This window comes from Paeniglutamicibacter sp. GQ140, from assembly GCF_059759235.1.
In genome coordinates this window covers 225855-283094 of sequence record NZ_JCAXDW010000005.1, presented here as the reverse complement: position 1 = coordinate 283094, position 57240 = coordinate 225855, and the positions used below count along the sequence as shown (strand labels likewise).

The 57240-nt window shown below is 67.1% G+C and carries 49 protein-coding genes and 1 riboswitch (1 of these 50 cut by a window edge); of the genes, 29 read left to right on the top strand and 20 right to left on the bottom strand.

What is annotated here, in order from left to right; genetic code table 11:
• Positions 1-85: 85 nt before the first annotated feature.
• From AC6CHY_RS09700 to AC6CHY_RS09680, 5 genes are all read left to right on the top strand, one after another.
• Positions 86-1141: a zinc-dependent alcohol dehydrogenase family protein gene (locus AC6CHY_RS09700; RefSeq protein WP_217388378.1), complete on the top strand. Its 1056-nt coding sequence runs from the start codon at positions 86-88 to the stop codon at positions 1139-1141.
• 310 nt (positions 1142-1451) lie between these two features.
• Positions 1452-2042, top strand: coding sequence for a hypothetical protein (locus tag AC6CHY_RS09695; RefSeq protein ID WP_217388379.1), 591 nt, complete (start codon positions 1452-1454; stop codon positions 2040-2042).
• 53 nt (positions 2043-2095) lie between these two features.
• Positions 2096-4201, top strand: a complete 2106-nt coding sequence (locus tag AC6CHY_RS09690) for a bifunctional polysaccharide deacetylase/glycosyltransferase family 2 protein (protein WP_498226622.1) — start codon at positions 2096-2098, stop codon at positions 4199-4201.
• A gap of 194 nt (positions 4202-4395) precedes the next feature.
• Entirely contained in the window at positions 4396-5802 is a 1407-nt protein-coding gene (locus tag AC6CHY_RS09685; protein ID WP_217388380.1) for an Nramp family divalent metal transporter, read from the top strand.
• 34 nt (positions 5803-5836) lie between these two features.
• Positions 5837-6880, top strand: coding sequence for a zinc-binding dehydrogenase (locus AC6CHY_RS09680; RefSeq protein WP_498226589.1), 1044 nt, complete (start codon positions 5837-5839; stop codon positions 6878-6880).
• A gap of 78 nt (positions 6881-6958) precedes the next feature.
• On the opposite strand, the gene AC6CHY_RS09675 is transcribed toward AC6CHY_RS09680, so the two are convergent.
• On the bottom strand, positions 6959-10291 hold the full coding sequence (locus tag AC6CHY_RS09675) for an SNF2-related protein (RefSeq protein ID WP_498226588.1): 3333 nt from the start codon (positions 10289-10291) through the stop codon (positions 6959-6961).
• A 104-nt stretch (positions 10292-10395) separates the two neighbouring features.
• Between AC6CHY_RS09675 and AC6CHY_RS09670 the strand changes: the two genes are divergently transcribed.
• Entirely contained in the window at positions 10396-11601 is a 1206-nt protein-coding gene (locus tag AC6CHY_RS09670; RefSeq protein ID WP_217388383.1) for an LOG family protein, read from the top strand.
• Positions 11598-12560 carry an ROK family protein gene (locus AC6CHY_RS09665; protein WP_217388384.1) on the top strand — a complete coding sequence of 321 codons (963 nt, stop codon included), beginning with the start codon at positions 11598-11600 and terminating at the stop codon, positions 12558-12560. The genes AC6CHY_RS09670 and AC6CHY_RS09665 overlap by 4 nt, the downstream gene beginning before the upstream one ends.
• A gap of 102 nt (positions 12561-12662) precedes the next feature.
• Here AC6CHY_RS09665 and AC6CHY_RS09660 read toward each other — a convergent pair whose 3' ends face one another.
• The 5 genes from AC6CHY_RS09660 to AC6CHY_RS09640 form a co-directional block, all read right to left on the bottom strand.
• The gene (locus AC6CHY_RS09660; protein ID WP_498226587.1) at positions 12663-14066 is read right to left on the bottom strand and encodes an HNH endonuclease; all 1404 of its coding nucleotides are present in this window, start codon (positions 14064-14066) and stop codon (positions 12663-12665) included.
• A 198-nt stretch (positions 14067-14264) separates the two neighbouring features.
• On the bottom strand, positions 14265-15368 hold the full coding sequence (locus AC6CHY_RS09655) for a VIT1/CCC1 transporter family protein (RefSeq protein WP_217388386.1): 1104 nt from the start codon (positions 15366-15368) through the stop codon (positions 14265-14267).
• A gap of 241 nt (positions 15369-15609) precedes the next feature.
• The gene (locus AC6CHY_RS09650; protein WP_498226586.1) at positions 15610-15882 is read right to left on the bottom strand and encodes a hypothetical protein; all 273 of its coding nucleotides are present in this window, start codon (positions 15880-15882) and stop codon (positions 15610-15612) included.
• Positions 15883-15901: 19 nt separating this feature from the next.
• A riboswitch (SAM riboswitch) is annotated at positions 15902-16011 on the bottom strand.
• A gap of 12 nt (positions 16012-16023) precedes the next feature.
• The gene (locus AC6CHY_RS09645; RefSeq protein ID WP_217388388.1) at positions 16024-16602 is read right to left on the bottom strand and encodes a DinB family protein; all 579 of its coding nucleotides are present in this window, start codon (positions 16600-16602) and stop codon (positions 16024-16026) included.
• Between the two features lie 130 nt (positions 16603-16732).
• Positions 16733-18259, bottom strand: a complete 1527-nt coding sequence (locus tag AC6CHY_RS09640) for a sodium:solute symporter family protein (RefSeq protein WP_217388389.1) — start codon at positions 18257-18259, stop codon at positions 16733-16735.
• A gap of 163 nt (positions 18260-18422) precedes the next feature.
• Between AC6CHY_RS09640 and AC6CHY_RS09635 the strand changes: the two genes are divergently transcribed.
• Positions 18423-18998, top strand: coding sequence for a cupin domain-containing protein (locus AC6CHY_RS09635; protein WP_217388390.1), 576 nt, complete (start codon positions 18423-18425; stop codon positions 18996-18998).
• Here AC6CHY_RS09635 and AC6CHY_RS09630 read toward each other — a convergent pair.
• Complete coding sequence (locus tag AC6CHY_RS09630) at positions 18995-20806, bottom strand: amino acid permease (protein WP_498226621.1); 1812 nt, start codon at positions 20804-20806, stop codon at positions 18995-18997. The genes AC6CHY_RS09635 and AC6CHY_RS09630 overlap by 4 nt on opposite strands.
• A 334-nt stretch (positions 20807-21140) precedes the next feature.
• Between AC6CHY_RS09630 and AC6CHY_RS09625 the strand changes: the two genes are divergently transcribed.
• The 5 genes from AC6CHY_RS09625 (at position 21141) to AC6CHY_RS09605 (ending at position 25189) form a co-directional block, all read left to right on the top strand.
• Positions 21141-21584 (top strand): hypothetical protein, encoded by a 444-nt coding sequence (locus AC6CHY_RS09625; RefSeq protein WP_217388391.1) that lies wholly within the window; start codon positions 21141-21143, stop codon positions 21582-21584.
• Between the two features lie 51 nt (positions 21585-21635).
• Positions 21636-22100, top strand: coding sequence for a hypothetical protein (locus AC6CHY_RS09620; RefSeq protein WP_217388392.1), 465 nt, complete (start codon positions 21636-21638; stop codon positions 22098-22100).
• Complete coding sequence (locus tag AC6CHY_RS09615) at positions 22084-22389, top strand: transcriptional regulator (protein ID WP_498226585.1); 306 nt, start codon at positions 22084-22086, stop codon at positions 22387-22389. Before AC6CHY_RS09620 ends, AC6CHY_RS09615 begins: the two co-directional genes overlap by 17 nt.
• Before the next feature lie 131 nt (positions 22390-22520).
• On the top strand, positions 22521-23510 hold the full coding sequence (gene speB, locus AC6CHY_RS09610) for an agmatinase (RefSeq protein ID WP_498226584.1): 990 nt from the start codon (positions 22521-22523) through the stop codon (positions 23508-23510).
• A complete protein-coding gene (locus AC6CHY_RS09605; RefSeq protein ID WP_217388395.1) occupies positions 23507-25189 on the top strand; it encodes a thiamine pyrophosphate-binding protein in 1683 nt (560 codons plus the stop codon). Before speB ends, AC6CHY_RS09605 begins: the two co-directional genes overlap by 4 nt.
• 75 nt (positions 25190-25264) lie before the next feature.
• On the opposite strand, the gene AC6CHY_RS09600 is transcribed toward AC6CHY_RS09605, so the two are convergent.
• From AC6CHY_RS09600 to glyA, 8 genes are all read right to left on the bottom strand, one after another.
• The gene (locus tag AC6CHY_RS09600) at positions 25265-26026 is read right to left on the bottom strand and encodes a MerR family transcriptional regulator (RefSeq protein WP_498226583.1); all 762 of its coding nucleotides are present in this window, start codon (positions 26024-26026) and stop codon (positions 25265-25267) included.
• 116 nt (positions 26027-26142) lie between these two features.
• Positions 26143-28284, bottom strand: a complete 2142-nt coding sequence (locus tag AC6CHY_RS09595) for a heavy metal translocating P-type ATPase (protein ID WP_498226582.1) — start codon at positions 28282-28284, stop codon at positions 26143-26145.
• A gap of 146 nt (positions 28285-28430) precedes the next feature.
• Positions 28431-29297, bottom strand: coding sequence for a formyltetrahydrofolate deformylase (gene purU, locus AC6CHY_RS09590; protein WP_217388398.1), 867 nt, complete (start codon positions 29295-29297; stop codon positions 28431-28433).
• Between the two features lie 216 nt (positions 29298-29513).
• On the bottom strand, positions 29514-30131 hold the full coding sequence (locus tag AC6CHY_RS09585; RefSeq protein ID WP_217388399.1) for a sarcosine oxidase subunit gamma: 618 nt from the start codon (positions 30129-30131) through the stop codon (positions 29514-29516).
• Positions 30124-33036 (bottom strand): sarcosine oxidase subunit alpha family protein, encoded by a 2913-nt coding sequence (locus AC6CHY_RS09580; protein ID WP_498226581.1) that lies wholly within the window; start codon positions 33034-33036, stop codon positions 30124-30126. Before AC6CHY_RS09580 ends, AC6CHY_RS09585 begins: the two co-directional genes overlap by 8 nt.
• Positions 33033-33341: a sarcosine oxidase subunit delta gene (locus tag AC6CHY_RS09575; protein WP_217388401.1), complete on the bottom strand. Its 309-nt coding sequence runs from the start codon at positions 33339-33341 to the stop codon at positions 33033-33035. The genes AC6CHY_RS09580 and AC6CHY_RS09575 overlap by 4 nt, the downstream gene beginning before the upstream one ends.
• Before the next feature lie 17 nt (positions 33342-33358).
• The gene (locus tag AC6CHY_RS09570; RefSeq protein ID WP_217388402.1) at positions 33359-34576 is read right to left on the bottom strand and encodes a sarcosine oxidase subunit beta family protein; all 1218 of its coding nucleotides are present in this window, start codon (positions 34574-34576) and stop codon (positions 33359-33361) included.
• Positions 34577-34580: 4 nt separating this feature from the next.
• Positions 34581-35903: a serine hydroxymethyltransferase gene (gene glyA, locus AC6CHY_RS09565; protein WP_217388403.1), complete on the bottom strand. Its 1323-nt coding sequence runs from the start codon at positions 35901-35903 to the stop codon at positions 34581-34583.
• Positions 35904-36068: 165 nt separating this feature from the next.
• On the opposite strand from glyA, the gene AC6CHY_RS09560 reads away from it, so the two are divergent.
• Entirely contained in the window at positions 36069-36740 is a 672-nt protein-coding gene (locus tag AC6CHY_RS09560) for a GntR family transcriptional regulator (protein ID WP_217388404.1), read from the top strand.
• Between the two features lie 52 nt (positions 36741-36792).
• Here the strand turns inward: AC6CHY_RS09560 and AC6CHY_RS09555 are convergent, their stop codons facing one another.
• A complete protein-coding gene (locus AC6CHY_RS09555) occupies positions 36793-38295 on the bottom strand; it encodes a PucR family transcriptional regulator (RefSeq protein WP_217388405.1) in 1503 nt (500 codons plus the stop codon).
• A gap of 175 nt (positions 38296-38470) precedes the next feature.
• Here AC6CHY_RS09555 and AC6CHY_RS09550 point away from each other — a divergent pair, with 175 nt between their 5' ends.
• From AC6CHY_RS09550 to AC6CHY_RS09515, 8 genes are all read left to right on the top strand, one after another.
• A complete protein-coding gene (locus tag AC6CHY_RS09550; RefSeq protein WP_217388406.1) occupies positions 38471-40054 on the top strand; it encodes a purine-cytosine permease family protein in 1584 nt (527 codons plus the stop codon).
• 207 nt (positions 40055-40261) lie between these two features.
• The gene (locus tag AC6CHY_RS09545; RefSeq protein ID WP_217388407.1) at positions 40262-41056 is read left to right on the top strand and encodes a creatininase; all 795 of its coding nucleotides are present in this window, start codon (positions 40262-40264) and stop codon (positions 41054-41056) included.
• Positions 41057-41310: 254 nt separating this feature from the next.
• Complete coding sequence (locus AC6CHY_RS09540) at positions 41311-42711, top strand: MFS transporter (protein ID WP_254455953.1); 1401 nt, start codon at positions 41311-41313, stop codon at positions 42709-42711.
• A 227-nt stretch (positions 42712-42938) separates the two neighbouring features.
• Positions 42939-43187, top strand: a complete 249-nt coding sequence (locus tag AC6CHY_RS09535; protein WP_498226580.1) for a hypothetical protein — start codon at positions 42939-42941, stop codon at positions 43185-43187.
• Positions 43188-43410: 223 nt separating this feature from the next.
• Positions 43411-44667, top strand: coding sequence for an aminopeptidase P family protein (locus AC6CHY_RS09530; RefSeq protein ID WP_217388409.1), 1257 nt, complete (start codon positions 43411-43413; stop codon positions 44665-44667).
• A 111-nt stretch (positions 44668-44778) separates the two neighbouring features.
• Positions 44779-45255: a nucleoside deaminase gene (locus tag AC6CHY_RS09525; protein WP_217388410.1), complete on the top strand. Its 477-nt coding sequence runs from the start codon at positions 44779-44781 to the stop codon at positions 45253-45255.
• Positions 45256-45306: 51 nt separating this feature from the next.
• The gene (locus AC6CHY_RS09520) at positions 45307-46101 is read left to right on the top strand and encodes an IclR family transcriptional regulator (protein ID WP_217388411.1); all 795 of its coding nucleotides are present in this window, start codon (positions 45307-45309) and stop codon (positions 46099-46101) included.
• 34 nt (positions 46102-46135) lie between these two features.
• Positions 46136-46546, top strand: a complete 411-nt coding sequence (locus tag AC6CHY_RS09515; RefSeq protein ID WP_217388412.1) for a cupin domain-containing protein — start codon at positions 46136-46138, stop codon at positions 46544-46546.
• Between the two features lie 19 nt (positions 46547-46565).
• Here the strand turns inward: AC6CHY_RS09515 and AC6CHY_RS09510 are convergent, their stop codons facing one another.
• Complete coding sequence (locus tag AC6CHY_RS09510; protein WP_498226579.1) at positions 46566-47360, bottom strand: alpha/beta fold hydrolase; 795 nt, start codon at positions 47358-47360, stop codon at positions 46566-46568.
• A gap of 198 nt (positions 47361-47558) precedes the next feature.
• Here AC6CHY_RS09510 and AC6CHY_RS09505 point away from each other — a divergent pair, with 198 nt between their 5' ends.
• A complete protein-coding gene (locus tag AC6CHY_RS09505) occupies positions 47559-49235 on the top strand; it encodes an FAD-binding dehydrogenase (RefSeq protein WP_498226578.1) in 1677 nt (558 codons plus the stop codon).
• A 71-nt stretch (positions 49236-49306) separates the two neighbouring features.
• Here AC6CHY_RS09505 and AC6CHY_RS09500 read toward each other — a convergent pair whose 3' ends face one another.
• Positions 49307-49519, bottom strand: coding sequence for a hypothetical protein (locus AC6CHY_RS09500; protein WP_217388415.1), 213 nt, complete (start codon positions 49517-49519; stop codon positions 49307-49309).
• A 45-nt stretch (positions 49520-49564) separates the two neighbouring features.
• Between AC6CHY_RS09500 and AC6CHY_RS09495 the strand changes: the two genes are divergently transcribed.
• Positions 49565-50068, top strand: a complete 504-nt coding sequence (locus tag AC6CHY_RS09495; protein WP_217388416.1) for a DUF2087 domain-containing protein — start codon at positions 49565-49567, stop codon at positions 50066-50068.
• Between the two features lie 97 nt (positions 50069-50165).
• Positions 50166-50942 carry a hypothetical protein gene (locus AC6CHY_RS09490; protein ID WP_217388417.1) on the top strand — a complete coding sequence of 259 codons (777 nt, stop codon included), beginning with the start codon at positions 50166-50168 and terminating at the stop codon, positions 50940-50942.
• Here AC6CHY_RS09490 and AC6CHY_RS09485 read toward each other — a convergent pair.
• Positions 50934-51800 (bottom strand): inositol monophosphatase family protein, encoded by an 867-nt coding sequence (locus AC6CHY_RS09485; protein ID WP_498226577.1) that lies wholly within the window; start codon positions 51798-51800, stop codon positions 50934-50936. The genes AC6CHY_RS09490 and AC6CHY_RS09485 overlap by 9 nt on opposite strands.
• A gap of 126 nt (positions 51801-51926) precedes the next feature.
• Between AC6CHY_RS09485 and AC6CHY_RS09480 the strand changes: the two genes are divergently transcribed.
• The 4 genes from AC6CHY_RS09480 (at position 51927) to AC6CHY_RS09465 (ending at position 56913) form a co-directional block, all read left to right on the top strand.
• Positions 51927-52427 (top strand): MarR family winged helix-turn-helix transcriptional regulator, encoded by a 501-nt coding sequence (locus AC6CHY_RS09480; protein ID WP_217388419.1) that lies wholly within the window; start codon positions 51927-51929, stop codon positions 52425-52427.
• Positions 52420-53982 (top strand): MFS transporter, encoded by a 1563-nt coding sequence (locus tag AC6CHY_RS09475; protein WP_217388420.1) that lies wholly within the window; start codon positions 52420-52422, stop codon positions 53980-53982. Before AC6CHY_RS09480 ends, AC6CHY_RS09475 begins: the two co-directional genes overlap by 8 nt.
• Positions 53983-54193: 211 nt before the next feature.
• Positions 54194-55717 (top strand): APC family permease, encoded by a 1524-nt coding sequence (locus AC6CHY_RS09470; protein WP_254455954.1) that lies wholly within the window; start codon positions 54194-54196, stop codon positions 55715-55717.
• Entirely contained in the window at positions 55714-56913 is a 1200-nt protein-coding gene (locus AC6CHY_RS09465) for a CaiB/BaiF CoA transferase family protein (protein ID WP_498226576.1), read from the top strand. Before AC6CHY_RS09470 ends, AC6CHY_RS09465 begins: the two co-directional genes overlap by 4 nt.
• On the opposite strand, the gene AC6CHY_RS09460 is transcribed toward AC6CHY_RS09465, so the two are convergent.
• A protein-coding gene (locus AC6CHY_RS09460; protein WP_217388422.1) for a PucR family transcriptional regulator crosses the window boundary here: on the bottom strand, positions 56893-57240 show its 3' portion. It continues 1206 nt past the right edge of the window; only the last 348 of its 1554 coding nucleotides appear in the window; its start codon lies off the right edge, out of view; its stop codon occupies positions 56893-56895. The two genes, AC6CHY_RS09465 and AC6CHY_RS09460, sit on opposite strands and share 21 nt — an antisense overlap.

The window sequence follows — 57240 nt, the reverse complement described above, 5'->3', positions numbered from 1 at the left end:
GTGGATGCCGCCGCCGCGGGCCAAGAGCCCGCTGGCATAGGCTGGAAGCGACACCCGCCAGCCCCCACACCCTGCGGAGGAACACATGCGCGCCACCCTGATCCACGGACCGCGGGACATCCGCGTCGAGGACTGCCCCGAGCCGACCTTGCGTGCCGACACCGACGCCATCGTGCGCGTCAGCGCCGCCTGCGTCTGCGGCTCCGACCTCTGGCCGTACCGCGGCGTCAGCCCCACGCCCAGGCCCCGGCGCATCGGGCACGAATTCATCGGCCGCATCGAGGCGGTTGGCCCGAGGGTCTCGACCCTGGCTGTGGGCGACTTCGTGGTGGCCCCGTGGGCCAACAGCTGCGGCACCTGCCCGCCGTGCCGCGACGGCGTGCAGGTCGCCTGCGAACACCGGGCGCACTGGGGCGGGGCCGACGAGAACGGCCTGCCCGTCGACGGCGGGCAGGGCGAGGCGGTGCGGGTCCCCAACGCCGACGGCACGCTCGTCGCTGTCCCCGGGGTGGCCGAGCCCGACGAAGCCCTGTCCAAGTCGCTGCTGGCACTCTCGGACGTCATGGGCACCGGGCACCACGCCGCGCTGGGTGCGCGGGTTGCGCCCGGCCGGAGTGTGGTCGTGGTCGGCGACGGGGCAGTGGGATTGTGCGGGGTGCTCGCCGCCAAGCGGCTGGGCGCCACGCGCATCATCGCCATGTCCCGGCACGCCGACCGTGCGGCCCTGGCCCGGGACTTCGGGGCCACCGATGTGGTCGCCGAGCGCGGGGCCGATGCCGCAGCCAAGGTGCGCGAACTGCTCGGGGGAGTGCTGGCGGACTCGGTGCTCGAATGCGTGGGCACCGCCGAGTCCATGGACCAGGCATTGCGCTGCACCCGACCCGGCGGGTCGCTGGGCTTTGTGGGCGTCCCGCACGGCGATGACCCGCTGCCGATCTCCGTGCTCTTCGCGAAGAACATCTCGGTGGCCGGAGGCGCGGCCAGCACCCGGGCGTACCTGCCCGAACTGCTTGCCGACGTGTTGGCCGGCAGCATCAACCCGGGACTGGTCTTCGATGCCGTCATGGGGCTGGAGCAGGCGCCGGAGGCCTATGCGGCGATGGACGAGCGGCGCGCGATCAAGGTCATGCTCGTGCCCTAGCGGCGTTCTTGCCGGCGGTGGCGCGACGCCCCGGGGGCTGAACTGCAGCCGGGCATTCCGGCGTCGTAGGTGCCCCTGCGCCGGGTCCGGCCCTTGCGCTATGCTCGTTGTGAAGCGGCGCGGCCGATCCGTTGACATTTTCTCCTGGGGCGACGTCGAGACGAAGGCAACTGGCGGGCAGTCGTCGAACGGCTTCGCAGCGACTTCCGGGCTATGGCTGCAACGCCGTTGTTGCAAGTCTCACGAATGCGAGTCTTGTCATCGTGATCATTTTGTGACATTTGCGGCGATGTACTAGCGTTGGGCATCGATGCCAGCTTTTACTGAAAATCATGTCCTAGGATCGTCCAGCGCCACCAATGAACCCGTATTCGTCGACCCGTCGGGTAGGCGCCTGCAGCGGGCCAAAAAGGTCGGCGTCGTGGTCATCGGGCTGATGTTCCTGTATGTGCTGTTGCTCTTGTTCTCGTTCCTTGGCGGTTCCACGAACGCGGCACCGCACCTGCCCAAGTCGGCCAAGTCCGGGGCGGATTCGACGGTTTCGGAGCCAACGACAAGTCCGCGCCCGACCCCGTCGCCGACACCGACGCGTCAAGAGGCGGCAGCGGCGATGGCGACAGGCAGTGCCGAGACCACTACCGCAGCCGAGGCCACGACTGCGTCCGGGAGCACCGCCGCGACCAAGGGCACCGCGGCGGCCGAGACCACGGCAAGCACCGCGGATCCCAGCCCCACTGCCGCCACGCAGGCCGCGCCGAGCACCGATTCCGCGAACGCCACCCCGAGCCCCAGCGAATCGGCGGCCCCCGCCACCGGCGAAACGGCCCCGGGCAAAAGTGCAACCGCTCCGGGCCGTGGCGAGACCGGACCGGGCAAGCCGACCCGGCCGTCCCGCCCGTGAGCCCTGGACGCAGGTCCGCCCGCACCGGTGGCATCGGGGCGCACTGGATTCTGATGGTGACCGTCGTGCTGACGCTGGGACTGTCAATGGCGGTCCAGGGGTACATGAACCACCTCTCCGGCATCGACGAGCCCCGGGGGCAAGTGAGTCGTGCCACCGGAGGCGTCCCCGGGGCCGTTGCCGAGGGTGGCCCGGTTGTGGACCCCCGTGGCGACGGCGTCCGCACGGCGACCCCGTCCGACCACACCGTGGCCTTGACGTTCGACGATGGGCCGGACCCGGTATGGACGCCACGGATCCTGGATGTCCTGCGTGAACACGGGGTCCACGCCACCTTCTTCGTTACCGGATCCTCGGCGATCAAGCACCCCGAGATTGTCCGGCGCATGGCCGCCGAGGGCCATGAGATCGGCATCCAGACACTCACGCACACCGACCTGTCCGCTGCGCCCTCGTGGCGGCTCCAGCTCGAGACCAGGGGTGCCCAAAAGGTCGTGGCGGGGATCACGGGGAACTCGCCGTCCTTGCTGCGACCGCCGCACACGTCCACCAACGCAACCACCACCGACGGCCAGTGGTCGGCCATGGACGCCGCCGCGGACCAGGGATTCCTCACGGTCCTGAATACCGTCAACAGCGGCGACTGGCGTCGCCCTGGCGCGGAGGTGATCACTGGCCTCTTGCTGCAGCCTGGGGTGCAGGGGCAGGTGGTCCTGATGCACGACGGTGGCGGAAACCGGTCCCAAACCGTCGACGCCCTGTCCGCCGCACTGGAGCGCCAGGAAAAATCCGGCATCAGCTTCACCTCGGTCGGTGACTCCATCGGCATTGACAGCACGCGGAAAGCGTCGGTCGGCGATGCGATCCTGGGCAAGGCCTTCGTCTGGGGGATTCGGCTCACCGACGCCGTGGTCGCTGCAATCTCGTGGGGTCTCGTGGCCGCCGGGATCGTGACGCTCCTGCGGGCCGTGCTGGTGATGGTCGTCGCCGCAAGGCACAGCCGCGCCGTGCGCAAAAGCCGCGAGGCCGAGCGCAATCGCGGCTGGTTCGAACCGCCGCTTCGCGTCGAGGTGACCGAACCGGTCAGCGTGATCGTCCCCGCATACAACGAATCGGCCGGGATCGAGGCGGCCGTGAGGTCGATCGCCGCGTCGACCCATCCGGTCCAGGTCATCGTGGTCGATGACGGATCCACGGACGGCACCGCCGACATCGTCGAGGCGCTGGAATTGCCGAACGTCCAGGTCATCCGCAAGGAGAACGGCGGGAAGCCCTCGGCACTGAACGCCGGCATCGCCGCGGCCCACCACGAACTGGTGGTGATGGTCGACGGCGACACCGTCTTCGAGCTCGACACCGTCCACGTCCTTATCCAGCGCTTCGCCGATCCGCGGGTTGGCGCGATCTCGGGCAACACCAAGATCGCCAACCGCGGAGGCATCCTCGGCGCCTGGCAGCACATCGAATATGTCGTCGGGTTCAACCTTGACCGCCGCCTGTTCGACGTCGCCGAATGCATGCCCACGGTTCCCGGCGCGATCGGCGCTTTCCGCCGCGAGGCCCTGGCCCGGGTGGGCGGGGTCAGCCACGACACCCTGGCCGAGGACACCGACCTGACCATGGCCCTGTGCCGCGACGGCTGGCGGGTTGTGTACGAGGACGACGCCCTGGCCTGGACCGAGGCCCCGGCCACCCTCGGTGCCCTGTGGAAGCAGCGCTACCGCTGGTGCTACGGAACGCTGCAGGCCATGTGGAAGCACCGCGGCGCCATTGCCCAGTCGGGGCCGGCGGGCAAGCTCGGGCGCAGGGGGATCGGCTATCTCTTTGTCTTCCAGGTGCTGCTGCCCCTGTTCGCGCCCATCGTCGACGTCTTCGCGATCTACGGACTGGTCTTCCTGGATCCCGTCCGTATCGCCGTGGTCTGGGGGATCTTCCTGCTGATCCAATTCATCATGGCTGCCTACGCGTTCAGGCTCGACCGCGAGCCGATGCGCGCCCTGTGGACGCTCCCGCTCCAGCAGTTCGTCTACCGGCAGCTCATGTACCTGGTGGTGATCCAGTCGGTGGTCACCGCGCTGGCGGGCGTTCGCCTGCGCTGGCACCGGATGGAACGGTACGGCAGCCTGCGCGTCCCGGCGGCGACCCAGGAACGGTCCTAGGGCAACGCTCTACCCCGCCCGTAACCTAACGGCGGGCAGTGGCCGTATATTTGTTTACGAGGCGCGTGGCAAATATCATACTTATTGGTTCTTTTGGCGATCGTTACACGAGGTCAATGACCTTCCGGGGCAAGACTCGGCGGGGAGCCAAGGATTTCGGCCGTTGGGCCGGTTGCACACCTCAAAGGAGCGGTATGTCTGTCAGCACCCCCGCGTCGCACCATCTGGGCGACGAGACCAAGGATCCGTACGCGCTGGATCCCTCCTCGATCCAGGATCCGCCCACCCGTTGGCGGGACAGGTTCAAGTTCCTGGGCCCGGGCATGATCACCTCTGCCGCCGTCGTCGGATCCGGCGAGCTGCTCACGGCCACGACCCTCGGCGCCAAGGCCGGCTTCATGCTGCTGTGGCTGGTGCTGGCCTCCACCTTCATCAAGGTGTGGGTGCAGGTCGAACTGGGCCGCTGGTCCATCTCCACCGGCAAGGTCGCGGTGACCGGCTACGACGAGGTCCCGCCGCGGATCGGCAAGCGCGGCTGGATGGCCTGGCTCATCCTGCTGATGTTCGTGCAGTTCCTGACCAGCCAGGCCGGCGTCATCACCGCCTCGGCCTTCGCCTTCTCCTCGCTGATGCCCTTCGGGCCCGACCCGTACTCGTTCATGTCGATCGGGATCTGGGTGGCCATCCTGGTGGTCATCGCCATCGCGATCCACCTGGGCAACAAGTACGTCGTGGTCGAGGGCATCTCCACGGTGTTGGTCTTCCTGGTGACGATCTTCGCCGTGGTGATGGTCTTCGCCATCCAGGGCACCGAATTCAGCTGGAACGCCGGGGACCTGGCCGACGGCATGCGCTTCCAGATCGCCCTGGGCTCCATGGGTGTGGCCCTGTCCATGTTCGGCCTCACCGGCGTGGGCGCCGGGGAAATCACCGCGTACACCTACTGGTGCGTGGAAAAGGGCTACGCGTCCTGGACCGGCCCGAACGACGGCTCCGAGGCCTGGGTCAAGCGCGCCCGCGGCTGGATCTCCGTGATGAAGCTCGACGCCTGGGTCTCCTGGGTCGTCTACACCGTGTCCACCGCCGCCCTGTACATGCTCGGCGCCGCGGTGCTGCACCCGCAGGGCCTGGAGCCCAAGGGGGACGAGGTCATGACCACGATCTCCTCCATCTTCTCCACGAACGTGGGCCAATGGGGAGCCGTGGTGTTCCTCGTCGGCGCCGGCATCGCGCTGTTCAAGACCATCATCGCCAACGTCCCCTCGCTGGGCCGCCAGGTCGGCAACACCCTCGCGGTCTTCGGCGCCTTCGACTGGAACAACCGCAAGCAGCGCGACCGCTGGATGCGCGTGATCATGATCGTGCTGCCCATCGTCTGGGGCCTGTTCGGCACCGTCGTCTCCTCGCCGCTGGCGCTGGTGATCTTCGCCGGAATCCTCAACGCCATCTTCCTGATGGGCGTCGCCGCGGCAACCATCTACCTCTCGCACAAGCAGACCGACCCGCGGGTCAAGGACGGCAAGGCCTTCACGGCAATGCTGATCCTCTCGGCCGCGGCCGTCTTCTTCGTCGGCGTCATGGGTCTGGTCAACACGTTCTAGGGCGCCACCCGGCGCAGTAAAGGAGTACCCTCGCATGCAGGCAGTTGTGGTGCACGGCAAGGACGACCTGAGGGTCGAGGAGATCGCGGACCCCGTCTGCGGCGACAGCGCGGTCCTGGTGGCCATGGAGTGGGGCGGGATCTGCGGTTCGGACATCGCCTACTGGAAGACGGGGGCCTCGGGCACCGCGGTGCTCTCCGCGCCCCTGGTGCTGGGCCACGAGGTCTCCGGCACCGTGGCGCAGATCGGCGCCGGGGCCGCCGCGTCGCTGGCGGCACGCGGGATCCGGGTCGGCACCCCGGTGACGATCCACCCCGCGACGCTGGTCGGCGAGCACCAGGTGCCCGCGGAAACCGCGGACCGCACCAACCTGTGGCCCGAGGTCCGCTACTTCGGCTCCGCGGCATTCGAGCCCCACGAGCAGGGCGGCTTCAGCCGCTTCCGCGCGGTGCGCCCGGACCAGTTGCGCGTGGTCCCGGACGGGGTCTCGCTCAAGGCGGCGGCGCTGGCCGAACCCTTCGCCGTGGCGCTGCACGCTGTCTCCCGGGCCGGGGACGTGGCGGGGAAGACCGTGCTGGTCAACGGCGCCGGGCCGATCGGCGCGCTTGCCGTTGCCGCGGCCAAGGCCGCCGGCGCCGCACGCGTCATCGCCGCCGACCTCTCCGCCGCCGCCCTGGACATCGCCGGGCGGATGGGCGCGGATGTGTGCGTGAACCCGGCCGAGGGGGGCGTGCTGCCCACCGACGTCGATGTTGCCATCGAGGCCTCCGGCGCCCCGCGCGCCCTGGGCCCGGTGATCGCCGCGGTGCGCCGCGGCGGGGTCATGGTGCAGGTCGGGAACCTGCCCGCCGGGGAAATGCCCGCGGCCCTGGGCAACATCGTGACCCGCGAGATCGACTACCGCGGCTCCTACCGCTTCGTCGAGGAGATCTCGGCGGCCCTGGATCTCATGGCCGGAGGCATCGACCTGTCGCCGCTGATGACCCACGAGGTGGTACTGGCGCAGGCGGTGGCCGGGTTCGAGCTGGCGGCGGACCGCTCCTCGGGCTCCTCGAAGGTCATGATTTTCCTGGGCTGATCCCTCCGGACCGATGCCCCCAAGGCAGTGGCCGCCCCCTTTTCGAGGGGGCGGCCACTGCTTTCTTCACGCAGGTTCCTAGCGCAGCAGCGCGCGGATGTCGTCCGCGTTGAGCACCTTGCCGAAGCCCGCGCCCTCGTCCATGACCGAGGAGATCAGCTGGCGCTTGGAATCCTGCAGGGCCACCACCTTCTCCTCGATGGTGTTCTTGGCGACCATCCGGTAGACCATCACGTTGCGGGTCTGCCCGATGCGGTGGGCGCGGTCCACCGCCTGGGACTCCGCGGCGGGGTTCCACCACGGGTCCAGCAGGAAGCAGTAGTCGGCCTCGGTGAGGTTCAGCCCGAAGCCGCCGGCCTTCAGCGAGATCAGGAACACCGGCGCCTGGCCCGACTTGAAGGAGTCGATGACCTCGGCGCGCTTGCGCGTGGAGCCGTCCAGGTAGGCGTAGGGCACCCCCGCTGCATCCAGCCGGTCCGCGGCCTTCTTCAGGAAGGAGGTGAACTGGGAGAAGATCAGCGCGCGGTGGCCCTCGGCCAGCACGTCCTCGAGCTGCTCGAAGAGCACATCCAGCTTGGCGCTGGGCACGTGCGCGTACTCAGGGTCCACCAGCGAGGCATCCAGCGAGAGCATGCGCAGCAGGGTCAGCGACTGGAAGATCGTGAACCGGTTCTTGTCCATGTCATCGACCAGGCGCAGCACCTTCTGGCGCTCGCGCTGCAGGTGCGTGTCATAGACCCGGCGGTGCTCCTCGCCCAGCTCCACGTGCAGGACCTGCTCCTGCTTCGGCGGCAGGTCGGTGACCACCGCGTCCTTGGTCCGCCGCAGCATGAACGGGCGGATCCGCCGGCGCAGGCGCACCAGCGGCTCGTCGAGCCCCTGGCGTTCGATGGGCCGCTGGTAGTTCTCCGCGAAGCGCACGGCCGAGGGGAAGAGCCCGGGGGAGACGATGGCGAAGATCGACCAGAGTTCCATGAGGTTGTTTTCCATCGGCGTGCCGGTGATCGCCAGCTTGAAGCGGGCGGGCATGTCCCGGGCCACGTGGTGCGCCTTGGTGGCCTTGTTCTTCACGAACTGGGCCTCGTCCAGGATCAGCCCGGCCCAGGCGATGTCCGCATAGGCGTCGTCGTCAAGGCGCAGCAGCGTGTAGGAGGTGACCACGACGTCGTAGTCCCTGGCCAGCTGCGCCAGCGAGGCAGCGGCGCGCGACTCGGTGTCGGTGACCGCCACGACCCGCAGGGACGGGGCGAAGCGCGCCGCCTCGTCCTTCCAGTTGGAGACCACCGAGGTCGGGGCGACCACCAGGAAGGGTGCCCGCTTGCCGGCCTGGGGGCTGATGCCCTCGAACGCCGCGGGGTTCGCCCACACCTGGTGCGCGTGCAGGATCAGCGCCAGGGTCTGCAGGGTCTTGCCCAGGCCCATGTCATCGGCCAGCACCCCGCCCAGCCCGTTGCGCCAGAGCGTGGCAAGCCAGCCGAAGCCCTCCACCTGGTAGGGGCGCAGGGTCGCATTCAGTGTCGGGGGCAGGTCGGCGACCGCCGTGGTCTTCAGGTTCACCAGCGAGTTCAGGGCGCCCACCCACGCGTCCGGGCCCTCGATGCGGCTGGCCAGGTCCTCGAGTTCCTCCCACATGGAGAACTGGTAGGGGGTCAGCGAGATGTCCGCTTCCTTGTCCTTCATGTCCCGCAGGCCGCCGGCCTCGGAGACCAGGGCGCGCAGCTTGTCAAAGAGCGGGTCGGTGAGGGAGAAGTAGCTGCGGTCCGGCATCAACAGCTTGGTCTGCCCCTGGATCAGGGCGCGCAGGATGTCGGCGAAGGGGATCTGGCGGTCCCCGATGGAAATCAGCAGGCCCAGGTCGAACCAGTCGCGGCGGTCCGATTCCACGGTGGTGATGACCAGCTCGGGCGCCTCGGTGAGCTCGTGGAACTCCGGGCGGATCCCGCTCTCCTGGAGCACCAGGTCCTTGACCGCGGCAAGTTCGGGCAGCACCCGGCGCACGAAGTCGATGACCTCCAGGCCCTGGAAGTGCCGGGGCCCGAGCACCGAGGACTCGAAGGCGGGGTGCCGGTTCAGGATCTGCAGCACCTCCGATTCCAGGGCGGTTTCCACGAGGGTGTCGCGGTCCGCCGCATCGACGACCATGCCGTTGTAGTCGAAGACCCAGTCCACGTCGACGGTTTCCCGCGAGCCGTAGCGGATCTTGGCCACCAGCTTGGGCGGCAGCACCGCGGGCAGCGCAACGGAGGCATCAGGGCTGGTGACCCGCAGCTTGCGGGCCAGGCGCGGGAAGACGCGGGAGAAGAACTCCTCGGTTTCCGCCTCCGGCACGTTCAGGGTCTCGGGATGTTCGAGCATGGCAAGCTCGCTGTGGCCCAGCCCGCCGGGGACCTGGCCCAGGAAGATCTCCGTGTGGTCCTCGTTGGCCACGTAGACGCCGTGGTTGCCGATGGACCCGGCGGCGCTGTGGGCATCGAGGATGAAGCCGTGTCCGCCCAGGGACACCGAGGGCGCCAGGGCCAGGCCGTCCTCGGTGGCCCGCGTGCCCAGGGCCACCTGCGCGGGGGAGGCCAGCAGGATCCTGGTGTAGGTCCGGGTGCCGACCAGCGCCACGCCCAGGGACTTGGCCTCGGCCAGCAGTTCCCAGAGCAGGGCGGAGGAATACTCGTCGAGGTAGAGCCAGTCGTTGTCCTCGCCGAAGTAGAGTTCCCCCTTGGCGCGGTAGAGCGGCACGAACTGGCAGAACCAGCGGTGCTGTTCAACGTCCAGGTTCAACCCGAAGGTCTTGAAGCTGATGGTGTTCCAGCGCAGGTTCGACCGCGCCCAGCGGTCGTCGGCGGAACGCACCACCGGGCGCACGCCCAGGCGCCAGCGCCGGGAGGCGGCCTTGAGCTGCCCCACACCGGAGCCCGGTGCCCACTGCTGGTGGGCCGAAAGCGTGGTGTCCTGCAGCTCGAACTGCAGGCCCATCTGCAGCACCGGGTGCTTGGAGTTGGGTCCGCCCAGGGACTTGGCCGCCGCCGGGGCCGGGGCGAGCAGCTGCTGCAGGGACTGCTGCCAGGCGGGGACCGCGACGGCGGTGTTGCGGTACACCACGTCCTTGGCGCGCAGGTGCATCGAGTTGGAGTAGATCAGCACCGCCGCCACGTGCCGGCACTTGGGTGCCTCGCCGCAGGGGCAGGTGGCGTCGTCGATGACGCGCTCGCCCTTTTTCACCGCCAGCGTGATGTGCACGGCGCATGCGGGCTCCCCGTCCTCGGACACCGTCCCGGAGAGGATCTGGTGATCCGGATCCCACAGGAACTCGCTCAGCGCGGCGTCGGTGGCCAGCACCTTGCCGCGGGTGAAGGAGACACCGCCGACGACACGCAGGATTTCACGCGCATCGACCATGGGAAAAGCAGATTCGGTCATCCTGCCATCGTTTCACGTTCTGCACCCCCAGCACGAACCCGGATGGGTTGAAGTGCAACAAGTTTGCGCGCCAGGGACCCGAAAGTCGCCTAGTCTAGGGTGTCATGAACAGCACTCCGGCCCTGCACCCGCTCCCGCGCGTCATTGAGATTGCGTCGCTGGCCGATTTCGACAGGCATGCAGCCAATGCGCTTGCCCTCACCGACAGGCGCCTGGCCGCCTCCATGCACGGCTGGCACGTGCAGTCGGTTGACCTGCGCGCACGCGGCGCGGTGCTGGAAAAGCTGCGGTCGGCCGGCTCGGTGTTCATGGGGTGCGAGATGGAGGGCAAGACCGAGCGCCGCCTGCGCGGGGGCGGGGCGCTGGTCTTCCCCGAGATCCCCGGGCTGCCCTTCGACCCGTATCGCGGGGAGCTGTACACCGGGGCCGAGCTCTATGCGGGTCTGGATGCCGGGCCCTACGAATCGGTGCCCGACGCGCGGATCTATGCCTGGCTCTCGCACCGCTACGGGGCCGGGGCCCACGACGCGCTGAATGCCGCGTTGTCCTCCACGCTTCACGACCACGCCATCGGCTCCCGGCTGGACTCGCAGATCCGCGACGGCGCGCTGGCCCACGCCCCGTTGGTCGGTGTCATGGGCGGGCACGCCCAGCAACGCGGCAGCGCTGGCTACGAGCGGGCCGCGCGGCTTGGCCATGCCCTCTCCGGCGCGGGATTCATCGTGGCCACCGGGGGCGGGCCCGGGGCCATGGAGGCCGCGAACCTGGGTGCCTACCTGGGCGCGGGCAGCACCCAAAACCTGGTCGAGGCGCTGAAAATTCTGGAGACGGAGCCCGGCTTCGCCCCGTCGGTGACCAACTGGGCGCGCGCCGCCGCACGCGTGCGCGAACGCTGGCCCGCGGGCCTGCCGAACCTGGGGATCCCCACCTGGTTCTACGGGCACGAGCCGCCGAACATGTTCGCCACCCACATTGCCAAGTTCTTTGCCAACGCCACCCGCGAATCCGTGCTGCTGGAAAAGTGTTCGGGCGGAGTGGTGTTCCTGCCCGGGGCCGCCGGGACGGTGCAGGAAATTTTCCAGGATGCCTGCGAAAACTACTACGGTGCCGCAGGCAGCATCAGCCCGATGGTGCTGGTCGGCGTCGAACACTGGACCAAGACGCTGCCCGCCTACCCGCTGCTTGCCGAGTTGGCCGCGGGCCGGGCGATGGAGGAGAAGATCTTCCTGGTCGACGATGCGGCCGAGGCGGTGCGCATCCTGGTGGAGCTGAACGACGGCTCGATCTCCGGCGTGCGGGGGCTTGCATGAGTGCCGCGGAACCTGCCATCGGCATCGACATCGGCGGCACCAAGATTGCCGCCGGACTGGTTGACGGCCACGGGAGGGTATCCCGGCGCACCAGGCATGCCACCGTCGGGCACGAGCCGGACGAGGTCCTGGACACCGTGGCCGCCCTGGTCGCCGAACTCGGCGCGGGCTATCCGGAGGCCGCGGTGGGCGTGGGGGCGGCCGGCTGGCTGGACCCGGCCGGGCGCACCGTGCTTTTCTCCCCGCACCTGGCGTGGCGCAACGAGCCGCTGCATGCGAAGCTCGAGGCAGCCACCGGCAGGCCCGTGCTGCTGAGCAACGACGCGGATGCCGCCGGCTGGGCCGAGTACCGTTTTGGTGCCGCCCGCGGACAACAGCATGTGGTCTGCCTGACCCTCGGCACTGGGATCGGCGGGTCGATTGTGATCGACGGGAAACTGCAGCGCGGAAGGTTCGGGGTCGCGGCCGAATTCGGCCACCAGATCATCGTGCCCGGCGGACAGCGCTGCGCCTGCGGCAACCGCGGATGCTGGGAACAGTACGCGTCGGGCAATGCGCTGGCACGCGAGGGAAGGAGCCTCATGGCAGTGCACTCGCCGGTGGCCCATGCACTTCGCGAGGCGGCAGGGAACGACCCCCGCCTGGTGACTGGTGAACTTGTCACCACCCTTGCCGCCGCCGGGGATCCGGCCTGCCGCGAGTTGCTCATCGAAGCCGGCCAATGGCTGGGCCGGGGGATGGCCAACCTGGCCGCGGTGCTGGATCCGGGCATCTTCGTCATCGGCGGCGGGCTGGGTGCCGCGGTTCCGTTGCTGGTGGAAACGGCCGAGGCGACGTATCGCGAAAACCTCAGTGGGCGGGGCTACCGGCCCTTTGCCCAGGTGGCCCGCGCAGAGCTTGGGCCGGATGCAGGGTTGGTGGGTGCCGCGGACCTGGCCCGCGGGGCGCTCGCCGGCTGATTCGTGGCCTCGCGCGTCCATGGGCGCAGGGCCGTTCCGGGGATGCGTGGGTGCATCCCCGGTGGCGTGGGGCGTGGGTTTTCCGCGCGTTGCGGAGGGCGGCTATTTTCGCTGAAGTGGCCGGCCCATGCCGGTCGTTGGCCGCGGTGGCGGAGCCGTGGAAGTGTAGCTGTGGCCGCTGGGGGTGGTGATCCTGAAGGAATGGCGGCCCCGTCCGGGCAATGGTTCCTCGTCCCAGCCGGGTGCTTCCTTGGTTTGGTTGCACGTACGACAGCGACCAGCGGCATTGAGCTCGGTGGTCTTGCCGTTGCGGTGCACCTGCACGACGTGGTCGAGTTCCTGGATGCGGCCGTTGCAGTGCGGGGTGCGACAGCGTTGGTCGCGGAAGGTGATGAAGCGCTTGAGATTTCCGGCGAAGTTGCGGGCCGCCGAGTCCATGGCGACCAGCTTGCCGGTGTCCGGGGCGGCGTAGAAGCGCCGGCACCAGGTGTCCAGGGGGTGCTCCGGATCGCCAGCCACCAGTGACCTGGCCTTGGTGGCGCTGATGTATCCGTGGCCCGGGATCAGCGCCGGTTCGTCGCCGTCGCCGGTGAGGCTCTCTGCGTCCATCATCAGCAGCAGCTCCACCGGCCGGGAACCGGTGGCCTTGGTGTCGGTAATCGCCTCGAAGACGGTGTCTGCCGCGACCTGCGCGTTGGTGCGGTCGTCCCCGGGCTTTCGGGGACGACCGGTTTCGCGGCTGAGGACCTGCAGGATCGGAACGCCTTGGTCCAGGGGGAACTCGCCAATGATCCTCACGGTGTTTTCATTCACCCGGTAGCCGCTGGCGTATCGCTTTTCGGTGGCGTCCGCTTCCTCTTGCTCGGCAGTTTCCGGTTCGAGGACGAGAGCCCAGTAATTGACCATTTCACGCAGGGCCGCGGTCCCGGACTGGAAGCACGTGTGGGTGTCCTCCCACAACAGCTCATCGATCATTCTCCGGTTTTCGATCTTGAGGTTCCGGGTGCCGCTGACAACCACGCGTGCCTGGTCCCAGGTCATGATGCCCTGGCGCAGCCCCTGATGGGAGAGTGGCAGGTCTTCGGCGAGGATCCGGAAGTCGCTGGTGCGTTTGGACCCGCTGTGCGGGGACAGGTGCATCGCCAGGGCGACGTCCCCGCTGGATCCCCAGGCCGGGTTCTTCTCCCTGACGCCTGTGCACTGTCGATGGGCGATCAGGGAGTCCTGGTAGGCGACGCTGTGGTCGGCCTGTTTCGCCGTGGCGGCGCATTTCAAGGTTTCCAGTGCGCCGACGGCGGACACCGCCTCATGGACACCCGTCAGCACCGGGGCGTCGTTCACCGCGGCGGCCAGGGACAGGATTCCGTCTGTGCCGGTGCGGGCAAGATGCTCGGCAACCAGTGCGTCCATGTCCGCCCCGTCGGCCAGCAGTGCATCGTAGCCCAGGTCCTTTCCGGCACCAGAGGTGCCGGCGGAAGGGATGCCGCTCGATGACGTCGTTGCCATGCTTCCATTATAGAACGGGTCACCGACAATTGGAACATAGTTTCTTTAAAAATAGAAAATATGTTCTACTGCTTGCGAGGGGCGCCTGACCTTACCTGCAAACAACATCCCGCGCGGGCGCCGGAAGCCAAAAGGGTGCCGCCGAATCCCGGATCCAGGGAAATGGCGGCACCCGGCGTTGAGTCCGTCGTGGGACCGTCAGGCCACGGAGCCGCCGAAGAGCAGGCCGAGGGCGTAGGTGACCGCCGCGGCGCCCAGGCCGATGGCCAGCTGGCGCAGGCCGCGCTTGGCCGGGGACGCGCCTGAAAGCAGGCCCACGATGCCGCCGGTTGCCAGCAGGGCCAGGCCGACCAATGCGGCGGAGAGCAGGATCGCCGGCGTGCCGCCCATGCCGAAGATGAACGGCAGGATCGGGATCACCGCACCGGAGGCAAAGAAGCAGAACGATGCGGAGGCGGCACCCATGGCGGAGCCGATTTCCTCGTGCTCGACCTTGGCGGATTCCTGCTCGAGCTCGGGATGCAGGGAGAGCGAGGCGTTGCAGTCGCAGGAGTAGATGCCCATGCGCTCGGCCGCACGGTGCGCCGCATCCTCGTCGCTCATGCCGCGGGCCTTGTAGACCAGCACCAGTTCGTTGGCATCCAGGTCCAGGTCCGGGGCGGCGGAAAGGGTCACCTGGGTGGGCTTCGACGCCGAGAGCAGTTCGCGCTGCGACCGGACCGAGACGTATTCGCCGGCGGCCATCGACAGGGCGCCCGCGAGTAGGCCGGCGATGCCGGAGAAGAGCACCATGGAGGTGGCGACGCCGGTCGCTCCGATGCCCATGACCAGGGCCAGGTTGGACACCAGACCGTCGTTCGCGCCGAAGACGGCGGCACGGAAGTTGCCCGAGAGCCGGTTGCGGCCGCGGGTGGCCAGGCCGCGGACGACCTCTTCGTGGACGAGCTCGTCGGCGGCCATTTGGCGGCTGGCGTCGGTGTCCGCGGCGTAGGGGGAGTTTCCCTCGGCGCGCTGGGCCAGGGCCAGGACGAAGACCGAGCCGAAGTGGCGGGCCAGGAAACGGAGCATGGTGCGCCGGATCGAGGGCCGGGTCCGCTTCCCGGCGTGCTCGCCCAGCAGCGAGCGCCAGTGTTCCTCGTGGCGGGTTTCGGCGGCGGCAAGTCCCAGCAGGACCGCGCGTTCCTCGCCCTGGCGCTTGTTGGCAAGTTCGCGGTAGACCGCGCCCTCGGCGATTTCGTCAGCCAGGTACTGGCGCCAGCGTTTGATCTGGGCGGGAGTGGGGGTTGGCGCTGTTTGCGTCATGCTCTCATCCTCATGTGGGCGTTCACGGCCCCGCGGGACCGTGTGATGGGGAGGCCCGGCATGAATGCTTTTTGGGTGCGTTGAGCCTCGGGCCACCAATGTGTGGACCGAAGGTCTCGTTCGCCTGGGGCCGGACGGGAATGCCCGTTGCCGCAGGTGGTTTGCCGGGTTACCGCGTTGTAACCAGTATGTCGACGCACCGCTTTCCCGCCGGGTGGGCGGGTTTGGGAACTACTCCCCTTCAACCCACGAGTGTAGCGTCCGGAAGGGCAAGGGAGAATTCGCTGAGACTAAAAACCAGGGCCTGGCCAGCGGGGTTGCCTGCCCGGGGGATCCGCACCGACAGCTGGCCGGCGGCAGGGTCCCAGCGCGTGGAACCGGCGGCGTTGGCCAGCGCCGCGGCCAGCGCGGGGGCGTCGGCAACGTGGTAGCTGTGCCAGCAACCCGCGAGGCGCAGTTCAACGACCGAGCGGTGGACATCGAGCAGGGGCAACACGGGAATGGAACGTGCCATGGCGGGGTCGAAGACCTTTCGTCAGCTCTTGCCGCGCCTTGTGGCCACGGCCGCTTCTTCATCCGAACCACCCATGAACCTGGGGTTGGTGCGCGTCTTAGTCGGAGCTTGCCGACGCGTCTCGTGAAGCTGGGAACTACATTACCGCGATTCGGAGGCCCGCAGGATGTTTTCGTGCAATTGGGTCCAGCCCGCAGGATCGTAGGGCGGTATGTTCGTGTTCTCTTGGCGCATTCCGGTGGAGCCGTCAATGAGCTCGCGCAGGATGTCTGCATGCCCCGCGTGGCGTGCGGTCTCCACGTTCATGTGCAGCAGCAGGCGACCGAGGGTCGTGTCGCGCTTTTCCGGCTTCCACCAGGGAATCGTGGCCGGGGCATCCAGGGGCAAGGCGGCAATGTTGTGGTTTGCCGCGTCGATGGCCCGGCGGTAGAAGGCGAGGATCTCGGAGCACGGGACGTCGCCGGGAACCCACATGTCGGCGCTGGCCTCGGGGTCGGCCATCAGCGCGTCGTAGCGTTCGTCGTCAACCGTGAATCCGAGGCATTCGACGAAGTAGCCGTACTCGACCGAGGCCAGGTGCTGGATGAGGCCCAGGATATTGGTGCCGGAGCCGACCATGGGGCGGGTCATTTCCCTGTCGCTGAGTCCCTCGACCTTCCAGAGCATGGCTTCGCGGGTGTGGTTCAGGTACGTGGAGAGGTGGTCCTTGAGATCGTCCATGGTACCCACCCTAGGAGCGCCGGGGCATGGCTGGGAAGGGGGAACCGTGGCAAAAGGGGAGCCCGTCGCCGCGCATGGTGCGCGGGGACGGGCTCCCTCAACCGGGATTTTCCGGGGTCAGGGTCCGGTGCTAGCGTCCGGCAACCTCGGTGAGGTCCGCGCCCTCGGCGTCCGCCTGGCCGGCGACCCGCGCATTCCAGCGGGTGATGACCGCCGGGTTGGTGGGACGCGTGAGCAGGGAGACGACGACGAAGGTCAGCGCCGAGGCAATCAGCCCGAAGTAGATCGGCTCGTTGGCGTAGATGCCATCGAAGCGCTCTTCGGCCTGGATTTCCAGGACGATCATGGTGCCCAGGGTGACGATGGAGCCGGCGGCCATCGAGGCGGCGGCCCCCAGCCCGTTCCCGCGCTTCCAGACCAGACCGCCGATGATGGCCACCAGCAGGCCGCCCACCAGGATGTCATAGGCGATGGTCAGCGCCGCGACCACGTCGGAAACCATGATGGCCAGCACGATTGTGACCACTCCCAGCAGCAGCACCCAGATGCGGTTGGCGCGCACGTCGTGCTCGGGGTTCTCGTTGGTGTTGACGTGCAGCTGCTTGCCGAACCAGCTGGCCACGAACGGGGTGACGTCGGTGCGGGCTACGGTTGCAGCGGCAATCAGCGCGCCGGAGGCGGTGGACATCATGGCTGCGACAGCGGCCGCCAGCACCAGACCGCCGACGGCGACGGGCAGCAGCTGCGTGGCGACCTCCGCGTAGACCACGTCCTTGTTGGTGTCCGCGCCGATGATGTCCGGCAGGGCGACCTTGGCGGCCATGCCGATGATGGCGCCGGCGGCCCCGTAGAGCACGCAGTAGATGCCGGCGGTGGTGCCGCCCCAGCGGGCCACCTTCGGCGTCTTGGCGGTGAAGACGCGCTGCCAGATGTCCTGGCCGATGAGCAGGCCCAGGGTGTAGACCACGAAGTAGGTGATGATCGTCTGCACGCCGATGCCGGTGAAGCTGAAGAACTCGGCCCCGACGCGTTCGCGGATCCCGGACATGCCCCCGGCGGCGTTCAGCGCGAAGGGCAGCATCAGGAAGAAGATGCCCACGGTCTTGATGACGAACTGGACCTGGTCGGCCAGGGTGATCGACCACATGCCGCCGATGGTGGAGTAGATGACCACGATGACCCCGCCGATGGCGATGGCCATCCAGCGTTCCCAGCCGAAGAGGACCACGAAGATCGTCGCATAGGCGCTGGTGGAGGTGGCGCAGAGCATCAGCGTGTAGGCGAGCATGACGATGCCGGAGGTGTTCGTCGCCGACTTGCTGCCGTAGCGCAGGGTGAGCATCTGCGAGACGGTGAAGATCTTCAGGCGCTGCAGGGTCGGGGCAAAGAGCAGCGAGAGCAGGATGACGCCGGCGCCGATTGCCACGACCAGCCACATGCCGGAGATTCCGAACTTGTAGCCCAGGCCGACGCCGCCCACGGTGGATGCCCCGCCCAGGACGACCGCCGCCATCGTGCCCGTGTACAGGAACGGGCCGAGGCGCCTGCCTGCCACGAGGTAGTCGCTGCTGTTCTTGGTGCGCGATTTTCCCCACCAGCCGAAGATGAGCATGGCCGCCAAGTAGGCGGCGACGATCGTGCCATTGATGAATTCCATGGGTGAGCCTTTGCTGGGAACGAAACCGGGTGCGCACCTCTGGGATGCCTGATAGTAAACTTTTGTTGTTCTATAGGCTAATGTGAGGTGTCGCACACGTCAATTGCACCTAAGCTGGATGAACGCATTATTTCCTTCGAGCCCACCCTGGAGACCCGCGCCGATGAAAGCCCTGCCCGTTGAGCCCAGCAGTGCTGCCCTCGCCATTGGCTCGCGGATCCGGGCGGCGCGTCACGCCCAGCGCCTGACCATCGACCAGATCGCCGAATCCACGGGATTGACCAAGGGTTTTCTCTCCCGGGTGGAGCGCGACTTGACCAGCCCCTCGGTGGCATCGCTGGTGACGCTGTGCCAGGTGCTGTCCCTGGAGGTAGGGGAGCTTTTCACCCAGCCGGACACCCACGTCGTCAGGCTTGCCGAGGCGCCGCGCATCTCACTGGGCGGCGAAGGCATTGTCGAGAGGCTGGTGACGGCGCGTTCGGAGCGGCGCCTGCAGGTGATTCGCGCCGTCATCGCCCCGCACGGCGAGGGCGAAAAGGAACTTTACTCGGTGGATTGCGAGGTCGAGGTGCTCCACGTCCTCTCCGGGCGCTTCGTGCTGATTTTCGCCAACGAGCGGTTTGACCTCGACGCGGGGGACACCGTGACCTTCCCGGGGCGCGAGCCGCACAGCTGGAAGAACCCGACGGGCGAGGAAGCCATCGTCACCTGGACGCTGGTCCCCGCCGCGTCGCGTTAACCCACGTGCACCCAGGGCCGCTTGCCGATTGCCGGTTCGGCCTCGCGCAGCACCTCGCGCGTCAACGGGGCGATCTCGCCCTGGCCCAGGAACAGGAAGCGCAACAGGTTGTGCACCGGGTTGCCCTCGGTCCAGCGGAAGTAGATGTGCGGCATCACGCCGGTCCGGTCGCGGATTTCAAGGCAGATCGCGGCAATCGCGGTGGGCACCGAAGGGGCCTCCGCCTGCAGGATCTTGTAGCCGTGCCGGGTGGTCCCGGAAACCACGATGTCCTGGGCGAAGTCCGAGAAGTCCGAGACCCTGATCTCGATGAAGACCACCGGGGCATCCTCGGGCAGGTGGCTGGCCATTTTGGCGTGGGCCAGCTTGTGCCGGTAGCGGGCGGCCGAGAGGCGGACCGGCTCGTGGGAAATGATCCGCACCATTGAATCCCGGCTGGAGGTCTCGATGATCTTCAGGGCCTCCTCGTCCAGGGTCACCGAGGTGGCGCGCAGTTCCGTGGAGCGCCGGAAGCGCGAAACCATGGAGACGATGATGATCCCCGCGATGAAGAACCCGGCTATCCGGATGCCGTCGGGCCGCTCCACGACATTGGCGCCGGTAGTGTAGATGAAGATGGCCGAAATGATCCCGAAGCCCATGGCCCGCCACCGCTGGCCCTTGCGCTTGGCGGAAATGGTGACTGCCACCGCTGCCGAGACCATGAGCACCAGCACGCCGGTGGCGTAGGCGGCGCCCTGGGCGTCCACGCTTGCCTCGAACAGGAGGGTGATGACCACTGCAATGCCGATGAGTACCAGCACCAGGGGGCGGATGGCACGTGCCCACTCCGGGGCCATGCCAAAGCGGGGCAGGTAGCGGGGGATGAGGTTGAGCATCCCCGCCAGGGCCGAGGCGCCGGCAAACCACAGGATCAGGATGGTGGACAGGTCATAGACGCTGCCGAAGCCGTCGCCGAGCATCGAGTGGGCGAGGAACGACAGGGCGCGGCCATTTGCCTCTCCACCGGGCTGGAATTCCGGGGCGGGTATCAGCAGGGTGGTGACGATCGAGGAGGAAACCAGGAACACGCTCATGGTCAGTGCCGCGGTAAGCAGGAGCTTCTTGGCCCCGGCGATGCGTGCGCGCGGATTGGCCTCGGTGTCCCCGGGTGCCTTCCGGATCTGGGGCATCACTGCAACGCCGGTTTCAAAGCCGGACAGGCCCAAGGCCAACTTGGGGAAAACGAGCAGGGCAATGGCAACCATCATCCAGGGGTTTGAATGCGTGGCCGTCAGGTTCAGCCACCAGTGATCCACGGGGGCGGGGTCGCGCACCAGTGACGCCACTGCGACGGCAATGACGACGAGGTTGAGCAACAGGTAGACGGCGACCAGGCCAACGGCCAGCCAGATGACCTCGTGGAAGCCGCGCAGGAACAGTGCCCCCAGCAACAGGATGAGAACCAGCGTAATAATGACTTGCTGCCCGTGGAACGCGTCGGGGGTGAAGGGGTTTTCGATGATGTGCGCCGTGGCATCGGCCGAGGACAGCGTAATGGTGATCATGAAGTCCGTGGCCGCGAAACCCAGCAGCACCAGGACAAAGACCTTGCCCTTCCAGTGCGGCAGCAGGCGCTCGAGCATCGCGATCGACCCCTGGCCGTGCGGGGATTCGCTGGCCACGCGGCGATACACCGGCAGCGCCGCGCCCAGAGTGACGGCGACGAGCAAGAGCGTTGCAAGCGGGGCCAGGGCGCCGGCCGCCAACGCGGCAATGGCTGGCTGGTAGCCCAGCGTCGAAAAGTAATCCAGGCCGGAGAGGCACATGACCTGCCACCAGCGGTGTCCCGTCGGCTTGGTGCCGGGGGTTTCGGCGTGTTCCTGGCCTGCGTCGGTGTCCTGGAGCCACCCCGACAGGCGGGCGTTGAGGGGTTTGGTCCGTGTGGGCGACGCAGGTCTGGAAACGCCCGATAATTTCTTCACGAATGGGAACGCTACGCCTACACCGAGCGGTCTGGATATAGCTGGTGACAAATAGTTTTGGTGATGTGCGCGACAGTTTCCGCTTTGACATTCAGCCTGTGAAAAGCAACCATTTTGTAGCGGCATACGCAGGGAAGTCCTTCCCTCGGTTGCACCCGCCTGCTTAAGGACATTGCTTGTGAGTTCCCTGCCCGAAGACCCCGCCTCGGTTCCCTGGCGACCCAAGCGGCTCTGGGCGCCATGGTGGCTGGCACTGATCCTGGGTACGGCAGTGGGGGTCACGCTGACATTGCTGCGGGCCTCAAGGGCATTTGTGATTCCCGGGGCGATTGCCTTGGCCATGATCATTATCGTGATCAGCGTCGCCACGATCCTGCGCCGGCAATTTCATCCCGAGGCCCTGGAGCCCCCGATGTCGTTGTCCTACGTGCTGTGGATGGTGCTGCTGATTTTCCTGGTGGGGCCCATCCAGGTGATGCTACTGCCCATGAATCCGCAGGAAATCGCCGCCAAGGCCTTGGCCTTGTCCCTTGGCATCTCCGTCTGCATGTATGCGGCGGACCGGGCCTTGTTTTCCGGGTTTTCGCGGCGCACTAGTCCCAAAGAGACGCCCGGGGCTTGACTTTCCGTTGTGGAAAGGCAAGTCTTTCCACAACGGAAAGAGAAATCTGGGATGCCTGACGAAGCGCGCTGGCCCGCCGACTTCGATCCTCGCGCGGCGCTCGCCGAAGCCAGCGGTGCCTCCGGTGCCATGGTGGACAATACTGAAGCCCCCCGATCCTTTGCTGCCGCGATGGCCGCGATTGTTTCGGCGATCTTCGCCCTGATCCATGCTGTCCCCTGGGGCGCTACGTTGGGTGTGGCCGCTCTTCTGCTCCCGCTGGGAATTTGGTATTACCTGCTGGTGCGGGGACGGCCAAAGCCACGCACCGTTCTCAGCCACTCCGGAACGTACGTGGGTCACTGCCTGCTGATGGGCCTGGGCCTGCAGGTGGCCAGGTTCTGGGAAGCGCTGTCGTGGTGGGAAGTCGGGGCCAAGTGGCTCCTGCTGTTTGTGGTGCTCTACTTCTGCCTGTCCCGCATGCGCTCCGCTGCCATCAGGAACCGACTCGAGGACGCCAATGAACGTCCCGTCTAGCCCCGCTTCGTTCGATGACTTGATCCATGCCCCGGTGCGCTTGCGCATCTGCGCCAGCCTCGCCCCGGTCCAGTGGGTCGAGTTTGCGCAATTGCGCGGTGCGCTCGCGATTGCCGACTCGGTCTTGAGCAAGCACTTCAAGCAGCTGGCCGATGCGGGATACGTCGACATCGAAAGATTCGCCAAGGGCGGGCGCAGCCATGTCAGGGTCGCTCTGACCGTTACCGGGCGCAAGGCCTATGTGGGACACGTGGCAGCGCTGCGAAACATGCTCGAGCCCGACGCGTAGTTCCCCAAGCCAGGCCAGCGCCTTGACTGTTGCGCGCGCCACAAATAGCATACAGGGCAACGGTTGTTTCATATTGAGCAACAAGGCATGTTCGGCGCTCGGTGCTGCCGGAAACCCTGAGGGAGAAGAACGTGGAAGAAATCCGCATTGAAGAAAACGGAAACATCGGGCCCATCGATGCCTCAAGGATTCCGCGTTTTGCCGGGCTGGGCACCTACGCCCGGCTCCCGCGCATCGACCAGGTCCCGGACGCCGACATCAAGGTGGTGGGTGTGCCTTTCGACGCGGGCGTCTCCTACCGCCCCGGTGCGCGCTTCGGATCCACGCACATCCGTGAATCCTCCCGGCTGCTGCGCCCGTACAACCCGGCACTGGATGTCTCGCCCTTCGCCCTGACCCAGGTCGTGGACGCCGGCGACATGGCCGTGAACCCCTTCAACATCAACGAGGCCATCGAGACCATCCAGCAAAACGCGCTGGACCTCACGGCCGACGGCTCCACCCTGGTGACCCTGGGCGGGGACCACACCATCGCGTTGCCGCTGCTGCGCGCCGCCGCCGAACGCGCGGGAAACCCAGTGGCGATGCTGCACTTCGATGCGCACCTTGACACCTGGGACACCTACTTCGGTGCCGAGTACACCCACGGCACCCCCTTCCGCCGCGCGGTGGAAGAGGGCATCCTCGACACCGAGGCCATCTCCCACGTGGGCACCCGCGGCCCGCTCTATGGCAAGAAGGACCTCGAGGACGACAAGCGCTTCGGCTTCGGCATCGTCACCAGCTCGGACGTCTACTACCAGGGCGTGAACGAAATCGTGCACAAGCTGCGCGACCGCATCGGCAACCGTCCGCTCTACGTCTCGGTGGACATCGACGTGCTGGACCCGGCCCACGCCCCGGGCACCGGGACCCCCGAGGCAGGCGGCATCACCAGCCGCGAGCTGCTCGAGATCATCCGCGGACTGCGCGGCATGAACATCGTCGGCGCCGACATCGTCGAGGTCGCCCCCGCCTACGACCACGCGGAGATGACGGGCGTTGCCGCCTCCCACGTCGCCTACGACCTGATTTCGCTGATTGCCGACAAGCGCGCCAACGACAAGGCAGGGAACGCATGAGCCAGCAGGAGCAGGGCACGGTCTCCGAGCGCAACGGCGGGGACCTGGTCATCGAGACCCTCGAGGCGCTCGGCGCCCACACGGTTTTCGGCATCCCCGGACAGCATGCGCTGGGCCTATTCGATGCACTCTCACGCTCGAGGCTGCACTTCGTCTCCTCCCGAGTGGAAAACAACTCCGCCTTCGCCGCCGACGGCTATGCCCGGGCCACCGGCGAGGTCGGGGTGCTCTTCCTGTCCACCGGGCCCGGCGCGCTAACCTCCCTTGCCGGGTTGCAGGAGGCCTACGCCACTTCCGTGCCGATGGTCGTGGTGGCCAGCCAGATCCCGCTGGACGGGCTCGGCGCCCGCCGCAAGGGCATGCTGCACCAGCTCGATGACCAGAAGGCCTCCGCGGCGAACGTCACCAAGTCCCAGCGCACCGTCCACCACGCCTCCGGCATCCCCTCTGCCATCCAGGACGCCTGGGCCGACGCGATCACCGTGCCGCAGGGCCCGGTCTGGGTCGAGGTCCCGCAGGACGTCTTGCTGGCCCCGGTGCTGGTGCCGCCGGTCATCGACGCGCTGGCCGAAGCCTACGAGCACCCGCCGCGCGTGGAACTCATCGACGAAGCGGTCCGCTGGCTCGCCAAGGCGGCCCGCCCGGTCATCGTGGCCGGCGGCGGCGTGCGCCGCGCAGGTGCCAAGGACGCGCTGCTGGCGGTGGCCGAGTCCCTGGGCGCCCCCGTGGTCTGCTCGCCCGGCGGCAACGGCGCCTTCCCCTGGAACCACCCGCTGTCCCTGCAGTCCTGGGTCGAGGACCGGCACGTCACCGAGGTCCTGGAGGACGCCGACGTGCTGATCGTGGTGGGCTCCGCCCTGGGCGAGGTCACCAGCAACTACTTCACCCTGGAACCGCGCGGGCACCTGATCCAGATCGACGCCGAGCCGCGCGTGCTCGAATCCAACCGTCCCGCCCTGGGCATCCGGGCCGACGCCAAGGCCGCGCTCGAATACCTGGGCGAGGCGCTGGGCAGACTCGAGGGCGGAACCGGGGCCGACTGGCACGGGCAGGGACCCGAAAAGGTGGTTGCCGACACCCTGGCCAAGGTCTACGCACGGCTCGACGCGCAGGACCTGGCCAAGGAACGCACCTTCATGGCCGACATCCGCGCCGCGGTTCCCGATGACATGCAAACGTTCTGGGACATGACGATTTCCGCCTACTGGGGCTGGAGCTGCTGGGATGCCAAGAGCGGGGAATTCCACTCCGCGCAGGGCGCCGGCGGTCTGGGCTTCGGCTTCCCCTCGGCCATCGGCGGGGCGCTGGGACTGCAGGTCGCGGGCAAGACCCCGGCGCAGGCGCGCGTGCTGGCGGTCTCCGGCGACGGCTCGGCCATGTACTCGATTGCCGAGCTGGCCACCGCCAAGCAGCACCAGGCCCCCGTCACCTGGCTGATCGTCGACGACGGAGGCTACGGGATCCTGCGCGAATACATGGAAGGGGCCTTCGGGAAGGCCACCGCCACCGAGCTGGCCCGCCCGGACTTCGTGGCGTTGGCCGAATCCTTCGGGATCCCGGCCCGCCTGGTGGAGCCCGAAAACGTGCGCGAGGCGCTCGAGGAATCCTTCGCCGCCGACGGCCCCAACGTGGTGGTGGTGCAAACGCTGCTGAAGATGTTCGCGCCAACGCACCTGTAGCAGGCGGCACGCCTCCCTGCGGTGGTGCCGGCCCCGGATCGATGGATGCATCGATCCGGGGCCGCACTTTTTCGGCTACGGCATCGTCTTGCTGTAGATCGCCAGGGCGTCGCGCACGAAGGTTGCGCCCTCGATGCCGCCGTAGTTCGCGGCGAAGCGCTCGTCGGCCACGTACATCTCCGCCAGGCCCAGGACGTACCCCTTGGTGTCGCCGCCCGGGTCCGCCGCCGGGGTTCCCGGGATGCCGGTGAGCCACTGGACGTGGCGCCGGGCCAGGTCCTGGGCCTGCGGGGAATCCGGGGTGATACCGGCATCCCGGGCCGCGGCGATCCAGTCGTTCCCCAGTTCCTTCAACCGGAGCTTCCAGTCCTCCTGTCCGTCCTTGCCCAACCCGCGCCACCAGGCGTCGGAGCGGGCATAGGCTTCCTTGCCCCAGCGCTGCTCCACCTCGTCCCGGTGCACCGTATGGTCAAATCCGTCGAACATGTTTTTTGCCATGAGCGTTCCCCTTCCTTTCAGTGAATCGATGGTGTGCTGCACCGCGGCAATCCGTCGGGCGAGGCGGTCTTGTTCGGCGCGCAGCAGGGCCAGATGCGTTCCCAGCGCCGCGGCCTCGTCCGCCTCGGCCTCGATGACCTGGTGGATCTGCGGCAGGCCGAGTCCCAGCTCGCGCAGCAGCAGCACGCGCTGCAGCCGGATCAGGGCCGCCTCGTCGTAGTACCGGTACCCGTTGTGTCCGATGCGGCTGGGCGGCAGCAGGCCGATGTCGTCGTAGTGGCGCAGCGTGCGGCTGGTGGTGCCGGCGAGCCTGGCGACCTGTTGTATCGACCGTTCCATGGAATCAACGGTAAATCTTGACGCAACGTCAATGTCAAGAGGTGCGCCGAGACGCAGTTGGCGCCCACCCCGGTGGGGATGGGTGCCAACCGCGCGGGTCGCCGGGGCCGTGGCGGCTACAGCCTGCGGTCCGCCTCGAGGCCGGCGCCGGGGCGCAGGTCCAGGCGGCGCAGCAACTGCGCATTCAACGCCACCACGACGGTGGAAACCGACATCAGCACCGCACCGACGGACATCGGCAGGACGAAGCCGATGCCGGCAAGTGCCCCGGCGGCCAGGGGAACGGATACCAGGTTGTAGCCGGCCGCCCACCACAGGTTCTGCTTCATCTTGCGGTAGCTGGCCTGCGACAGTTCGAGGACGGAGATCACCGAGCGCGGATCGTCGCTGGCCAGGATAACCCCGGCCGAGGCGATGGCCACGTCCGTGCCGGCCCCGATGGCTATGCCGACATCCGCTTGCGCCAGCGCGGGGGCGTCATTGACTCCGTCCCCGACCATGGCGACCTTCTGCCCCTCCGCCTGCAGCCCGGCCACCTTGGCGGCCTTGTTCTCCGGGCGCACCCCGGCAAAGACCCTGTCGATGCCCAGCTCCCGGCCCACCGATTCGGCCACCGCCTCGGCGTCACCGGTGATCATGACGACCTTGATGCCCCGGGCGTGGAGCGCGGCAACGGCGGCGCGGGATTCGGGACGGATCTCATCGCTCAGGGCCAGTGCCCCGATGACGCGGCCGTCGGCGATCACGTGCAGGATGGTTGCTCCGCGCGCCTTCCAGACCTCGCTGGCCGGCAGCGGCTCAAGGGCATGGGTGGCCAAAAGGTGCGGGCCGCCGACCCCGATGTCTGCCCCGTCGACGGAAGCCTGGACGCCCTCGGCCGGCGAGGAGCGGAAGCCGGTGGCGGGGGAGAGCGGCAGCGAGCGTTCGCCCGCGGCCCGCGTGATGGCCTTGGCCAGGGGGTGTTCGGAGTCGGATTCGGCGGCCGCTGCCAGGGCCAGGACCTGGTCCTCGGAGTGGCCGAGCACGGTGGCAACATCGATGACGACGGGTTCGCCGACGGTCAGGGTGCCGGTCTTGTCGAAGAGCACCGTTCCCACCTGGCGCATGCCCTCCAGGGCAAGCCGGTCCTTGATGAGCACCCCGCCCTTGGCTGCGCGCTCGGTTGCGATGGAAACCACCAGCGGAATGGCCAGCCCCAGGGCGTGCGGGCAGGCAATGACCAGCACCGTGACGGTCCGGATGACCGCTGCGTCGGGATCGCCCAGCAGCGACCAGACGGCGGCGGTGCCGAGGGCCGCGCCCAGGGCGAACCAGAACAACCAGCCGGCGGCCGTGTCGGCCACGCGTTGTGCCCGCGAGCTCGAGGCCTGCGCGTCCGAGACCAGGCGCTGGATGCCCGCCAGCGCCGTGTCGGCGCCGATCGCGGTGACCTGCACGCGGACCGCGGTGTCGGTGGAGACTGTCCCCGCCACCACGGGGGCGCCGGGTCCGCGGGACACCGTGCGGGACTCTCCGGTGATCATCGATTCATCCATTTCGGCGGTTCCGTCGGTGATCTTCCCGTCGGCCGGGATGCGTCCGCCGGGGCGCACGACCACCACGTCGCCCAGTTCCAGCTCGCCGGGGGCGACCTGCTGGATGCCGCCGTCAACGACGCGTTCGGCGGTGTCGGGCAACAGCGCGGCCAGCGAATCCAGCGCCGAAGCGGTTTGGGCCAGCGAGCGCATCTCGATCCAGTGGCCCAGCAGCATGATGACGATCAGCAGGGCGAGTTCCCACCAGAAGTCCAGTCCGTGGTCCAGGAGGCCGAGGCTCGCACCCCAGGAGGACAGGAAGGCGACCGTGATGCCCAGGGAGATCAGCAGCATCATCCCCGGCTTGCGGGCCTTGAGTTCGTCCTTGGCGCCGGAGAGGAACGGCCGCCCGCCCCAGAGGTACATGAGCGTGCCCAGGACGGGGGAGACCCACGGGATCCACGCAGTTCGGGGCAAGGTGACGCCAATGAGCATGGTGAACATGGCGTTGAAGGCCAGAACCGGGATCGAGATGGCCAGCATGACCCAAAAGAGCTTCCTGAAGACCGCAACGTGGTCTCCGTGCCCGCCGTGGCCCGAGTGGTCACCCTGCCCGGGGCCGGCATGTTCATGGTGGACCATGCTTGCGTGGTCGTGTTCCGGATGTGCCGAATGCGGTCCATCGCCAAACCGGCGGTTTTCCGGTTCCGGCGGGGCCGCCGTGCTGTGCTGGTGTTCGTTCATGCCGTCAACATATACCCCTAGGGGGTATATGTCAACGGCTCGCAAGGAAGTTCAGGAGGGCGTCCCGCGCATTAAACGCCTTCGGGCCGGCGGGAACCCGAAGGATCCCGCCGGCCCGAAGGTCGGAACGCATGGTAGTGCGTTTGTTAGCGCAGCACCACGGTGCGGTTGGAGTAGAGGAACACGCGTCCCTCGCAGTGCCACTTGACCGCGTTGGACAGGGCCTTGCATTCGGTGTCGCGCCCTGCCGCCACCAGGTCCGCGGGGGAGTAGGTGTGGTCGACGTCCTGGACCTGCTGGGAGATGATCGGGCCCTCGTCGAGCTCGGCGTTGACGTAGTGGGCGGTGGCGCCCACGGTCTTGACCCCGCGGTCCCAGGCCTGGTGGTAGGGCTTGGCGCCCTTGAAGGACGGCAGGAACGAGTGGTGGATGTTGATGGTCTTTCCGGTGAGCTTGCGGCTGAGCTCGTCGCTGAGCACCTGCATGTAGCGGGCCAGCACCACCAGTTCCACGTCGAACTCGTCGATGAGTTCGAGCAGGCGCGCCTCGGCGGCCGGCTTGGTGTCCGGGGTGACCGGCACGTGGAAGAAGGGGATGTTGTGCCACTGCGCCAGGGACTGGTGGTCGGTGTGGTTGGAGACCACCGCAACCACGTCGATCGGCAGCTCGCCCAACCGCGCGCGGTGCAACAGGTCGTTGAGGCAGTGGTCGAACTTGGAGACCATGATCAGCACGCGCTTCTTGGTGCCCTTGGGCGCCAGCGTCCAGTCGATGCCGTATTCGTCGGCCAGCGCCGCGAAGTCGGCGCGCATGGACTCGGTCAGGCCCGGTGCGTCGGGTCCGGCAAAATCTACGCGCATGAAGAACTGCCCGGCGCGGCGGTCCCCGAAATGCTTGAGCTCGACGATGTCGCGGCCCTGGGCAAGCAGGAACCCGGCCACCGCATGGACGATGCCCGGGCGCTCCGGGCAGGCGACGGTGAGGATGTGTTCGACTTCAGTTTGTGTTTCCACTTTCGGCACTCCGATGCATGCGCGGCCGCCGGGGCCGCGCGAAGGGTGGTCTGTTGATTGCTGCTGGTATTCCGCTCGTTATCTTAGGTGCCGCTCGCCCGCAACCCCGCATCCTTCGCGGCGGTGTTGCGTCCACGGCCGCGGGCGGGCGGCCCCACCCCCGGTGAGGGGAGGGGGCCGCCCGCCCAAGGGGCGGCTTGCCGGAAAGGCGGGCGCCTAGTCGATGGGGGCGGAAGCGAATTCCGCCATGGCATCGAGCAGCCAGCGCGCCGTGTAGTCGGCGAAGGACGCACGCGGCAGCACCCGGAAGGTGTCCTCGGCGCTCTTCCACAGCACCACCGGGACCGGGCCGAGTACCGTGGTGATCGCCGTTCCCGCGGTGAAGCTGCGCGGGTGCAGGTCCGCCGGGCAGCCCTTCTCCAACACTTCTCGGGCACTGGGGCCCGAGAGCTCGATGACGGTGCGGTTGGCCGAGAGGTCGACCACCTGCCCCGGGGCCTGTCCCAGCGCCTGGACCAGGTCGGCGAACAGCTCGGTGCCCTCCGGGGCCACGGCCAGGAACTCGTCCGGACCGCTCCAGATCACCGCGGTGCCCTCCGGGTTCCCGGCGACCTGGCCCACCGAGGCGGGCAGGCCCACGCCGGTTGCCGCGGACAGCGCCGCGTGCGCCTCGGTCCCCGGCTCGGCGCGCACCCCGATCTGGGTGGTGAACGCGATCTCGCGCAGCTTCACGCCGCGTTCGCCTTGCACCGAGCCCTGCTCGAGTGCGGATGCCAGGTGCGCCAGCGGACTGGTGCGCAACACGGAAATATCAGTCAAAACCTGCTCAGCCATCTCGACGGCTCCCTTCGGAATCAAAAAGTACGGTATCGCCCACGACGACGTCGACCAGCTGGCCGTCGACGTACGCCTGCAGTTCCTCGCCGATGCGGTTTCGGCCGTTGGAAATCAGCGCCATCGCAAAGCTGCGGCCCAGCGCCGGGGAGTGGTAGCTGGAGGTGACGAAGCCCTGCATCTTCACCGGAGCGATCTCCGGGGTGATACTGGTTCCGGCGTTCACCAGCTGGGTTCCCTCGGGCAGGCGGAACGACTTGTCCGCGGGCAGCACGGTGACCAGCTGCTTGCGGTCCTCGCGCTGGTTGTCCTTGCGGTCGAAGGACCGCTTGCCCACGAAGTCCTTGACCTTGGACACGACCCATTCCATCGAGGCGTCCTGCGGGGTCACGGTGCCGTCGGTGTCCTGGCCGACGATGATGAAGCCCTTCTCCGCGCGCAGCACGTGCATGGTCTCGGTGCCGTAGGGGGTGATGTTGAATTCCTCCCCGGCCGCCGCCACGTCTTCCCAGACCTTCAGGCCGTACCAGGACGGCACGTTGATCTCGTAGGCGAGTTCGCCGGAGAAGGAGATGCGGCAGACCCGGGCGGCGATGCCCGAGGCCAGCACGGTCTCCTTGAAGGCCATGAAGGGGAAGGACTCGTTGTCCAGGTCCAGCTCCGGGGCGAGCTTGGCCAGCACGGCGCGGGACTTCGGCCCCACGACCGCGACGGTCGATACCTGCTCGGTGACCGAGGTGCACTTGACGTCCAGTTCCGGCCATTCGGTCTGCAGCCATTCCTCCAGCCAGTCCAGCACTCCGGCGGCCCCGCCGGTGGTGGTGGTCATGAAGAAGCGGTCCTCGTCCAGGCGCAGGGTCACCCCGTCGTCGAAGATCATGCCGTCGGCCTTGCACATCAACCCGTAGCGGGCCAGCCCGGGCTTGAGCTTCTTGAACGCGTTGGTGTACATGCGGTTCAGGAACTCGCCGGCGTCCTTGCCGCGGATCTCGATCTTGCCCAGCGTGGAGGCGTCCATGAAGCCCACCGAGTCGCGCACGGCCTTGGACTCGCGATACACCGCGGTGTCCATGTCCTCGCCTTCCAGCGGGTAGTACCAGGGGCGCTTCCACTGCCCGACGTCCTCGAAGAGCGCGCCGCGCTCCACATGCCACGGGTGGATGGAGGTCAGGCGGGCCGGGTCGAAGAGCTCCCCGCGCTCGCGCCCGGCCAGCGCCGCGAAGGCCACCGGGGTGTAGGGGGCGCGGAACGCGGTGGTGCCGATGCCCGCCACGTCGTCGGTGCCCAGGGCCGAGGCGATCACGCCGATGGCGTTGACCCCGGAAGTCTTGCCCTGGTCGTTCGCCGTGGAAATCGAGGTGTAGCGCTTCACGTGCTCCACCGAGCGCATGCCCGCACCGGTGGAACGCAAGACGTCCGCCACGGTCTGGTCGCGCTGGAAGTCCACGAAGTGGTGCTTGTAGTCGGCCGCGTCGCCCGCCAGCGAGGGCACCAGCCACAGGGCGCGTGAAACGCCCGGGGTCTCCACCGGTGCGCTGGGCACCGAGGCCGTGGCGCTGAAGCCCGCGGCGGTCGCCGCGTCGGCTCCGGCGCGCGCGCCCTCGGCCAGCGCGGAGGCCAGCTCGAGGCGCCCGTTCATGGCCCCTGCCGTCTGCTGGTCGGCCACCGGGTGTGCCGGGACGAAAGCGGAGAGCGCCTCGTTCCAGCCCAGGCGGCGTTCGCGCTGGGAGTGCAGGTGCACCACCGGGTTCCAGCCGCCGGAGACCGCCAGCACGTCCGCGTCGATGGTCTCGGTGTCCCCGGTGAGCGCCCCGTCGGCGTCGATGCCGCTGATGGTGACAGAGGCCAGGGAGCCGTCGGCGCCTGCCGCGGTGTCGGCGACCACGGAGCCGAGGACGACCCGCACGCCGCGTGCCGAGACCTCGGTGGCGCGGATCGATGGCTCCTCGCGGGCATCGATGACTGCGGCAACCGTGGTGCCGGAGGCCAGCAGGTCCTCGACCAGCGCGTAGGCCGAGTCGTTGGTGGTGGCCACGACCACGTCGTTGCCCACCTGCACGCCGTAGCGGTTGAGGTAGGAGCGGGCCGCGGCGGCCAGCATGATGCCCGGGCGGTCGTTGTTCTCGAAGACCAGCGGGCGCTCGTGCGCGCCGGTGGCCAGCACGACCTGCTTGGCGCGGATGTGCCAGATGCGCTCGCGGGAAACCCCGGCGCCCAGCTCGCCGGTGAGGTGGTCGGTGCGGCGCTGGACGGCCACGAAGTAGTTGGCGTCGTAGCTGCCGAACGCGGTGCTGCGCGAAAGGTGGGTGAACTCCTCGGCTTCCGCCAGTGCCTTTCGGGTCTCGGCGATCCACTGCGCGGCGCTCTTGCCGTCGATGGTTTCGGTGGAGGCCGAAAGCAGCGAGCCGCCGGCCTCGGGCTGCTCGTCGATGAGGATGACGCGGGCGCCGGACTTGGCCGCCTCGCGGGCGGCCGCCAGTCCGGCGGGGCCGGCCCCGACGATGAGCACGTCGGTGTGCACGTGCTTGCGGTCGTAGATGGCCGTATCGGTGCGCGGGTCAAGCTGGCCCAGGCCCTGCAGCAGGGTCACGTCCATGCCGTCGGTGAGCTCCACCGTGGTGGCAGGGAGCATCGATTCGTTCACATGGCCGGCCCAGCGGGCGCCGATCTTGACCAGCGCGTTGGATTCCTCGACGCCGGCGGAGACGATGCCGCGCGGGCGCTTGAGGTAGAGCGAGTCGCCGCAGGAGCGGATGCCGGCGCCGAGCATGGCCGAGGCCACGGTGTCCCCGGCGAAGCCGGAGAAGGACTTGCCGTCAACGGTGAAGGAGAGTTCGCGGGTGCGGTCGATGCGGGCCGAAGCCGTTGCTTCCGCGCCGAGTCGGTGCGAAGAGGTGGTGCTCACTTGGTTCCTCCCTGTGCCGGGGCGTTGGTGGTCTTGAGGGGCTGGGGCTCGCCGGGCTTGTAGACGGCCTTGAATTCATAGGTCACGGTGTCGCGCACCGCGTTGAACCAGCGGCGGCAGCCGGCGGAGTGGACCCAGCGTTCGGCGAAGAGCCCCTTGGGGTTCTGCCGGTAGAACAGGTACTTGGCCCATTCATTGTCGTTCAGGGCCGAGGGGTCTGACGGGTAGGCCACGTGGGCTTCGCCGCCGTAGCCGTATTCGGTCTCGTTTCGGGGCCCACACCAGGGGCATTCGATGAGCATCATTTTGTGTGGATCCCTTTCTAGTGGGCCACGGCTGCGGCGCCGTGTTCGTCGATGAGGTGGCCGGTCTCGAAGCGCTCGATGGAGAAGCCCGCGTTGAGCTCGTGCGCCTCGTCGTTGGCTATGGTGTGGGCGAAGGTGTAGCCGGCGCCCGGGGTGCCCTTGAAGCCGCCGGTTCCCCAGCCGCAGTTCACATAGAGCTGGTCGATCGGGGTCTTGGAGACGATCGGGGAGGCGTCCATGGTGGTGTCCACGATGCCGCCCCAGGTGCGCAAAACATGCGCCCGGGCGAAGATCGGGAAGAGCTCGACGGCCGCGGCCATCTGCTCCTCGATCACGTGGAAGGCGCCGCGCTGGCCGTAGCCGTTGTAGCTGTCGATGCCCGCGCCCATGACCAGTTCGCCCTTGTGGGCCTGGGAGACGTAGACGTGCACGTGGTTGGACATGACGACCGTCGGGTGGACCGGTTCGTGCAGTTCGGAGACCAGTGCCTGCAGCGGGTGGGACTGGATCGGCAGGTCGAAGCCGGCCTGCTCGGCCAGCACCGAGGAGTGCCCGGCGCCGCAGAGCGCGACCTTGCCGGCGTTGATGGTGCCGCGGCTGGTCTTGACCCCGGTGACCCGGTTGCCGTCCTTGATGAAGCCGGTGACTTCGCAGTTCTGGATGATGTCCACGCCCATCTCGTCGCACTTGCGGGCGAAGGCCCAGGCGACGTGGTCGTGCTTGGCGATGCCCGCACGCGGCTGGTAGGTGGCGCCCATGACCGGGTAGCGGATGTCGTCCCCGATGTTGATGATCGGGCACAGCTCCTTGACCTGCTCGGGGGTGATCCACTCGGCGTCCACGCCGTTGAGCTGGTTGGCCCCGACCCGGCGCATCGATTCGCGCACATCTCCCAGGGTGTGGGCCAGGTTCATGACCCCGCGCTGGGAGAAGAGGAAGTCGTATTCCAGTTCCTCGGGCAGCTGCTCCCAAAGCTTCAGGGAGTGCTCGTAGATGCCCGCGGATTCGTCCCAGAGGTAGTTGGAACGAATGATGGTGGTGTTGCGGGCCATGTTGCCGCCGGCCAGCCAGCCGCGTTCCAGGACGGCGATGTTTGTCATGCCGTGGTTCTTGGCCAGGTAGTAGGCGGTGGCCAGGCCGTGCCCGCCGCCGCCGACGATGACTGCGTCGTAGGAGGACTTGGGTTCCGGGTTGCGCCAGAGGAATTCGGGGTGCTCGGGGAGGATGTCGGCCATGTTCTTATGCTCCAATCGGGGCGAGATTTGGGTAGAGGGGGTGTGCGTTGGCCAGGGCGTGGACGCGGTCCTTCAGGGCCGCGAGCGTTGCCTCGTTGTTTTCCTGGGTGCCGGCGATGAGGGTCTCGGCGATGATGTCCGCGACCTCCACGAAGGCGGCCTCGGAGAAGCCGCGGGTGGCCAGCGCCGGGGTGCCGATGCGCAGCCCGGAGGTGACCATCGGCGGACGCGGGTCGAACGGGACCGCGTTGCGGTTCACCGTGATCTCCACCTTTGCCAGCAGGTCCTCGCCCTGCTGCCCGTCCAGCTCCGAGTTCCGCAGGTCCACCAGGACCAGGTGCACGTCGGTGCCGCCGGTCAGCACGCTGATGCCCACGGCCGCGACATCCGCGGCGCCCAGGCGCTCGGCCAGGATCTTCGCCCCGGCCAGGGTGCGTTCCTGGCGCTCCTTGAATTCCTCGGTCGCGGCGATCTTGAACGCCACGGCCTTGCCCGCGATCACGTGCTCCAGCGGGCCGCCCTGCTGGCCGGGGAACACCGCCGAGTTGACCTTCTTGGCGATGTCCGCGTCATTGGTCAGGATGATCCCGCCGCGCGGACCTGCCAGGGTCTTGTGCGTGGTGGAGGACACCACGTGGGCGTGCGGCACCGGCGAGGGGTGCAACCCGGCGGCCACCAGGCCGGCGAAGTGCGCCATGTCCACGAACAGGTACGCACCGACCTTGTCGGCGATCTCGCGGAACCGCGCGAAGTCCAGCTGCCGCGGGTAGGCGGACCAGCCGGCGACGATCATCTTCGGCCGGTGCTCCAGGGCCAGGGCCTCGACCTTGTCCATGTCCACCACCAGGGTGTCCTCCTCGACGCCGTACGGGACGATGTTGTAGAGGCGGCCGGAGAAGTTGATCTTCATGCCGTGGGTCAGGTGCCCGCCGTGGGCCAGGTTCAGGCCCATGACGGTGTCGCCCGGGCGGATCAGCGCGTGCATCACCGAGGCGTTGGCCTGCGCGCCGGAGTGCGGCTGCACGTTGGCGAACTCGGCACCGAAGAGCGCCTTGACGCGTTCCAGGGCGAGGGTCTCGACGACGTCGACCTCCTCGCAGCCGCCGTAGTAGCGCTTGCCCGGGTAGCCCTCGGCGTACTTGTTGGTCAGCACCGAACCCTGCGCCTGCATCACCGCAAGGGCCGTGTGGTTCTCCGAGGCGATCATCTCCAGCCCGCGCTGCTGGCGCGCCAGCTCCGCGTCGATGCGCTCCGCGATCTCCGGATCCAGGGTGGCAATGCTTTGGGTCAGCGTTGACTCGACAAGCGTGGTGTTCAGGGCCGTCATCCAGTATTCACTCCTTGAAGTACAAGTTGTTTATGATTGATATATCAGAACTGGTTGCAATGCTATGATGGGGATCACATGGTGTCAATGGCCATCGCAAATAAGTCGTGAAGCCGATCGAACTACAGTGAATCCGTACCTCGGCAAAGTGAAGGAGACATCCGCATGAGTACTGTCACCGCAAGCCCGGAGGTGTTGGGCGAACGCGTATCCCTGGCCGAGCAGTCCTACCGCGACATCCGCGACCGCCTGATCATGCTCGACATCCGCCCCGGGGAGCCGATCAACGACGGCCAGCTGGCCCTCGAACTGGGGGTCGGGCGCACCCCGGTGCGCGAGGCGCTCAAGCGCCTGGAGATCGACCACCTGGTCATTTCCTATCCGCGCCGCGGCACGTTTGCCACGATCGTGGACATCACCGAACTTGCCGACGTCTCCGAGCTGCGCCGTTCCCTCGAGCCGCTGGCCGCCCGCAAGGCCGCGCTCAGCGCCTCGGACGCGGACCGCGACGCTCTCCGCGCGTTGGCCAAGGACATCGGACGGCTGGGGGACAAGAAGGTCGACAAGCGCGGATTGATGCAATATGACCTCAGCGTCCACCGACTGATCTACCGGGCCGCGGGAAACCCCCACCTCGAGGAAACGCTGATCCGCCTGGACAACCTGGCCACCCGCATCTGGTGCCTGGTGCTGGACAAGGTCCCGTCGGTCTCCGGGCACATCGAGGAACATGTCGACCTGCTCGAAGCCATCGTCGCCGGCGAGGCCGACAAGGCCGAGGCCATGGCGCTGGATCACATCACCAGCTTCGAGCGGACGATTCGCGCGGTGCTGTAGGGCGGGAACTGTCGGCGCGGACGCGGGGAGAAGAGTCCGCGCGGCGGGGAACCTACTTTCCGCCGGCCATGTTGGACGTGGCCAGCTTGGTGGCCAGTTGCAGGGCCGCGAGGCGCGAGGTGCCGCGGGGATCGCCGCCCAGCAGCTCGAAGATCTTGTTCAGCCGCTTGTGCAGCGTCTGGCGTTCCATGAAGAGGGACGCGGCGGCGGCCGTGGAATTGCACCCCGAGGTAAGCCACGCATCCAGGGTCGCCACCAGGTCGCCGGCGCGCATGGTGTCGTGGCCGATCAGGTCCGAAAGGTTCTCCTGGACAAAGCGGTCCACCGAGTCGCGCCCCAGCTCCCGGACGCAGAGGCGTTCAAGGACCACTTCCCCGCAATCACGCAGCCCGCCGGAATCCGGCATGGGCAGGGCCAGCCGCTCGGTCAGGAACGCCTCCTGCAGCGACCACGAACCGTGCGTGGCATCGGCTACCCATGGACCAAAGACGCCTTGAACGGGCACCGCACCGATTTCACCGCGCAACCCCCTGAGGATCTTCCGCCTCTCATCTTTGGGGGAGCGGCCCCTGAGCGGGATGAGCCCATAGAGGTAGTCGCCATCGAGGTACGTCTTGATGTCCGGGCTGTTGCGCCGCAGGATCCGTTCCAGGGTACTGCGCATCCGGCCCAGCTCGACGCCGCGGAAAATGACCACGGCCACCGGGACATTCACCTCGAGCCCGACCCTCGTGCACAGGTCCTTGACCTCGCCGTCGCCCGAGTTGCGGATGATGGCCTGCATCAGTGCCGAATCGGCGATTTGCGAGCGCGTGGGCCGGTGGTGCTGGGAAAGGGCCAATGCCAGGATGCTGCCCAGCCTCTCGGCAACCGTGGTCAGCAGTTCCCGCTCGGACGGGTGCCGGCTTTCTAGGTGCAGCCTGGCGCCGACCACGTTGCTGACGAAGATGTCGGAGACGATTTCCATCCCGATCTCGTCCTCGGGGAGCGCGCGGCTGCTGGCCAGAGTGATGCCGCCCAGGTCCACCAGAAGGGCGTTCGCCTCCAGGGCCTCCGCGATCAACGAAATCAACGGAGCCAGGTTGGGGCCGGAGGTGGCGATCTGGTGGGCCAGGCGCTGGGAGATCTCGTCGGCACGCTGCAGCGCCAAGGCATGGGCGGAGACGATGCTGCGGTTGATGGTTTCCGCGAGTTCCACAAAAGGAACCGTGGCGCGCAATTCGATCAGGGGCAGTCCGGCGGCTTCCGCTGCATCTATGAGCTCTCGGGAGAGGCTCTTGTTCAGTCCGGCGGTCTCAATGGCCAGCGCCGCGACCTTTCGCTCCGCCAGGCTCTGGATGTATTGGACCTGGGCTTCGGGGCGCAGAGCCAGGAGCGTCTGGCCGCCACTGAGCAATAGTTCCTCACCCCGTAACAGTGGCGCAATCTCGAGGACCTCGCTGGAGTGCACCCAGCGGACCCCGTTGTGCGGGACCTGGTCGGCGCCGGCGACGACGCGCGGCCGCGCCTTGGCGAAGAGGGGACTGGCCAGAACGTCCTTGAGGCGGAGAAGCATGCACGGATCCTTGGGGTGGAAACGGAACGATTGATGGGCGGAAGCGCCGCTAGGTGACACTTTGTCACCGAGACTGGATTATAAATATACATTTTGAGTGTACTAGGTGGTGAAGATCACTCCTACGCTGGTGGGTAAGTTCTTGTCGAACCACCGCAGTCGAGAGAGTGAACCAATGAGTAGAGATGTTGCCAGTTCATCTGAAAGCGTGACCCATGAGGTCGAGGACTCCCTTCAGCCGATACCCGAATCCGCCAGGACCACCAAGCTTTCCGGGCAGTTCTGGATCTGGGCCGGGGCCAATGTCGCCCCCATCAACTGGATCCTCGGAGCCTTGGGCATCCACCTGGGCCTGGGCCTTGCCGATACCCTGACCGTGCTGATTGCCGGAAACGTCATCGGCATGCTCGGCTTCGGATTCTTCGTCGTTCTGGGGCAGAAGACCGGCGCCACCGGCATGCTGCTGGCCCGAGGCGCATTTGGCCGCCGCGGGGCCTACCTGCCGGCCGCCATCCAGGCTGTCATTGCCATCGGCTGGTCCGCGGTCAACACCTGGGTCATCCTCGACTTGATCATGGCCCTGTTCGGCATGATCGGTTGGGTCGATCCGACCGCAGGCAACCTGCTGTGGAAGATCTCGACGGCGGCGGTCATCATGGCCATCCAAGTGGCCATCTGCTACCGCGGCTACAAGGCCATCGCCCGCTTCGAGCGCATCACCATGCCGCCGACCATCATCGTGCTGATCGCCATGTCGATTCTCGCCTGGACCCAGCTCGACATCGACTGGAGCTACCAGGGCCCCGTCGGCGAGGTCCTCACCGGCATGCCGCGCATCGCGGCAATGTCCTCGATCATGACCGCCATCGGGATTGGCTGGGGAATCGGCTGGTTCACCTACGCACCGGACTACTCCCGCTTCGTCTCAAAGCGCATCAAGACCCACAAGCTCTACCTCGTCAGTGTCCTTGGCCAGTTCCTCCCGGTCGTCTGGCTCGGCATCCTGGGCGCCAGCCTCGCCACCAAGAACGGCACCGCCGATCCCGGCCAGCTGATCGTGGAATCCTTCGGCACCCTGTCGATCCCCGTGATCCTGCTGGTCATCCACGGGCCGATCGCCACCAACATCATCAACATGTACACCTTCGGTGTTGCAACGCAGGCACTGGACATCAACGTCTCGCGAAAGAAGCTTTCCCTCTTGGTTGGCGTCCTGTCCATGGCCGCCGTCATCGCATTCCTCTTCGCCCACGACTTTGCCGAGGTCCTGCACAACTGGATCATTGCCATCGCGGCCTGGGTTGCCACCTGGGGCGGGATCATGGCGGTGCACTACTTCGTCTTCGAACGCCGCCACAAGGACTTCTCCTACCTGTTCCTTGATCCCAGGTCGACCAAGCTCAAGTCCTTCAACCCCGCTGCATTCATTGCCTTCGCCGGCGGCATCTTCATGACCTGGATGTGCATGTACGGGTCGATCCCGCCCCTGCAGGGCCCGATCGCCACCGCGGTGGGCGGCATCGACTTCTCCTGGCTGGCCGGAACCGCCACCAGCGCCGGCTTGTATTACTTCTTGGGACTGAGCCGATTCAAGTCCCGCATCGAACAGGGAGTGCCGCTGGGACTGAAGATTGACTGCTCCGACGCGGAGTTCATTCGCCAGCATGGCAGCGCGGAATTCCTGCTCGCCGAGCAGCGGATCGACGACGAGGTTTCGCACCCGGAGCCGGCATCCGCAAAGCACAAGATCGGCTCCTAGGGGCCGGTGAAGACCAGTGGGTCCCGTGGCCGAAGCATCGGCCGCGGGACCCGCACCACCATGCCACGGGCTGGAGTGCCGTGATGATCAACGCGGCCAAGTTGCTTTGATCGCCATTGGATTTCCCAGGCCCAATCCCATAAATCGCATGGCGCGGGGCGAATCAGCGACGGGACGCCACGCGCCAACACCACAAGGAGTACCTCGATGCAGTCGGTTTTTCTGGAAGACATTGATGCGGAAACCTTTGCCGCATACGTAGTCCAGCCCCAAGCAACGGTCATCATTCCCACCGGCGCCACCGAACAACATGGCCCACATATGCCGCTGGGCGTTGACGCGATGCTGTCGCGCGCCATTGCCGGAGTGGTGGCCGAGAAGCTGGGCGCCCTGGTGGCGCCGACCCTTTCCTATGGATACAAGTCGCAGCCGCGCTCCGGAGGGGGTAATCACAGGGTCGGAACCACGAGCCTGAGCGGGGCAACGCTCACCGGCCAGGTGGAAGACATTGCCCGCTCCTTCCTCGGGCAGGGGTTCACCAAGGTGGTCATACTCAACGGCCACTTCGAAAACTACCAATTCATTTACGAGGGGCTGGAAATTGCGGTGGGCCGGGCCCGGGAAGCAGGAGGCGATGCGCGGGCGATGCTGCTCTCCTATTGGGACTTCGTTGACGCGGAGACGCTGGAAAAGGTCTTCCCTGATGGTTTCCTTGGCTGGGACATTGAGCACGGCGGGGTGCTGGAAACTTCCCTCATGCTGCTGTTGCACCCTGAAAAGGTCGACATGTCCCGTGCGGTCGACCACCCGCCGGCGCAGCTGAAGCCCTACGACATCTTCCCCGAGGATCCGGCGCGCACCCCGGCCAGCGGATGCCTGTCCTCGCCACTGGGCGCCAGCGCCGAACGAGGGAAGTTGCTCCTGGACGCCGTGACCAACGGCGTGGCCCGGGCCATCGAGGACGAATACTCCTTGGCACTGGAATCCCTGGCTGTCAGGTAGCGGCCATTGTGGCCGGTCATGCCGGCATGGCGCATCGTCGGCGAGCGTGAGCGGGCTTGTCGACGGTTCCGTAGGGCATGAATATCGTGCAAGTTTGGGCGCCCGGGAGACCGGGCGCCCAAACTTTTTAACGCCACGGGCAACAAATGTGGAGCGGGCCAAGCGCGACCCTTGACAGTGATGCGGGACACAAATAAAGTGAGCGCAACAGTGTTGCAACGAATGCAACCAAAATAAACTCTGGTGGTTCCCAAATGATTCAGCGCAACAACTCCGCGGACGGCAACGGTGCCCGCGCGCGTTCTGCAATGAGCACGCTCACCAATAGCCAGGCCTCCGACCTCGGCCCAACGCTCAGCGGGCAGGGCCGTCCGGACCCGGCCGGGATCGGCAAGAAAACCCGCACCAAGGTCGTTGCCGCCAGCTTCATCGGCAACTTCGTGGAATGGTTCGACTATGCCGTCTACGGCTACCTTGCCGTGACCATCACGGCGGTCTTCTTCCCGGACTCCGACCCGGCAACCGGCCTGATGCTCACCTTCGCACTCTTCGCGATCTCGTTCCTGGTCCGTCCCTTGGGCGGATTCGTCTGGGGCCACCTGGGAGACAAGATCGGCCGGCGCGAGGCGCTCTCGTGGTCGATCCTGATCATGTCCGCGGCAACCTTCTGCATTGCCTTGATTCCCTCCTACAACACCATCGGGATCTGGGCGCCGATCCTGCTGCTGATCATCCGAGTCGTCCAGGGGTTCTCCGCCTCCGGCGAATACGCGGGAGCCTCCGCCTTCCTGGTGGAATATGCACCGGCCAACCGGCGAGGCCTCTACGCCGCCGTTGTTCCGGCAAGCACCGCCACCGGCCTGCTACTCGGCTCGCTGCTTGCGGCGCTGCTGACGGGCATGCTGGAACCCGAGCAAATGCAGTCCTGGGGCTGGCGTCTGCCGTTCCTGCTGGCCGCACCCATGGGCTTGATCGGGCGCTATATCCGGACCAAGCTCGAGGACTCGCCGGTCTTCAAGGAACTGGCCAAGGAAGACAATGCAGTCAAGGCCCCGGTCAGCTCGCTGTTCAAGAACCACTGGCGCCAGCTCGTGCAGGCCGTCGGTGCGGTGCTGCTCAATGCCGTGGGTTTCTACCTGATCCTCAGCTACATGCCCACCCACCTTTCCCAAAACATCGGGCTGAGCGAAACCGCATCCTATGTCGCCACCACCGTGGCACTGGCCACGTACATCGGATTCATCTTCGTGGTGGGAATGCTCTCGGACCGCTTTGGGCGCAAGAAGGTCTTGATGAGCGCATCGATCCTGTTCGTGGTGCTGACGGTCCCGTCGTTCATGCTGCTGGAAACCGGCAACTTCCTCGTCGTCGTCCTGGTGCAGATCCTGCTCGGCGCGATGCTGAGCCTCAATGACGGGACGCTACCCAGCTTCCTGGCCGAAATGTTCCCCACCCGGGTCCGCTACTCCGGATTCGCCGTGAGCTTCAATCTGTCCAATGCGCTCTTCGGTGGCACCGCGCCCTTCGTGGCAACCGTCCTGATCGCCAGCTCCGGCACCGACCTGGCCCCCGGCTGGTACCTCATGGGAGCAGCCGTCATCTCCCTGGTCGCGGTCGCCTTCTCGGTCGAAACCAGCAAGAAGCCGCTGAGCTAAACGCGGTTGTCACCTAGGTTGTAGATGCCCGAAAGGGTGGGTTGATGGCCGGGAAGATCGTCTTGGAGGTGCCATAACTTGTCGCCGGACAAGGCGACTCGGCATTCGGCCTTGAGTGCCGAAACCGATTGCGGCGCCAAGTCCGCTGTGTCGGTGGGGCTTCTTCGCTTCATCAGGGCGACGCCGTGCAAACCGGCGCAATCATCGGTGCGTTCCCGTTTCCATAAGTGATCATTCTGATGATCATCAAGCTGATCCGGCGACTGCTCAAGCGTGACAAGGCGATCGGGCAGCTGGAAAGTTTCATCAACAACCCTGACCCGGCTCTGGTCTTCGTTCCCGATTCGAGGGAGGAGGGCAACGGCGACACTGGGCTACGCGGGGCCGGCTGGTCGCGTGAAGGTCGCGTGAGGGTCGCGGTGTCCGCAATGGCGGAGACCGCGACCTTTGCTTTTGTCGTGGGGCAGGCTCCTTGAAAGTAACCGCAAAAGGCCCCGTCGAGCAGCCCTGGTCGGAAATCTTTCGAAGTTCGCCGGAAACCACTTGACAGTGAGCTGGGGCACACATAATCTGAGTGCAACGGCGTTGCAATGAGTGCAACAGTCCGAAACTTTCTCCGGCGGTTCCCAAGAATCCACGCAATCCTTTTGATTGGGCCGGTCTCCATTGCCACCTGTTTACTTCTAAGGAGTCAATACCTTGACCACCACCGCTCACAGCGCCACCAACGTTTCCGACCTCGAGCGCCTCAAGACGCTGCACAACGGCACCAAGCAGCAGCTGACCTTCTCGGATGCCGAGTTCGAGCGCCGCCTGACCGGCCTGCGCAAGATCATGGCCGCCAAGGAACTGGATGCGGTCATCCTGACCAGCTACCACGGCATCAAGTACTACTCCGACTTCCTCTACACCACCTTTGGACGCAACTACGCCCTGGTGGTCACCGCGAACAACTCCACCACCGTGACCGCGAACATCGACGCCGGCATGCCATGGCGCACCAGCTACGGCGACAACATCGTCTACACGGACTGGAAGCGCGACAACTTCTACTACGGTCTGCAGGAAGCCCTGAAGCGCGACGGCGTGAAGGCCGCGCGCATCGGCGTCGAGGACGACGCCCTGGCCCTGTTCACCCGCCAGGCAATCGGCGCGGCCTTTGAGGGCGCCACCCTGGTGGATGTCTCGCAGGACGCCATGCGCCAGCGCATGATCAAGTCCGCCGAGGAAATCGAGGTCATCAAGCACGGTGCGCGCATCGGCGACCTGGGCGGCGAGGCCATCAAGGCCGCGATCCGCGAGGGCATCACCGAATACGAGGTCGCCCTCATCGGCACCGAGGCCATGGTCCACGAGATCGCCAAGACCTTCCCGCACCGCGAAGTGCGCGACACGTGGGTCTGGTTCCAGTCCGGCATCAACACCGACGGCGCCCACAACTGGGCAACCACCCGCAAGCTTGAGCGCGGGGACATCCTTTCGCTGAACTGCTTCCCGATGACTTCCGGCTACTACACCGCCCTGGAGCGCACCCTGTTCCTCGGCGAGCCGGACGCCCGATCCCTGGAGCTGTGGAACGTCAACGTCGAGGTGCACAAGCGCGGCCTGGAACTCATCAAGCCCGGAGCGGTCTGCAAGGACATTGCCGCCGAGCTCAACGAGATCTTCATCGGCCACGGCCTGCTGCCCAACCGCACCTTCGGCTACGGCCACTCCTTCGGGGTGCTGTCGCACTACTACGGCCGCGAAGCGGGCCTGGAGCTGCGCGAGGACATCGACACGGTCCTTGAACCGGGCATGGTTGTCTCCATGGAACCGATGATCACCGTCCTGGACGGCGAGCCGGGAGCCGGCGGATACCGCGAACACGACATCCTGGTCATCGGCGAGGACGGCGGAGTCGAGAACATCACCAAGTTCGGCTTCGGTCCGGAAAACAACATCATTGATGCCTAGCATCGAACTGGCATGATGGAGGGGGCGGTGGAGTGCACGCGTGTGCCCCACCGCCCCCTTTCCGATGGCCACCGTCATCCCCGCTTCCGACGAAGAATCGAGCCCCTCGCCATGATCCTGGACGAACACGACCGCGCCGGATACGCCACCGCCCTTGAACAGGCCCGCCTGGGTGCCGGCGAGGGCGGGGTGCCCATTGGATCGAGCATCTTCGAGAACGGCGTGATGCTGGGGGCCGGCCGCAACCGCCGCGTGCAAAACGGGGATCCGACGGCGCACGGGGAAATCGACGCGCTGCGCAATGCCGGGCGTCGGGCCTCCTACGCCGGTACCACCCTGTACTCCACGCTGGCGCCCTGCGCCATGTGCTCCGGATCGATCATCCTCTTCGGCATCCGGCGCGTGGTGGTCGGGGAGAACCGGAATTTCCCCGGCGAGCTCGAACTGCTGCGCTCCCGCGGCGTGGAAGTCGTGGTCATCGACGATGCCCGGGCCACCACACTCATGGAAGACTTCGTCACCCAGAACCCGGGACTTTGGAACGAAGACATCGGCGTCGACGAGGCGCAACCCGACACGGCCCGGTAGCGTACAACCGTGAACGCACCAACCAGCACCCCACCCACCGGAGGAATCCCCATGGTTGCCCAAGCGGCTGAAACCACCACCGCGGAACCGCGCGGCGCCTCGGTCATCGTCAACGTCATCGACGTGCTGCGGTGCTTCACGGTTGAGAACCCGGTGCTGGGCGTCACGGAAATCGCCGCCCGGGTGGGCTTGCACAAATCCAGCATCTCGAGGATCCTGGCCACGCTGGAGCAGGAACGCATCGTGGCCCGCGACGAGGCCACCCGCAAATACTCGCTGGGACTGGGGCTCATCGCGGTCGCCGGACCGCTGCTGGCCAACCTCGACGTGCGGCGGGTGTCCTACCCCTTCCTGGCCGAACTGGCCGCGGATACCGGGGAAACCGCGGTGCTGACCATCTGGGACGGCGCCGAATCCGTCTCGGTCGAGCAGATCCCCAGCATCCACCAGGTCAAGCACACCTCGGCCATGGGCAGCCGCTACAACACCGCGCTCAGCGCCTCGGTCCAGGTCTTCCTGGCCCACGAGGCGCCCGACCGCGCCGCGGGCCTGCTGGAATCCGGCGCCGTGCTGCTGCCCGCGAACACCGCCGGCGCACGGGCCACCTACCTCAAGCGCCTGGAGACGGTGCGGGAGCGGGGTTACGCGGCGAATCACGGAGAGACCTCGCCCGACGAGGTCGGCGTGGCCGCGCCGATTTTCGACCACCGCGGCACCGTGGTGGCAAGCGCCATGATCGCGGCCCCGTACTACCGGGTCTCGAAGGAACAGCTGGACGAACTCGGTGCCGCCTGCGTGCGGGCGGCACGGCAAATCAGCATGCGCCTGGGCGCATCGCCGGCCTGAGCGGACGGCGCAACCATCGAATAGGGGGAGCGGCATGTTTGAACCACGTGGTGCACACACCTTTGAATACGCCCTGCACGAGGGCACCGAGACCCGCATGCAATTCCATTTCGTCGACGAGATGAAGATGCCCGTCGCCATCCAGACCTGGGAACTGGCGCCCGGCGGACACGAGGGCATGCACACCCACCACCGCCACGACATGGCCCTGGAGGAGTTCTACCTGGTGCTGTCGGGCACCGCGTCGATGCGCGTGGGCCAGGAACACCACGAACTGCGGGCCGGGGACAGCGTCCTGGCCCCGGCCGGGGTGGAACACGACCTGCGCAACACCGGGGACGAAACCCTGCGGGTGCTGGTGGTCTGGGGCGAGGAAGGGCACAAGGACTTCTCCGCCTTCGGTTCGGTCGCCAAGGCCAGGGCCGCACGAGCAGGAACGCCGTAGGGCCCAGCCGGGCGCCGGTTCAACCAGGCAGTGGGGATTCCATGAGCTTGAGCCACCTCTCGAGCAGGTCGTGCGTGAGTTCGGGCTGGTCGAGGTGCGCGTTGTGGCCGGCACCCTCGAGGACCGAAAGCGTGGCCCGCGGGTAGTGCCTCGCCAGAGCCATCTGGTCCGCAAACCCCACGACGTGGTCCTGCCGCCCGGCGATGATCAGGGTGGGGGCAGGGAACTTGCCGGAACGTTCCTCGGGTTCCCGGGTCAGCGCGTAGCGTCCGGCGATACGGCCGATGGCCGAACGGTCGAATGACCGCAGCCCCGGAAGCACCGAGTCGCGGAAACGGGCCCAGTTCTCGGGCGACTGGATGACGGCCATGTCCGCGTAGGGCTTGGCGTCTTCGGGGTCCAGCGTCGCCAGAAGGCCCGGGTCGGAGCGCAACACGGTTTGCCCCGGCAAGACCCGGCGTTTGTGCTCCGCCGCGGCCACCGGACAAAGCAGGGCAAGTCCAAGCACCTGGTCGCCGAATTCGGCCGCCAGGTGGCGGGCGATCATTCCGCCAAACGAATTGCCGAGTATCGCGAATCGCTCGCTGCCGAAGGTCTTTCGCGCGAAGGACGCGACCGCGTCGGCGACGTCGTCGGAGCTCCGGATGCCGGGTCCGGCAATGGACTCGCCCATTCCCGGTAGGTCGATGTAGACCCGTCGCCACCGGCCACGCGCGGCAAACACGGGATCGAGCCCCAGCAGCAGGCGATGATCGACGCAGAATCCGTGGATCAGCAACAGCGGGATCCCGGAACCATGTTCAACGAAGTGCACGAGTGAAGGCTAGCAGCCAGCGCGGCGTCCGGCTTTGGGGAAACGTAATGGACACGGCGTCCCTGGGCGGCGGCGGGCGGATTTCGTGCAAGGACGGAGGCCGAGCATTGGTTCCGGCGGTGTCGGACGGAGACTCCGGCGGCGCTGGCCAGCGGGCCATTGATGTGGCCCGCGCCACTTCGGCGCTATCGTGGATCCATGTCGAACATCCCGCATTCGCAACACTTCGATGTCATTGTCGTCGGTGCCGGCCTGGCCGGGCTGGTGGCGGCCACCGAGGCCACCGCGGCCGGCGCGCGCGTGCTGCTGCTGGACCAGGAATCCGAGGCGAACCTCGGCGGGCAGGCCCATTGGAGCTTTGGCGGGATCTTCCTGGTCGATTCGCCGGAACAGCGTCGGCTGGGTGTCAAGGACTCGAAGGAATTGGCGCTGCAGGACTGGGCCAACACCGCAGGGTTCGATCGCGACGAGGACGACTGGGGCCGCAAATGGGCGAGCGCCTACGTCCGCTGGGCGGCCGGCGGCAAGCGGCAGTGGCTGCATGAACGCGGCATCCGGTTCTTCCCGGTGGTCGGGTGGGCCGAACGCGGCGGGGCGGGCGCGCAGGGACCGGGAAACTCGGTGCCGAGATTCCACATCACCTGGGGGACCGGGCCGGGGCTGTTGGCTCCGTTCATCCGGGCGGCCCGGATCGCCGAGGCCAAGGGCCAGCTGACCATGCTCTGGCGGCACCAACTCGACGAGTTGGCCTCCGCCAACGGTGCCGTCAACGGTGTGCGCGGCAGCATCCTGGCGAATGACCCGGCGCCGCGCGGGGAGGACAGCAACCGCACCAAGGCCGGGGACTTCGAATACTTTGCCCCCTCCGTCGTCGTTGCCACCGGCGGCATCGGAGGGAACCTTTCCAAGGTGCGCGCGGCCTGGCCGGAACGCCTGGGCAGCCCGCCGCGGGACCTGGTCTCCGGAGTGCCCGCGCACGTGGACGGGCGCGGCCTGGACATCGCCCACCGGGCCGGTGCCCGACTGGTCAACGGGGACCGGATGTGGCACTACACCGAGGGAATCGCCAACTGGAACCCGGTGTGGAAGCGCCACGGAATCCGCATCCTACCCGGGCCCAGTTCCCTGTGGCTGGATGCCACCGGCAAGCGCCTGCCCGACCCGCTGTGGCCCGGCTTCGACACGCTCGGGACCCTCGAACACCTGCGCGGCACCGGGCACGACCACAGTTGGTTCATCCTCAACCGACGCATTATCGGCAAGGAATTCGCGCTCTCCGGCTCCGAGCAAAACCCCGACCTCACCGGCAAGGACATCCGCGCCGTGCTGGCGCGGGCGCGAGTGGATGTTCCCGGCCCCGTCCAGGACTTCCTGGACCAAGGCGAGGACTTCGTCCAGGCGGCTACACTCGATGAGCTGGTGGCCAAGATGAACCGGCTGGCCGGGGAGGACCTCCTGGATCCGGCCCAGGTTGCCGGGGTGCTCGCGACCAGGGACTCGGCCACGGCGAATGGATTCGGCAAGGACGGCCAGATCTCGGCCATCACCTCGGCCAGGAACTACCTGGGCGACAAGCTGGTGCGCAGCGTCAAGCCGCACCCCATCACGGACCCGAAAGCCGGCCCGCTGATCGCCGTGCGATTGAGGATCCTGACGCGCAAGTCGTTGGGCGGGATCCAGACGGACCTGGATTCGCGGGTGCTGGACGCCGGCGGGAACCCGGTCCCGGGACTCTATGCGGCGGGAGAGGCGGCGGGTTTCGGCGGCGGGGGCATCCACGGCTACCGTGCGCTCGAGGGCACCTTCCTGGGCGGCTGCCTCTTCAGCGGCAGGGCGGCCGGCCGGCACGCGGCGGGGGCCTGGAAGCGGACATAGGGCGAGCCACCAACGTCCCGCCCCTGATGTCGGGGGTCTGGGATGTTCGTGGCCCGGCGAGGTGGGTTCGGTCAGTGCGTGAAGTGGTACGCCGTGCCAAAGAGCACTGCCGAAAGGCCGAAGGCGATGCCGATCATCATCGGTTCCCAGGCCCCTTGTACGGCAAACAGGAAGATGGCGAATATCGCGAACAACAACATCGCCAGGATTCCGCCAAGGATGATCGATCCGCCGCCGTGGTGGTGCACGGCAGTCTGCGCATTTCGATGAAATAGAGTAGCCATGTCCTCAGGGTAAGCCGAACAACAAGGAAAAACGAGGGATAGACCATGAAGGATCCAGTGCAGGAATCCGCGGGGGACTGGCGCCAGGTTTTTGGTGCCTTGGCCAACGAGGAGACCCGCCGTTACTACGCCCAGCAGGTCCTGGGATTGGAGAGCGACCTGCGGCCCGAACGCCGGGCCAAGGCCCGGCAAAACCTCGCTAGCGCCGGCCTGCTCGATGGACGGGGCCTGGTGGACGAGCAGGTCTTTGCCCGCGTGCTGGCCGCCGGAGCACGTAGGGATCAGCAGACGGGCAGCGAGCGCTACTTCGACGAAGCGGGCCGCATCGACCGCTATCCCCGGAAGCACGAGGAACGCCTGGGCCTGCTGCGCGTGATTGCAGGCAAGGTCTTGCGGCACGGGCAGCGGCTCACCGAGGTCGAACTGACCTCGAAGCTGGAGGAGTTCACCGACGACCCGGTGCTCCTGCGCCGCTACTTGGTCGACTACGGGATGCTGCTGCGCCAGCCGGACGGGTCCGCGTACCGGCTGGCGGACGGCTCGGACTAGCGGAGGATGTTTGTGTCCACGGCTCACAAGGGAGTAATTTCTTATGTGTACGGATTGCGGCACCTGCCGCTCCGTTCCCATACATTCCAGGAGTCCCATGTCTGACCCGTATGCCCGCCCGGGCGGCGATCCCCACCACGGATCGTGGTCGTCTCCCGGCGGGTACGCGGGGCGGCCCGCACCCGGGCAGCAGCCGTACCCCGGCCAGTACCAGGGCGCGTATCCGGGCCAGTATCCGCCGGGCGGATACTACGGGCACTACGGCAACGGCGGCAACCAGCCGCCGCTGCGCACATACGGGATGACGACCTTCGCGATGGTGACCGGCATCGTGGCGGCCGCGGTGTCCCTGGTCCCGTTTCTCGGCTTCGTCTCCTTCGTGCTGGGTCCCCTGGCGATGGTGTTGGGCATCGTGGGCATCGCCAAGCGGATCAGGAGCCGCGGTTTCAGCGTCACGGCATTGGTGACCGGCACGTTCGGGCTGCTGGTCTCGATCCTCTACGCCGTGCTGCTTTCCACGATCCTCTCGTTCTACGACAACACGCAGAGCTTTGAGTTCGAAGCGGAGGGCACCGACGAATATGTGCTCTCGTTGACGACGACCTCGGCCATGCCGGAAACGACCAACCATTCCGACCCGTTTCGCAGCACCGTGGATGCGTCGACGCTCTTTGGCGGCCTCGTCGTCACGAACGTGGACGGCAAGCGGGGAGAGGTCAGCTGCCGGATCTACGACACGGCGGGAAACCTGTTGGTGGAAAGCACCGATGCCGGAAGCGACGCGGTGGCCGAATGCATGCTCAGCGACGTCCTGGTCCGCAAGGTCGAGGACCTGGACTTCCCCGAGGAGATCAGCGCCCGCGACCTAGGCTGACCCGCCCGCGCCCGCCGCGTTGCGGGCGGCGATGATCCGGCGGATCGATCCATCCAGCACCGGGTAGTCTGCACCCGGTCCCAAGGCCAGGAAGCACGGCGCCTCGTGGTCCGGCAGGGTCTGCCCGTCGTAGCGGTAGCCCAGGTACCTGCCGCCGGCGCGGCGCACCAGCAGGGCCCCGGCGGCGATGTCCCAGGGCTTGGTGTCGAAGCCAATGGTTGCATCGCACCAGCCGGCCGCGACATGGGCCAGGGCCAGGGCGGCGGAGACCTTGCGGCGCACGGTGGCAAAGGCGCCGACCCAGGCGCCGAACTCGCGCAGCCCAGCCTCCCCGTCGAGTTCGAGGGCCTCGGCCGAGGGGTAGTCGGTCATGATGTTCGCGTGATGCTGGTCCGGGCGGGCGCCGGGAGACAGGATCGCGCCGTTCAGGTAGGCGTGTTGCGCATCGGCGGTGAATTCCAGCCCGGCGACTGGGTCAAGCACGACGGCCGCCAGCAGCACCCCGTCGCGGGCAGCCGCAATGGAGATGCAGAAGAAGGCGACCCCGTGGGTGAAATTGCTGGTGCCGTCGATGGGGTCGACTATCCACTGGATGCTTCCGGCACCCGTGCTGCCGCCCTCTTCGCCCAGGACCCGGGAGTCGCGCTCGGCCGCCAGCAGGTGTCCACGGATGATCTCTTCGCTGCGCCTGTCGAATGCCGTCACCAGGTCATGGGCGTTGGTCTTGTTTTCCCGTTCCACGTCCTGGCGGAACGCCCCGCGCAGGACCGGTGCGGCGAGCCGCGCCGCGTCCAGCGCAATCGAGCGCAGCCGTGCGGCCAAGGCGATGTCGGAGGTGCTGAAATTTTCGGTGCTCACGATCCACCAGCCTAGCGCCGCTGTGAGTTGCGCCAAATTAGTTTGACGGGGCAACTAAATTCACCATATGGTTGCAGAAGGCAACATTAGCCTTGGTCAACTATATTTGCGAAGGAGAACGATCCGTTGCCACGCGGCGAAACCCCAACATTTGAACTGGTCGAAAGCCTCACCGCGCTCAAGCGCACGCTGCGCTGCGTCGAGCACCTCGGCGAAGGAAAGCAGTCGGTGGGCTTCGCGGGCCTGGGCGTGCTGGCCTACATCCAGCGCAACCAGCCCACCCGCGCCACCGACATCGCCCAGTGGATCGGCATCGGACCCGCGGCGCTCAGCCGCCAAGTCGTTGAGCTGGAAGGCTCCGGATTGCTGGTGCGCACCCCCAGCCCCACCGACGCCCGCGCCCAATTGATTTCCCTCACGCCCCGCGGCGCTGAGGAGCTCGATTCCGCCTACGACAGGCGCGCCACGGTGCTGGCCGGGCTGCTCAAGGACTGGGACGAAGCGGAAATCGCCGCGGCCGCGGCCACCGTGAACAACATCCAACAGGTGCTGCGTGCCGGCCTGGATTCCATCCACGTCAAGAACGCCACGGCCCCCAACGGCCCGGAGGAGAACCCCCATGTCTGAGCAGCAATCAGTCGACCGGACGCGGGAGCGCCCCGGCGACCAGCCCCAAATGAGCCAGAAGGAGGTGCTGCGCTCGATCACCGGCGTGCTGGCATCCTTCTTCGCCGCCATGCTGGCAACCACGATTGTCTCCATTGCGCTGCCGACGATCATGGACGCGCTGGAAGGCACGCAGACCGACTTCAACTGGGTGCTCACCGCGGCCCTGCTGGCCAACGCCGCAACCACCCCGATCTGGGGCAAGCTGGCGGACCTCTTCGACAAGAAGAAGCTGCTGCAAATCAGCATCGTCATCTTCGTGTGCGGTTCCATGCTGGCCGGGTTCGCCATCAACATCCCCATGCTCATGAGCGCCCGCGTCATCCAGGGCATCGGCATGGGCGGGCTCACCGCCATGGGCATGGCGGTCATCGGCACCGTCATCCCGCCGCGCGAGCGCGGCAAGTACTCGGGCTACTTCGGCGGCGTCATGGCCGCGGCGACCGCCGGCGGCCCGTTGCTGGGCGGGCTGATCGTCGATTCCCCGCTGGGCTGGCGCTGGACCTTCTTCATCGGGGTGCCCATTGCCGTCATCTCCATGTGGCTGATCCACAAGACCCTGCACATCGCACACGTCCCGCGGAAGGTCTACATCGACTGGGCCGGCGCGGTGCTGGTGACCATTTCGGTTTCCGTGCTGCTGATCTGGGTCTCCTACGTGGGCAAGGCGGGCTTCTACGAGTTCAACTCCTGGCAGACCTACGCGATGGTCGGCGGCTCGCTGGTGCTCATTGCCCTGCTGCTCTGGGTCGAGGGCCGGGTCCCGGAACCGGTGATCCCACTGCGCATCATCGCCACCCGCACCACCGCCCTGGCGATCCTCGCCTCGATTTCCATCGGCGTGGCGATGTTCGGCTCCGGCGCCTTCCTGGGCCAATACTTCCAGGTGGCCCGCGAGGCGAGCCCCACCCTGGCCGGGGTCATGACCCTGCCGATGATCGCGGGAAACCTGTTCGGATCGGTCTTTTCCGGCCAGCTGATCTCCCGCTTCGGGCGCTGGAAGATCTTCCTGGTCATCGGCGCCATCCTCAACGTCGGAGCGCTGGGGCTGCTGGGCATGATGTCCCACGACACCAACTACTGGATCCTGGCCACCGGCATGTTCTTCAACGGCCTGGGCATGGGTTTCATGCTGCAGAACCTGGTCCTTGCGGTGCAGAACACCGTCAAGGTCACCGACATCGGCACCGCCAGCTCCTCGGTCGCCTTCTTCCGCGCCGTCGGCGGGGCCGCGGGCGTGGCGGTGCTCGGGGCCATGCTCTCGGACAAGGTCGGGGCGCTGGTGCTCGATGCATTGAAGTCCGCGCACCTGGTCTCACCCGACGGTTCCACCGGCGTTGCCGCAGGCGGAACGTCGCTGAACCTCTCGGAGATGCCCCCTGCCGTGCGCCTGATGTACGAGACGGCCTTCGGCGATGCCACCGGCGTGGTGTTCATGACCTCGGCCATCGTCGCCGTCGTCGGGCTGGTGTGCATCCTGTTCATCAAGGAAGTCCCGCTGCGCCGGACGGTCTGATTCCGGAGCAGGGGCTTCCGTCAGGGTCCCGGGCACCAAGGGAAAACCCCTGGTGCCCGGGACCTGCTGCGTTGGCCGGCGTTCCCGTTGGAGAGACAGGAAATGTCGGCGGCTTTGGATGAACCGGCCAAGGGATTGGATGATCTGTCCGAGACTTCTGTCACTTTCCTTGCGTAGTGTGTGCTGGGTCGTACACACGGAAGGAACCGCGATGACCAGCAGTCACACGCAAGACACCACCGAAACACCGAAACTCAAGAAGGTCCTGGGCCGTTGGGACACCCTCGCCATCGGCGTGGGAGCCATGATTGGCTTCGGCTGGGTGGTGCTCACGGGTGACTGGATCACCACCGCCGGCCCGCTCGGCGCCTCCCTGGCCATGGTCGTCGGCGGCGGCATCATGGCCGTGGTCGGGCTGACCTACGCAGAACTGGTCGCCGCGATGCCGCGGGCCGGAGGCGAGCACAACTACCTGCTACGCGCCATGGGCGCCCGCTGGTCCTTCGCCGGGTCCTGGGCCATCGTCGGCGGCTACATCACCATCGTCGCCTTCGAGGCGGTGGCCCTGCCCAAGACGGCGCTGTACCTCTTCCCCGACCTGAACCGCATCAAGCTCTGGGACATCGCCGGCTCCGAGGTCTACCTGACCTGGGCGCTGGTCGGCGTGCTCGGCGCGGTGGTCATCACCGCCATCAACATCCGCGGCATCAAGACCGCCGGGGTGGTGCAGACCTTCGTGGTGCTCTTCCTCTTCGCCATCGGCGCGGTGCTGCTCTTCGGTTCCTTCGCCGGCGGATCCACCCAAACCATGGAGCCGTTCTTCAGCAACGGGGTTGCCGGGTTCTTCGGGGTGATGATCATCGTGCCGTTCATGTTCGTGGGCTTCGACGTCATCCCGCAATCGGCCGAGGAATGCGACATCGAACCGCGGCGCATCGGCAAGTACGTCGTGATCGCCGTCCTCATCGCCACCGCCTGGTACGTCATGGTCATCCTGGCCACCTCCTCCGGCATGGGCGCCGCGGCGCTGGCCGGCTCCGAACTGGCCACCGCCGATGCCATGGGCGCGCTTTTCGGCTCGGAGATGATGGCAAAGGTGCTGATCTCAGGCGGCATCGCCGGAATCCTCACCTCCTGGAACTCGCTGCTGATGGGCGCCTCCCGTCTGCTCTACGCCATGGCCGGCTCCGGCATGCTGCCGGGTTGGTTCGCGAAGCTGCACCCCAAGTACGGCACCCCGGTCAACGCCCTGCTGTTCATCGGCGGGCTCTCGGTGCTCGCCCCGTTCTTCGGTTCGGCCATGCTCGGCTGGCTGGTCGACTCCGGCTCGCCCTCGATCGTGATCGCCTACCTGCTGGTCGGGGTCGCCTTCGTGATCCTGCGCCGGCGCGAACCGATGATGGAGCGCCCGCTGCGCATCGGCGGGAAGGGCAACTTCGGCCAGGCCATCGGCGTCACCTCGGTGCTCTTCTGCGCCGCGCTGATCAGTCTCTACCTGCCGGGGATGCCCGCGGCCATCGGCATCCAGCCGTGGCTGCTCTTCGGGGCCTGGTGGGTCCTGGGCTTCGTCTTCCTGTTGCGGGTGCCGCGCGGTGTGGTCCCGGGCATCGACGCCGAGGAGGAACTGCTCACCCGCCTGGCGATGCGCAAGGCCGCCAAGGCGGAGGCCGTCTACGGCCAGGCCCCGCCGGCGGTGCCGGCCAGGAACAACGTGAAGGACTCGGAACACGCATGAACAAGATCCGTCCCCTCGAGGGAATCATCGTCGCGGACTTCTCCCGGGTCCTGGCCGGACCGCTGTGCACCATGACGCTGGCCGACATGGGTGCAACCGTCATCAAGGTCGAGCGTCCCGGGACCGGGGACGACACCCGCAGCTGGGGGCCGCCGTTCTCCGCCACCGGCTCCACCTACTTCGAGTCGGTGAACCGCAACAAGCAGTCGGTCGCCCTTGACCTCACCGATCCGGCGGACCGCGAGGTGGCACGGGAATTGGCGCTGCGCGCCGACGTGCTGGTGGAGAACTTCAAGCCCGGCGGCATGGACAAGCTGGGGCTGGGGTATGCGGAGCTCTCGGCACTGAACCCGGGGCTGGTCTATGCCTCGATTTCCGGATTCGGGTCCGCCGGCGGGGCGCACCTGCCCGGCTACGACTTCATCGTCCAGGCCCTGGGCGGGCTGATGTCCATCACCGGCGAGGCCGGGGAGGAGCCCATGAAGGCAGGGGTCGCGCTGGTGGACGTGCTCACCGCCAAGGACGCAAGCATCGGGGTGCTGGCGGCGCTGCACGCCCGCGCCTCCTCCGGCACCGGCGCCCACGTGGAGGTCAACCTGCTCTCCAGCCTGCAGGGCGCGCTGGCCAACCAGGGCCAGGCCTACCTGGGGGCGGGCAAGGTTGCCGCTCGCATGGGCAACGAGCACCCCTCGATCGTGCCCTACCAGTTGCTGTCATGCGCCGACGGATCGGTGGCGGTGGCCTGCGGCAACGACGGCCAGTTTGCCAGGCTCTGCGCCGAGATCGGAAAACCGGAGTTGGCCGAGGACGCCCGCTTCGCCACCAACTCGGCCCGCGTGGCCCATCGCGAAAAACTCATCCCGTTGCTTGAGGACGCGCTGGGCGCGGACACCGGGGCGAGGTGGCAGACCCGGTTCACCGCCGTGGGCGTGCCGGCGGGCAAGGTCGCGGGCATCGACGAGGGCCTGGACTACGCCGAATCCCTGGGACTGGACCCGGTCATCGAGGTGCACAACTCGCAAGGGGACACCGTGGGCAGGCAGGTGCGCCACCCGATCACCTGGACCCCGGCGCTGGATGCCCCTGCCATGGCGCCGCCGCAGCTGGGCGAACACACCGAAACCGTCCGGGCCTGGCTGGGCAGCGACGCGGAATCGATGGCGGAGTTCCAGTCCCTAGCCCAGCCCCGGCCCTGAGGTCTCGCGGCGCAGCGCCAGCCACAGATGCGCCGCGACATCCGGGTCGTCCAGGTCCACGCCAATGAGCGTGGTGGCCACCGAAATCCGGTGGCGCAGGGAATTGCGGTGGATGCCCAGGGCCCGTGCCGCATCCTCCCAGGTGCCGCGCGCCGCGAGGTAGGCGCGCACCGTGCCCAACAGGTCGGCGCGGTGGTAGTCGGCCAGCAGGCGAACCCAGCCGGCGGCCTTGGCATCCTCGCTGGCGTTGACCGCAACCAGCCGTCCGGCCGGGGCCTGCAGCGTGGCCCGGCGCAACACCGCAAGGTTGCCCGGGATCTCTCCCAG

Bases quoted from the DNA above. Each gene is read 5' to 3' on its own strand.
- AC6CHY_RS09465 (WP_498226576.1), top strand. From the start codon at position 55,714: ATGAACAAGATCCGTCCCCTCGAGGGAATCATCGTCGCGGACTTCTCC.
- AC6CHY_RS09650 (WP_498226586.1), bottom strand. From the start codon at position 15,882: ATGGCACGTTCCATTCCCGTGTTGCCCCTGCTCGATGTCCACCGCTCG.
- AC6CHY_RS09475 (WP_217388420.1), top strand. From the start codon at position 52,420: ATGTCTGAGCAGCAATCAGTCGACCGGACGCGGGAGCGCCCCGGCGAC.
- AC6CHY_RS09695 (WP_217388379.1), top strand. From the start codon at position 1,452: ATGCCAGCTTTTACTGAAAATCATGTCCTAGGATCGTCCAGCGCCACC.
- AC6CHY_RS09595 (WP_498226582.1), bottom strand. From the start codon at position 28,284: ATGAACGAACACCAGCACAGCACGGCGGCCCCGCCGGAACCGGAAAAC.
- AC6CHY_RS09685 (WP_217388380.1), top strand. From the start codon at position 4,396: ATGTCTGTCAGCACCCCCGCGTCGCACCATCTGGGCGACGAGACCAAG.
- AC6CHY_RS09670 (WP_217388383.1), top strand. From the start codon at position 10,396: ATGAACAGCACTCCGGCCCTGCACCCGCTCCCGCGCGTCATTGAGATT.
- AC6CHY_RS09470 (WP_254455954.1), top strand. From the start codon at position 54,194: ATGACCAGCAGTCACACGCAAGACACCACCGAAACACCGAAACTCAAG.
- AC6CHY_RS09495 (WP_217388416.1), top strand. From the start codon at position 49,565: ATGAAGGATCCAGTGCAGGAATCCGCGGGGGACTGGCGCCAGGTTTTT.
- AC6CHY_RS09690 (WP_498226622.1), top strand. From the start codon at position 2,096: ATGGTGACCGTCGTGCTGACGCTGGGACTGTCAATGGCGGTCCAGGGG.
- AC6CHY_RS09635 (WP_217388390.1), top strand. From the start codon at position 18,423: ATGAAAGCCCTGCCCGTTGAGCCCAGCAGTGCTGCCCTCGCCATTGGC.
- AC6CHY_RS09515 (WP_217388412.1), top strand. From the start codon at position 46,136: ATGTTTGAACCACGTGGTGCACACACCTTTGAATACGCCCTGCACGAG.
- AC6CHY_RS09600 (WP_498226583.1), bottom strand. From the start codon at position 26,026: ATGGAACGGTCGATACAACAGGTCGCCAGGCTCGCCGGCACCACCAGC.
- AC6CHY_RS09540 (WP_254455953.1), top strand. From the start codon at position 41,311: ATGATTCAGCGCAACAACTCCGCGGACGGCAACGGTGCCCGCGCGCGT.
- AC6CHY_RS09680 (WP_498226589.1), top strand. From the start codon at position 5,837: ATGCAGGCAGTTGTGGTGCACGGCAAGGACGACCTGAGGGTCGAGGAG.
- AC6CHY_RS09655 (WP_217388386.1), bottom strand. From the start codon at position 15,368: ATGACGCAAACAGCGCCAACCCCCACTCCCGCCCAGATCAAACGCTGG.
- AC6CHY_RS09525 (WP_217388410.1), top strand. From the start codon at position 44,779: ATGATCCTGGACGAACACGACCGCGCCGGATACGCCACCGCCCTTGAA.
- AC6CHY_RS09555 (WP_217388405.1), bottom strand. From the start codon at position 38,295: ATGCTTCTCCGCCTCAAGGACGTTCTGGCCAGTCCCCTCTTCGCCAAG.
- AC6CHY_RS09585 (WP_217388399.1), bottom strand. From the start codon at position 30,131: ATGGCTGAGCAGGTTTTGACTGATATTTCCGTGTTGCGCACCAGTCCG.
- AC6CHY_RS09700 (WP_217388378.1), top strand. From the start codon at position 86: ATGCGCGCCACCCTGATCCACGGACCGCGGGACATCCGCGTCGAGGAC.
- AC6CHY_RS09570 (WP_217388402.1), bottom strand. From the start codon at position 34,576: ATGGCCGACATCCTCCCCGAGCACCCCGAATTCCTCTGGCGCAACCCG.
- AC6CHY_RS09675 (WP_498226588.1), bottom strand. From the start codon at position 10,291: ATGACCGAATCTGCTTTTCCCATGGTCGATGCGCGTGAAATCCTGCGT.
- AC6CHY_RS09560 (WP_217388404.1), top strand. From the start codon at position 36,069: ATGAGTACTGTCACCGCAAGCCCGGAGGTGTTGGGCGAACGCGTATCC.
- AC6CHY_RS09550 (WP_217388406.1), top strand. From the start codon at position 38,471: ATGAGTAGAGATGTTGCCAGTTCATCTGAAAGCGTGACCCATGAGGTC.
- AC6CHY_RS09620 (WP_217388392.1), top strand. From the start codon at position 21,636: ATGCCTGACGAAGCGCGCTGGCCCGCCGACTTCGATCCTCGCGCGGCG.
- AC6CHY_RS09615 (WP_498226585.1), top strand. From the start codon at position 22,084: ATGAACGTCCCGTCTAGCCCCGCTTCGTTCGATGACTTGATCCATGCC.
- AC6CHY_RS09520 (WP_217388411.1), top strand. From the start codon at position 45,307: ATGGTTGCCCAAGCGGCTGAAACCACCACCGCGGAACCGCGCGGCGCC.
- glyA (WP_217388403.1), bottom strand. From the start codon at position 35,903: ATGACGGCCCTGAACACCACGCTTGTCGAGTCAACGCTGACCCAAAGC.
- AC6CHY_RS09575 (WP_217388401.1), bottom strand. From the start codon at position 33,341: ATGATGCTCATCGAATGCCCCTGGTGTGGGCCCCGAAACGAGACCGAA.
- AC6CHY_RS09665 (WP_217388384.1), top strand. From the start codon at position 11,598: ATGAGTGCCGCGGAACCTGCCATCGGCATCGACATCGGCGGCACCAAG.
- AC6CHY_RS09660 (WP_498226587.1), bottom strand. From the start codon at position 14,066: ATGGCAACGACGTCATCGAGCGGCATCCCTTCCGCCGGCACCTCTGGT.
- AC6CHY_RS09500 (WP_217388415.1), bottom strand. From the start codon at position 49,519: ATGGCTACTCTATTTCATCGAAATGCGCAGACTGCCGTGCACCACCAC.
- AC6CHY_RS09545 (WP_217388407.1), top strand. From the start codon at position 40,262: ATGCAGTCGGTTTTTCTGGAAGACATTGATGCGGAAACCTTTGCCGCA.
- AC6CHY_RS09640 (WP_217388389.1), bottom strand. From the start codon at position 18,259: ATGGAATTCATCAATGGCACGATCGTCGCCGCCTACTTGGCGGCCATG.
- AC6CHY_RS09490 (WP_217388417.1), top strand. From the start codon at position 50,166: ATGTCTGACCCGTATGCCCGCCCGGGCGGCGATCCCCACCACGGATCG.
- AC6CHY_RS09645 (WP_217388388.1), bottom strand. From the start codon at position 16,602: ATGGACGATCTCAAGGACCACCTCTCCACGTACCTGAACCACACCCGC.
- AC6CHY_RS09630 (WP_498226621.1), bottom strand. From the start codon at position 20,806: ATGTGCCTCTCCGGCCTGGATTACTTTTCGACGCTGGGCTACCAGCCA.
- AC6CHY_RS09505 (WP_498226578.1), top strand. From the start codon at position 47,559: ATGTCGAACATCCCGCATTCGCAACACTTCGATGTCATTGTCGTCGGT.
- AC6CHY_RS09605 (WP_217388395.1), top strand. From the start codon at position 23,507: ATGAGCCAGCAGGAGCAGGGCACGGTCTCCGAGCGCAACGGCGGGGAC.